Here is a 55,886-nt window from a genome sequence, read left to right as displayed (position 1 = left end):
CTGGCGGTGGTCCGCGCCCGCGCCGCGGCGGCAGCAGCGACACCGCCCGGCGCGAAGGGCCCGAAGGACGCGTGGTCCGACCCGAGCAGAATCGCCGCCGCCCACCTGCCCAAGCCGGGGCCGGCGTCATGGACTCGCACCTACTGGCCGAGCTGAGGGGTGTCAACTCAGGGGCGCGGGGAACCGCGCACAGGAGAACAACACCGGGTGCCGATTTGAGTACGCCTACTCAGGCACCTCCCCCGGCCCAGCCCCACGCTGGTGGCATGCTGTGGTCAGACCCGGAAGACGAACCGCCGAAGGACATGCGCGAAGCGCATGACATGCTCCGGCGGCTCGGCTTTCTCATGGCCGTGGCCATGATCCTGGCGATGCTGGTCATCGGCCTGAGATGAGCCGGACGGCACCCCACGACTAACCTGACCGCATGACTGCTACGCACCGCAGGTCTACGCGCCGCAGGCGACTCGTGCTCGCCTCGAAGTCCCCCGCCCGCCTCGGCCTCCTCCGCCAGGCCGGCCTCGACCCCGAGGTGATCGTCAGCGGCGTCGACGAGGACGCCCTCACCGCACCCACCCCCGCGGAGCTGGCACTCGCCCTGGCCGAGGCGAAGGCCTCGGTCGTGGCGGCGAAGCCGGAGGTGCAGGGCGCCCTGGTGATCGGCTGCGACTCGGTGCTGGAGCTGGACGGGCAGGCCCTGGGCAAGCCCGCCGACGCCGAGGAGGCGACCGCCCGCTGGAAGGCGATGCGCGGGCGTGCCGGGACCCTCCAGACGGGCCACTGCATCTGGGACACCGAGGCCAAGCGGTACGTCTCCGGCACCGCCTCCACCGTGGTCTTCTTCGGTGAGCCCAGCGACGAGGAGATCGCGGCGTACGTGGCCTCAGGGGAACCCCTCTACGTCGCCGGGGCCTTCACCCTGGACGGCCGCTCGGCGCCGTTCATCGAGGGCATCCAGGGCGACCACGGCAATGTGATCGGCATCAGCCTGCCCCTGGTGCGCAAGCTGCTGGCCGAACTGGGCGTCGTCATCACGGAGTTGTGGTCACCGGAAGAGTGATCTGGGCGGGCACGGAGTCCTGCGGCTCGTCGTCCCCGTCCTGCGGCTCGTCCGCGTGCGGGGCCGGCGAGACGGCCGCGCCCGGAGCCGTGACCGGCTCGGCCTCGGCCTTCGGGTCGCCGCCCTCGCCCGCATCGCCCCCGGCCGCACCCGGCTCCGCGCCGCCGTCACGGTCGTACGTCATCAGGAGCAGGACGACGAGGCCGAGCACCGCCACCATGAACAGGAACGCCGTCCAGCCGACCAGGCCCCAGGTGAAGGCGCCCAGGAGGCCGTGCACGACCGCCACGCTGATCAGCAGGACGCGGCCGAAGCCCGCGGGGGCCCGGTCGCGTATCGCGACCAGGACGGCCACCAGCGCGCACAGCGCGAAGTAGAGGCCGAAGACGAGCCCGCCGATCTTCGAGGACACCGACATCATGTGCGGATCGAGGCCGGCCAGGGACATCTTCTGCCGGTCGACGACCACGCCGAGGAACCAGTTCAGCGCCGCGACGAAGACCGCCTCCGCCAGAAGGACGATCGCCACGATCCACGCCACCGGTCTGCGCACCACCGGTCCCCACCCACTCTCAAGCCGCGCTGACTGTTACCACAGGTACGTTCGAGCCATCGCGCACGCTACTAACGGGTAAACCCCGGGACAAGGGTTCGCGCGGCAGCAAAGAATCATTGGGCCATTCGTAGGGACTCGACAAAGAAACAGAGTGGGCCGCAGCACGCCCTCACAGAGACCTTGACCACATGACGGGGCTAGGGTTTTCCGGAGGAGTCCTGCGTACCGGGGTGCGACAAGGCTTTTCGCCGGTCGAGCGAGCCTCGAATCACGCTCCGTGTGGGCAAGCTCACCATTGGGGACGGGTCGAAGTGCCGTGTCGGCAGTCCCTAAACTCGGCTTGTTTCAAGGAGGGAGCCTCAATCGTGCGCAAGGTGCTCATCGCCAACCGTGGCGAAATCGCTGTCCGCGTGGCCCGGGCCTGCCGGGACGCCGGGATCGCGAGCGTGGCCGTCTACGCCGACCCGGACCGGGACGCTCTGCATGTCCGCGCCGCGGATGAGGCGTTTGCCCTGGGCGGTGACACCCCGGCAACCAGCTATCTGGACATCGAGAAGGTACTGAACGCGGCGCGCGAGTCCGGCGCGGACGCCATCCACCCGGGGTACGGCTTCCTCTCGGAGAACGCCGACTTCGCCCAGGCGGTGCTGGACGCCGGCCTGATCTGGATCGGCCCGCCGCCGCAGGCCATCCGCGACCTGGGTGACAAGGTCGCCGCCCGGCACATCGCGCAGCGCGCCGGCGCCCCGCTGGTGGCCGGCACCCCGGACCCGGTGAGCGGTGCCGAGGAGGTCGTGGCCTTCGCCGAGCAGCACGGCCTGCCGATCGCGATCAAGGCCGCCTTCGGTGGCGGCGGCCGCGGCCTGAAGGTCGCCCGCACCCTCGAAGAGGTGCCGGAGCTGTACGAGTCGGCGGTCCGCGAGGCGGTCGCCGCCTTCGGCCGCGGCGAGTGCTTCGTCGAGCGCTACCTGGACCGCCCGCGCCACGTGGAGACCCAGTGCCTGGCGGACCAGCACGGCAACGTGGTCGTCGTCTCCACGCGTGACTGCTCGCTGCAGCGCCGCCACCAGAAGCTGGTCGAGGAGGCCCCCGCGCCGTTCCTCTCGGACGAGCAGGTCGCCGAGCTGTACCGCGCCTCCAAGGCCATCCTGAAGGAGGCCGGCTACGTCGGCGCGGGCACCTGTGAGTTCCTGGTCGGCCAGGACGGCACGATCTCCTTCCTGGAGGTCAACACCCGCCTCCAGGTCGAGCACCCGGTCACCGAGGAGGTCGCCGGCATCGACCTGGTCCGCGAGATGTTCCGCATCGCCGACGGCGAGGAGCTGGGCTACGACGACCCGGCACTGCGGGGCCACTCCTTCGAGTTCCGCATCAACGGCGAGGACCCGGGCCGTAACTTCCTCCCGGCCCCCGGCACGGTCACCCGGTTCGACGCCCCGTCCGGCCCCGGTGTCCGGCTGGACGCGGGCGTGGAGTCCGGCAGTGTGATCGGCCCGGCGTGGGACTCCCTGCTGGCCAAGCTGATCGTCACGGGCCGCACCCGCAAGGAGGCCCTTCAGCGGGCCGCGCGCGCCCTGGACGAGTTCCAGGTCGAGGGCATGGCCACGGCGATCCCCTTCCACCGCACGGTGGTCAGGGACCCTGCGTTCGCGCCCGAGCTGACCGGCTCCACCGACCCGTTCACGGTCCACACCCGCTGGATCGAGACCGAGTTCGTCAACGAGATCAAGCCGTTCGCCGCTCCTGCCGAGGCCGAGGCCGAGGAGGAGGCGGGCCGCGAGACGGTCGTCGTCGAGGTCGGCGGCAAGCGCCTGGAGGTCTCCCTCCCGGTCTCCCTCGGCATGTCCCTGGCCCGCACCGGCCTCGCGGCCGGCGCCAAGCCGAAGCGCCGCGCGGCCAAGAAGTCCGGCCCCGTCGCCTCCGGCGACACCCTCGCCTCCCCGATGCAGGGCACGATCGTCAAGGTCGCGGTCGAGGAGGGGCAGGAGGTCAAGGAGGGCGACCTGGTCGTCGTCCTGGAGGCCATGAAGATGGAACAGCCCCTCAACGCGCACAAGGCGGGCACCATCAAGGGCCTGAGCGCGGAGGTCGGCGCGTCCGTCACGTCCGGCGCGGCGATCTGCGAGATCAAGGACTGACGCCAGTCTGCACAGTGGCGCCCGGTGGACCAACCTCGGTTGGCCTGCCGGGCGTTCCGCTTTCGACGCGGGCGAGCTGCAGCGCCCCGGGGGCGCGGGGCTGTTTGACATGCGGCTCCGCCGCATGGGTGAACAACCACGACGCACCCCGCACCCGCCGACGGAACCACAATCCCTACGGCGGTCAGGCTCCCTCAGCGCCGCCGCAAATCGGCAACGCGCCCCCGATCAGGACCCGTCGGCTCCCCGAACCCCGCCCCCGAGCGGAGCGCCATGCCCCTGCGCGGCCCCGGCAGTGGGGCTCGCCGCGCCGGGGCCTGCTCACCCCCCGGAGGGGCTCCGTTAGCCCCCGCCACGGCGATCTGCACCCCCTGGTCGGCGAGCGCCTGCAACTCGGTGGCGGCGCGGTCGTCGTGGGTCGGCGGCTCGTCGGTGACCAGGCGCGTGATGAGATCCGTCGGCACGGTCTGGAACATCGTGTCCGTGCCGAGCTTGGTGTGGTCGGCGAGGACCACGACCTCCGCGGCGGCCTGGACGAGGGCCCGGTCGACGGACGCCGAGAGCATGTTGGACGTGGACAGACCGCGCTCGGCGGTGAGCCCGCTCCCCGACAGGAAGGCCTTGGACACCCGCAGCCCCTGCAGGGACTGCTCGGCTCCGGAGCCGACGAGGGCGTAGTTGGAGCCGCGCAGGGTGCCGCCGGTCATCACGACCTCCACCCGGTTGGCATGGGCCAGCGCCTGAGCCACCAGCAGGGAGTTGGTGACGACGGTCAGCCCGGGCACCCGGGCGAGCCGGCGGGCCAGCTCCTGTGTGGTCGTACCGGCCCCGACCACGATGGCCTCGCCCTCTTCGACGAGGCCCGCCGCGAGGTCGGCGATGGCCGTCTTCTCGGCGGTCGCGAGATGGGACTTCTGCGGAAAGCCGGACTCTCGCGTGAACCCGCCCGGCAGTACCGCACCGCCGTGCCGGCGGTCGAGGAGTCCTTCTGCCTCCAGTGCCCGCACGTCCCGCCGTACGGTCACTTCGGAGGTCTGGACGACGCGGGCGAGTTCACGGAGCGACACCGCACCGTTCGCTCGCACCATTTCGAGGATCAATTGGCGACGTTCAGCAGCGAACACGAAACTGACAGTAACCCCAGCGACCGTCTGCTTTCAGCAGTTTGCGCCGAATAAACGAAGTTGTTCGCATGGCAGGGCGGGAAGTGGTATAGGACCTACCCGCCCTGACTATGCCGTACGCAAACGCGGCAACTCCCCGTGACCAGCGGGAAGTCGGATCCGGCCGTCAGGCCTCCGCACCGGCCTTGCGGGTGTGCAGCTGCCGGGCCACCTCCGCGATCGACCCCGAAAGGGAGGGGTACACCGTGAACGCGTTCGCGATCTGTTCGACCGTCAGATTGTTGTCGACCGCGATCGAGATGGGGTGGATCAGTTCCGAGGCGCGCGGCGCCACGACCACTCCGCCGACGACGATCCCCGTGCCCGGGCGGCAGAAGATCTTCACGAAGCCGTCCCGGATGCCCTGCATCTTGGCGCGCGGGTTGCGCAGGAGGGGCAGTTTGACGACCCTCGCGTCGATCTTGCCCGCGTCCACGTCCGCCTGCGTGTAGCCGACGGTCGCGATCTCGGGGTCGGTGAAGACGTTCGAGGAGACGGTCTTCAGGTTCAGCGGGGCCACCGCATCGCCGAGGAAGTGGTACATGGCGATACGTCCCTGCATGGCGGCGACGGACGCGAGCGCGAAGACTCCGGTCACGTCACCGGCCGCGTAGACGCCGGGAGCGGTCGTCCTGGACACCTTGTCGGTCCAGATGTGACCCGAGTCGCGCAGCTTGACGCCGGCCTCCTCCAGGCCGAGCCCCGCACTGTTCGGGATGGCACCGACGGCCATCAGACAGTGCGTACCGCTGATGACGCGCCCGTCGGCCAGCGTCACCTCCACCCGGTCCGCGACCCGCTTGGCGGAGGCGGCACGGGAGCGGGCCATGACGTTCATGCCACGGCGCCGGAAGACGTCCTCCAGCACGGCGGCGGCGTCCGGGTCCTCACCGGGAAGGACGCGATCCCGGGAGGAGACGAGCGTGACCTTGGACCCCAGCGCCTGATAGGCGCCGGCGAACTCGGCACCGGTCACACCGGAGCCGACCACGATCAGCTCTTCCGGCAGCTCGGTGAGGTCGTAGACCTGGGTCCAGTTCAGGATGCGCTCGCCGTCGGGCTGGGCGTCGGGCAGCTCGCGCGGGTGGCCGCCGGTGGCGATGAGGACGGCGTCGGCGGTGAGGGTCTCCTCGGTGCCGTCGGCGGCGGTGACCACGACCTTCCGGGACCCGTCGAGGGCCTGCATGCCGTCCAGCCGGCCGCGCCCGCGCATGACACGGGCGCCGGCGCGGGTGACGGAGGCGGTGATGTCGTGCGACTGCGCGAGCGCGAGCCGTTTCACCCGCCGGTTGACCTTGCCGAGGTCCACCCCGACCACCCGGGCCGCCTGCTCCAGCGGCGGGGTGTCGTCGGCGACGATGATCCCGAGCTCCTCGTACGACGAGTCGAAGGTGGTCATCACCTCGGCCGTAGCGATGAGCGTCTTCGACGGCACGCAGTCGGTCAGCACCGACGCTCCGCCCAGACCGTCGCAGTCGACGACGGTCACCTCCGCACCGAGCTGGGCGGCTACCAGGGCCGCTTCGTATCCGCCGGGTCCGCCACCGATGATCACGATCCGAGTCACGTACTCCATTGTCCCGCACGCTTCAAGGTGCTACTGCCCGGGGGCGCACGGAAGCTCTCCCTGGGACGGGAGTGACTCGCGTTCCCCTGCCGTACCCTCTCCCCATGTCGCTCTATGCCGCGTACGCCGGCAACCTGGACGCGCGCCTGATGTCGCACCGCGCACCGCACTCCCCGCTGCGTGCCACGGGCTGGCTGAACGGCTGGCGGCTGACGTTCGGCGGCGAGCAGCTGGGCTGGGAGGGCGCGCTGGCGACGATCGTCGAGGATCCACTCGCGCAGGTCTTCGTCGGCCTCTACGACATCGCACCCCTGGACGAGGAGTCACTCGACCGGTGGGAGGGCGTGGGACTGGATCTCTACCGCCGGGTACGCGTGCGTGTGCACACCCTCGACGGCGAGGAGGCCGCGTGGACGTACGTCCTGAACGGTTACGAGGGCGGCCTGCCCTCGGCCCGCTACCTGGGCGAGATCGCCGACGCGGCGGAGTCCGCCGGGGCGCCGCACGACTACGTGATGGAGCTGCGCAAGCGCCCCTGCTGAGCGCCGGCGGCTCACAGAAGACACACAGACCCCCTGCGTCACGGCTTGGTCGGAAACAACAAGACAACGAAAGCAATCCCGTGACGTCTGTCATCTACGCGCGTAGGCGAACACCGGCTACCCTCGACCACGTGAACGCATCTCTTCTTCCGGACGACATCCAGGGCGACCCGTACGCCGCCGCCGACGCCGCCGCCGCGCGCCTGCGCGAACTCACCGGCGCCGAGACCCACGACGTCGCCCTCGTGATGGGCTCCGGCTGGGCTCCGGCCGTCGACGCCCTGGGCGCACCCGACGCCGAGTTCCAGGTCACCGAGCTGCCCGGCTTCCCGCCGCCGGCCGTGGAGGGGCACGGCGGCAAGATCCGCTCGTACTCCTTCGGTGACAAGCGCGCGCTGGTCTTCCTGGGCCGCACGCACTACTACGAGGGCCGTGGCGTCGCCGCCGTCGCCCACGGCGTCCGCACGGCCGTGGCCGCCGGCTGCAAGACGATCGTCCTGACCAACGGCTGCGGCGGCCTGCGCGAGGGCATGCGCCCCGGCCAGCCGGTCCTGATCAGCGACCACATCAATCTCACGGCCACCTCCCCGATCGTCGGCGCCAACTTCGTCGACCTGACGGACCTCTACTCCCCCCGCCTGCGCGCCCTGTGCAAGGAGATCGACCCCTCCCTGGAGGAGGGCGTCTACGCGCAGTTCCCCGGCCCGCACTACGAGACCCCGGCCGAGATCCGCATGGCCCGCGTCATCGGCGCGGACCTGGTCGGCATGTCCACGGTCCTGGAGGCCATCGCCGCACGCGAGGCGGGCGCCGAGGTGCTGGGCATCTCCCTGGTCACCAACCTGGCGGCCGGCATGACCGGCGAGCCCCTCAACCACGAGGAGGTCCTCCAGGCGGGCCGCGACTCGGCCGCCCGCATGGGCGAGCTGCTGGGCCAGGTACTGGGGAAGCTGTAAGACAGAGCATGCCGCCGGGCTCTCACGGGGCTGCGGCGGCAGCGGCGGCGGCAGTGCCGGGGCCGTCAGGGATCCGCGGGGGCTGCGAGCACACCGCCGGGCGGCGGCTCGGGGACTGCGAGCACACGGCCGGGCATCGGCTCGGGGACTCGCGGGACTGCGAGCACACTGCAGAGCGGCGGACTCGCGGACTCGCGGACTCGCGGACTCGCGGACTCGCGGACTCGCGGACTCGCGAGGCTACGAGCACACCTCCGAACGGCAGGCTCGCGGAGCTGCAAGCGCACCGCCGGGCCGCGGGCTCGGGGACTCACGGGACTGCGAGCACACCACCGAACGGCAGACTCGCGGACTCACGAGGCTGCGAGCACACCACCGGGCAGCAGGCTCGCGGACCCGCCGGTGCTGTGGCGGCGCGAGCGGCCTCGGCGCTGTGGGAGCGGTGGCGCGATGCCGCTCGTTCACCTTCCAGCCGACCGAGTCGGGTGGGCGGGTGGGAAAACGGGGGGTCTGGGGGCGGAGCCCCCAGCGGAGACAAGGAGAGGTTGATCCCAAGGTGCACGACGATCTGATGGCCAAGGCCCACGCATGGCTCGCCGAGGACCCCGACCAGGAGACCCGCGCCGAACTCGCCAAGCTCATCGAGGCCGGTGACATCGACGAACTGTCGGCCCGCTTCAGCGGCACCCTCCAGTTCGGCACCGCAGGTCTCCGCGGTGAACTCGGCGCCGGCCCGATGCGCATGAACCGCAGCGTCGTCATCAGGGCGGCGGCCGGCCTCGCCGCGTACCTGAAGCAGACCGGCCACCCCGGTGGACTCGTCGTCATCGGCTACGACGCCCGCCACAAGTCCGCCGACTTCGCCCGCGACACCGCCGCCGTGATGACCGGCGCCGGCCTGCGCGCCGCCGTACTCCCCCGCCCGCTGCCCACCCCGGTCCTGGCGTACGCCATAAGGCATCTCGGCGCGGTCGCGGGCGTGGAGGTCACCGCCAGCCACAACCCGCCCCGGGACAACGGCTACAAGGTCTACCTCGGCGACGGCTCGCAGATCGTGCCGCCCGCCGACGCGGGGATCGCCGCCGAGATCGACGCGATCGCCTCGCTGAACGACGTCCCCCGCCCGGAGTCCGGATGGGAGATCCTGGACGAGTCGGTCCTGGAGGCGTACCTGGCCCGTACGGACGCCGTCCTGGCCCCCGGCTCCCCCCGTACCGCCCGCACGGTCTACACGGCGATGCACGGCGTCGGCAAGGACGTCCTGCTCGCCGCCTTCGCCCGGGCCGGCTTCCCTGAGCCGGTGCTCGTCGCCGAGCAGGCCGACCCCGACCCTGACTTCCCGACGGTCGCCTTCCCGAACCCGGAGGAGCCGGGCGCGATGGACCTGGCGTTCGCCCAGGCCCGTGCGACCGGCCCGGACCTGGTCATCGCCAACGACCCCGACGCCGACCGCTGCGCGGTGGCCGTCAGGGACGGCGCGGACTGGCGAATGCTGCGTGGCGACGAGGTCGGCGCCCTGCTCGGCGCCCACCTGGTCCGCCGGGGCGCGAGCGGCGTGTTCGCCGAGTCGATCGTCTCCTCCTCCCTCCTCGGCCGGATCGCCGAGAAGGCGGGCCTCCCCTACGAGGAGACCCTGACCGGCTTCAAGTGGATCGCCCGCGTGGACGGCCTGCGTTACGGCTACGAGGAGGCCCTCGGCTACTGCGTGGACCCCGAGGGCGTGCGCGACAAGGACGGCATCACCGCCGCGCTGCTGATCACCGAGCTGGCCTCGCAGCTCAAGGAGGAGGGCCGTACCCTCCTCGACCTCCTCGACGACCTCGCCGTGGAGCACGGTCTGCACGCCACCGACCAGCTGTCGGTCCGTGTGCAGGACCTCTCGCTGATCGCGGACGCGATGCGCCGCCTGCGCGAGCAGCCGCCGACGGAGCTTGCGGGCCTGGCCGTCACCGACGCCGAGGACCTGACGCGGGGCACCGCCGAGCTCCCGCCCACGGACGGCCTGCGCTACACGCTCGACGGCGCCCGTGTGATCGTCCGCCCGAGCGGCACCGAGCCGAAGCTGAAGTGCTACCTGGAGGTCGTGGTGCCGGTCGCGGACCACGCTGCCCTTCCGGCCGCCCGCGCCCGCGCGACGGAACTGCTCAGCGCGATCAAGCGGGACCTGTCGGCGGCCGCCGGCATCTGACCCGTACGACACCGATGGGGTGCCCCGGCCGGGGGGCACCCCATTTCGTCATTCCGCAACTCCCCGGCACAGGACCGCCGTTCACCCCTGCGCCGCGGTCGCACCCTCCGCAGCCGACGACACCGAGGCAGCGCCCCTGTAACACGACGCGCCTCCACCGCCCGCAGCGACACGCGGCGCCGCACCGCGACACGCCGCGACACGACGGAAGTGAGCGAGCGTCAGAAGATACGTCGAAGGGGCTAATAGTCGGTCAATCTGCTTTTAATTACGTCTACTTGATGGGCCGCCGGCGTCCCCGGGGAGCGGCGCTAGGCGCTAAAAATACCTCTATTGGCCCCTCGTTCCTGTTGTCTTATATGACCGGTATGACCGGTGTGGGTACTTTTACTCACGAGCCGGCTTTCGGGCCGGTATCTCTGAAACCGGAGACAGGAGAAGCGACATGAAGCTCCCCCGTTCCACCGTCGTCACTGCTGGTATCGCGGCCGCGTCTGCCCTGGCCGCGACCGGCATCACCTACGCCTCGGCGGCCTCCGCCCCTCAGTCGGCCCCGGCTCCCCAGTCCGCCCCGGCAGCTCCCGACGCGGCTCCCTTCGGCGGCAACGCCGGACAGGGCAAGGGCAACGAGGGCGGTAACAGAGGCAGGGGCCACGAGGACTGGGGCCGGATCGAGATCAACGAGCGCTCTTACTCCGCCCACCCCGGCGACTGCATCACCGTGGTCAGCGGCCTGGGCGCGAAGACCCTGAACATCCGCAACGACAGCCGCAAGACCGTCGAGGTCTTCCGCGGGGTGGTCTGCGACAACGGCGCTCCCGTCGCCACTGTCGGGCCCCGCAGCTCCGCGGAAGGTGTGCGCGTCGGGCGCATCCGCGGCATCCACATCAAGGACGGCGTGGTGGCCAGCTTCCGCGTGGTCCGGCACTTCGACTGGGACTTCGACGAGGACTGGGACTAGTCCGGCGTCGAGTGCACACGTCGAGTGCACATGTGGTGCTCCGGCCCGCCGGAATCGGGCCGGAGCACCGGCTCCGACCATTGTCGGACGGCCGACACGCCGGGCGCATCCCGCCAGGACCGGACACCGGGCGCCGTACGCGCGGTGCCGCCTGCCCGAGCGCCTTCCCTCGGCGCCCGTCCCGACGCGATGGCCGTTGGCTTCCTTCCCATCGTTTCCCACCGCCGAACGGGTGAGGAAGCGGCATAAGACGAACTGCGAGGTGAGTGAGATGAGTGTGGGCCTGGTGGAGGACATCAGCGACGACACCTATGTCCTGGACCTCCTCACCATCACGCTGACCCCCGCACTGCCGTGGCTCGGGCACCAGGTCCGCTGCGAGATGGACGGGCACCTCAAGGAGACCGTCGACCTGACCCGGGTCACCTGCAATGTGATCATGAAGTTCGGTCCGGTCAAGATGCTGGACCGGTGGTATCGGCTGCCCGACCTGCTGGCACACATGGGTGCGGGACTGCCGGGTGACCCCAGGCCTCCCGCCGGGCCGTGGCGGCAGGCGTGGATCCTGCGGCTTCCCGAGACCGTGCCGGTGGCCGAGTACCGGATCCGCCTGCGCGCGCGGACGGGGAACGGGAAGAACTTCTTCGCGCTGGACATCCCCATGGACTTCACCCACAGATTTCATCCGTCCAGGACGAACGGCGGCGGAGGCTCACGCATGTTTCACAGCCAGCGCTGCCGCCTGGGGACCCCCGGCTGAGGCCCGCCCGACCCTGCGAGCCTCACCCCGTGGCGAGCAGGATCAGCAGCAGCACCGCACCGGCCAGCGCGGGCGCGATCACCTCGTACGCCCAGCGCACGGTGACCTCCCCCTGCGCCGCTTCCGCCTCGCCGCGCCGGTCCAGCAGGTCCCGGAGTTCGTCCATGACCTGGTCGGTCTCCGCACGGGTCGGCCCGGACACGCCGCCGCTGCCGCCGAAGCCGCCCATGCCGCCGAAGCCGAGGTTGCGGCGCATCGGCTCCCCGCCGCGCGCCGCGTCCGCCGCCGCCCGCGACTTGCGCATCTCCGCCTTCTTGCGGGCCCGCAGCGAGACCGGGATCGACCACAGCTGGTACTTGGCGCCGGACTTCGCGACGACCTCGTTGGAGAAGCCGGAGCGCAGCGAGGCGACCTCGCCCCAGGGCAGGCCGACCACCCGGAACGGGTTGCGCACCCGCAGCCGGTCCTCGCCCGCGAAGACCGCCGGGCGGAGCGTGAAGGCGATCACCAGCGGCACGATCAGGATCATCCCGGCGAGCGCCAGCCACGGCGCGCGGCCATGGCCCCGGAACAGCGCGTCGAAGCCGAGCCAGCCGATGACGACGAGCAGCAGTACGCCGCCCACGAGCGCCATGGGCGAGCGGTAGACCCGGTCCTTGGCGGTGGAGACCGGCGGCTGTGACGCGGATGACTGGTGGTCGGGCGTGGTCATGGGCCCAGTGTGCATGACACTGGCTGCGGTGCTTCCACGCGCCCCGGAACCGGCGCTCAGCTGTGATCTCCGGAGGGGAGACGAGCCTCGGGGCTGTACAGCCGCTACGCGCGTAGATATGCTCGTCTGGTGACCATGCCCACTACCGCACCCACAGCTCACGCTCTCTCGGACGTCACCGCGTCCGACAGCACGCTGCGCCGCTTCCTGCACGGGCTGCCCGGCGTCGACGCGGTCGGCCTGGAGGCGCGCGCCGCGTCTCTCGGCACCCGTTCCATCAAGACCACCGCGAAGGCGTACGCCATCGACCTCGCCATCTCGATGGTCGACCTGACGACGCTGGAAGGCGCGGACACCCCGGGCAAGGTCCGGGCGCTCGGCGCCAAGGCGGTCCACCCCGACCCCACGGACCGTACGACCCCGACCACGGCCGCGGTCTGCGTCTACCCCGACATGGTGGCCGTCGCCAAGGAGGCCGTCGCCGGCTCCGGCGTGAAGGTCGCCTCGGTCGCCACCGCCTTCCCGGCCGGCCGTGCCGCCCTCGACGTGAAGCTGGCCGACGTCCGCGAGGCCGTCGCCGCCGGGGCCGACGAGATCGACATGGTCATCGACCGGGGCGCGTTCCTCGCCGGCAAGTACCTGAAGGTGTACGACGAGATCGTCGCCGTGAAGCAGGCCTGCGGCGACAGCGCCCGGCTGAAGGTCATCTTCGAGACCGGTGAGCTGTCGACGTACGACAACATCCGCCGCGCCTCCTGGCTCGGCATGCTCGCCGGCGCCGACTTCATCAAGACCTCGACCGGCAAGGTGGCGGTGAACGCGACGCCCGCCAACACCCTCCTGATGCTGGAGGCCGTACGGGACTTCCGCGCCCAGACCGGCGTCCAGGTCGGCGTGAAGCCGGCCGGCGGCATCCGCACCAGCAAGGACGCGATCAAGTTCCTGGTCCTGGTCAACGAGACCGCGGGCGAGGACTGGCTGGACAACCACTGGTTCCGCTTCGGCGCCTCCTCGCTGCTGAACGACCTGCTGATGCAGCGCCAGAAGCTGGCCACCGGCCGCTACTCCGGCCCCGACTACGTGACGGTGGACTGATCGATCATGGTTTTCGAGTACGCACCGGCGCCCGAGTCCCGCTCGGTCGTCGACATCGCCCCCTCCTACGGCCTGTTCATCGACGGCGAGTTCACGGACGCGGCCGACGGCAAGGTCTTCAAGACGGTCAGCCCCAGCACCGAAGAGGTGCTCTCTGAGGTCGCCCAGGCCGGCGCCGAGGACGTCGACCGGGCCGTCAAGGCCGCCCGCAAGGCCTTCGAGAAGTGGTCGGCACTGCCCGGCTCCGAGCGCGCCAAGTACCTGTTCCGTATCGCCCGGATCATCCAGGAGCGCAGCCGTGAGCTGGCCGTCCTGGAGACGCTGGACAACGGCAAGCCGATCAAGGAGACGAGGGACGCCGACCTCCCGCTGGTCGCGGCCCACTTCTTCTACTACGCGGGCTGGGCCGACAAGCTCGACCACGCCGGTTTCGGCGCGGACCCGCGGCCGCTGGGCGTCGCCGGCCAGGTCATCCCCTGGAACTTCCCGCTGCTGATGCTGGCGTGGAAGATCGCCCCGGCGCTGGCGACCGGCAACACGGTCGTCCTGAAGCCGGCGGAGACCACTCCGCTGAGCGCGCTGTTCTTCGCGGACATCTGCCGCCAGGCCGGCCTGCCCAAGGGCGTCGTCAACATCCTCCCGGGCTACGGCGACACGGGCGCCGCGCTCGTCGCGCACCCGGACGTGAACAAGGTCGCCTTCACCGGCTCCACGGCCGTCGGCAAGGAGATCGCCCGCACGGTCGCGGGCACGCGGAAGAAGCTCACCCTCGAACTGGGCGGCAAGGGCGCCAACATCGTCTTCGACGACGCCCCGATCGACCAGGCCGTCGAGGGCATCGTCACCGGCATCTTCTTCAACCAGGGCCAGGTCTGCTGCGCAGGCTCGCGTCTGCTGGTCCAGGAGTCCATCCAGGACGAGCTGCTGGGCTCCCTCAAGCGCCGCCTGTCCACCCTCCGCCTCGGCGACCCACTGGACAAGAACACCGACATCGGCGCGATCAACTCCGCCGAGCAGCTGGCCCGGATCACCGCGCTGGCCGAGCAGGGCGAGGCGGAGGGCGCCGAGCGCTGGTCCCCGGCCTGCGAACTGCCGTCCTCCGGCTACTGGTTCGCCCCGACGCTCTTCACGAACGTCACCCAGGCGCACACCATCGCCCGCGACGAGATCTTCGGCCCGGTGCTGTCGGTCCTCACCTTCCGCACCCCGGACGAGGCGGTCGCCAAGGCGAACAACACGCAGTACGGCCTGTCGGCGGGCATCTGGACCGAGAAGGGCTCCCGCATCCTGGCGGTCGCGAACAAGCTGCGCGCGGGCGTCGTCTGGTCCAACACGTTCAACAAGTTCGACCCGACCTCGCCGTTCGGCGGCTACAAGGAGTCGGGCTTCGGCCGCGAGGGCGGCCGCCACGGCCTGGAGGCATACCTCGATGTCTGACCGTTTGAGCGTCTTCAAGACCTACAAGCTGTACGTCGGCGGGAAGTTCCCGCGTTCCGAGAGCGGCCGGGTGTACGAGGTGACGGACTCGAAGGGCAACTGGCTGGCCAACGCTCCGCAGTCGAGCCGTAAGGACGCCCGGGACGCGGTGGTCGCCGCGCGCAAGGCGTTCGGCGGCTGGTCCGGCACGACGGCGTACAACCGCGGCCAGATCCTCTACCGCGTCGCGGAGATGCTGGAGGGCCGCCGCGAGCAGTTCGTCCGCGAGGTGGCCGACGCGGAGGGCCTGTCCAAGTCGAAGGCGGCGGGCGTCGTCGACGCGACCATCGACCGCTGGGTCTGGTACGCGGGCTGGACCGACAAGATCGCCCAGGTGATCGGCGGCGCGAACCCCGTCGCCGGGCCGTTCTTCAACCTCTCCTCGCCGGAGCCGACCGGAGTGGTGGCCGTACTGGCCCCGCAGGAGTCGTCGTTCCTGGGCCTGGTGTCGGTCGTGGCCCCGGTGATCGCCACCGGCAACACCGCGGTCGTGATCGCCAGCGAGAAGTCCCCGCTGCCCGCCCTCTCCCTGGGCGAGGTCCTGGCCACCTCCGACGTCCCCGGCGGTGTCGTCAACGTCCTGTCCGGCCGTACGGCGGAGATCGCGGCCCCGCTGGCCGCGCACCAGGACGTCAACGCGATCGACCTCGCGGGCGCGGATGAGGTGCTGGCGAAGGAGTTGGAGATCGCCGCGGCCGACAATCTGAAGCGGGTGCTTCGTCCACAGGCTGTGGATTACTTCGAGACGCCCGGGATCGAGCGGATGACGGCGTTCCTGGAGACGAAGACGGTGTGGCATCCGACGGGATCGTTGGGCGCGTCGGGGTCTTCCTACTGACGGGGTTCGGGCGGGGAACTGCGGTGGTTTGCCGGCTGCGGGTCGTCTGTGGTTGATCGCGCAGTTCCCCTCGCCCCTTCAGGGCGCTTTCAGTGACCCAGAACTCCAAGGGCCTGGCCCACTACCGGTACCTCGCCGAGCGACCGGGCCTCGGCCACCGGTGCCGTCAGCATGCGTGTTGAGGCCGGCTTGAAGTCGGCCAGTTGGGTGCCCACCCCGTTGTCCAGAGGGTCCACGCCCGTGCCCGCCAGGGGGTTGGGCTTGAGGCCGGCCAGCGGGCCCGTGACATAGCCGACCGTGCCGCTGATGGCCGCGAGTCCCGCGTTCGGGTCGACGCGACCGAGCGAGGTCGGGCGCCACGGCACCTCCATGACCGGGGAGGCGGCGCTCGCGTGGGCCGTTGCCGCGCCCGCGCCCAGGGCCGCTCCCGCGGTCGCGAGGGCGATCAGGGCGCGCTGGGCGGCGGGGTGCTGGGGGGAGGTCTGTCGGGCCATCGCTGGTGCCGCCTTCTGGTGCGCAGGGTAATGATGTCGGCACACAGGGTAGTTGAGGCGGGAGTCACGCTCAAAAGCCGACCCGCGGGGTCGGCAGGCGCGCCGCCATACGTCAAACTGGGGTTCCGTGAGCATTCATCCCCCGTCCTCCGCCCGCGTCGTGCTGCTCTGCGGCCCCTCGGGCTCGGGCAAGTCCCTCGTCGCCGCCCGTTCCGGGCTCCCCGTCCTGCGTCTGGACGACTTCTACAAGGAGGGCGACGACCCGACTCTGCCCTTGGTGGAGGGGAGTTCGGACATCGACTGGGACCATCCGCAGTCCTGGGACGCGGATGTCGCCGTCGAGGCCATCACCCGGCTGTGTGCCACCGGTTCGACGCCGGTGCCGGTGTACGACATCGCGTTGAGCGCCCGTACCGGCGAGGAGACGCTGCACATCGGCCGTACCCCCCTGTTCATCGCGGAGGGCATCTTCGCGGCGGAGATCGTCGAGCGCTGCCGGGAGCTGGGCGTGCTCGCGGACGCCCTGTGTCTGACGCGCGGTCCGCTCGTCACCTTCCGCCGCCGGTTCCTGCGGGATCTGAAGGAGGGCCGCAAGTCGGTGCCGTTCCTGCTGCGCCGCGGCTGGCGGCTGATGCGTGCCGAGCGGTCGATCGTCGCCCGCCAGGTGTCGCTGGGTGCGCATTCGTGTGACCGCGACGAGGCGCTTGGGCGGCTCGCGGCAGCGGCGGCGGGGCGGCAGACGCGCCAGCAGACGGTGGCGTAAGAGCCGTACCGGAAACAAAAACGGGACTGGACAGGCCCCCCGACCTTCCAGTCCCGCTTCTGTGCTCCCCCGTTTCCCCCGTTCCCCCGTGTCCCCCTCCGTTTCCCCCGTGTCCCCCCGGCGGGTCACCCCCGGGTGACCCCTGACCTTCAGGCGACCAGTTCGCCGAAGGCGCTCTCCTCGTCACGGCCGAAGCTGAGGACCTCGTCCTCGCGCAGCCGGCGCAGCGAGCGCCAGATGCTGGACTTCACCGTGCCGACACTGATGTCGAGGATCTCCGCGATCTCCGGGTCCGTACGGCCCTCGTAGTAGCGCAGGACCAGCATGGTGCGCTGGAGCTCGGGCAGCCGGGCCAGCGCCTGCCACAGGACCGCACGCAGTTCGGTGCCGCGCATCGCGTCCGTGTCGGAGGGCGTCTCGGGCAGTTCCTCGGTCGGGTACTCGTTGAGCTTGCGGCGCCGCCAGGCGCTGATGTGCAGGTTGGTCATGGTGCGGCGGAGGTATCCGCCGACCGCGGCCTTGTCGCTGATCCGGTCCCACGCCTTGTACGTCGAGAACAGCGCGCTCTGCAGCAGGTCCTCGGCCTCGAAGCGGTCGCCGGTCAGGTGGTAGGCGGTGGCGTACAGGGAGGCGCGGCGCTCCTGGACGTAGGCGGTGAACTCCGCCTCCGTCAGGGAACGGCGCTGCTCCCCCGAGTCCTCCCCGTACGCGGATCCCCCGTGCGTGTCCCCCGTGTGTGCGTCGACCACCGTCATGTAGGCGGTGTGCTGACGCCCGGTGCTGCGAGCGCACCCCCGCCCGCTCACAACACCGGACTTCTCGGAACCCCGGTGCACATCGTGCAGTCGCGTGACTACGGCGCTGGTGCTGATGCTGTGCAGCGTGTTCATCTCGCGCTCCCCGTGGTGGACTTCCGGTGGTTCGGTCTTGCCGGGCCGGCTGGTCCGTCCCGCTCTGCCCGTGCCCAAAAGACTGCCGGGACCACTTCATGGCCGTGTCCGCCGACTGTCACAGACCTGTCACAGGGGCCGGATCCAGGGCCGTCACAGCAAGTGCACAGGTGGTGGCGGTAGGGAAGGCCTGGTGTCGGCGGGTCGTACGACAGCCCGTCCATGGGCCAGAATGAGCCCGTGCCTTCCCTGTTGCTGATCGAGGACGACGACGCCATCCGTACGGCCCTGGAGCTCTCCCTGACGCGCCAGGGACACCGGGTGGCGACCGCTGCCAGCGGTGAGGACGGTCTGAAGCTGCTGCGTGAACAGCGGCCCGACCTGATCGTGCTGGACGTGATGCTGCCCGGCATCGACGGCTTCGAGGTGTGCCGTCGCATCCGGCGCACCGACCAGCTGCCGATCATCCTGCTCACCGCGCGCAGTGACGACATCGACGTGGTGGTCGGACTGGAGTCCGGCGCCGACGACTATGTGGTCAAGCCGGTGCAGGGCCGGGTGCTGGACGCCCGGATCCGGGCGGTGCTGCGGCGCGGGGAGCGCGAGTCCAGCGACTCGGCGACCTTCGGCAACCTCGTCATCGACCGGTCGGCGATGACCGTGACGAAGAACGGCGAGGATCTGCAGCTGACCCCGACCGAACTCCGGCTGCTGCTGGAGCTGAGCCGGCGGCCCGGTCAGGCGCTGTCCCGGCAGCAGCTGCTGCGGCTGGTGTGGGAGCACGACTATCTCGGTGACTCGCGGCTCGTGGACGCCTGTGTGCAGCGGCTGCGCGCGAAGGTCGAGGACGTGCCCTCCTCCCCGACGCTGATCCGTACCGTCCGTGGTGTCGGCTACCGCCTGGACGCGCCTCAGTGACCGACACGCAAGGGGGGCTGCGCGGCTGGGCCGCGGGGCGCACGGGAAGTCTGTCGCGGCTCAGGTTCACCAGCCTCCGGCTGCGCCTGGTCGTCGTCTTCGCGCTGGTGGCGCTCACGGCCGCGGTCTCGGCGTCCGGCATCGCCTACTGGCTGAACCGGGAGGCGGTGCTCACCCGCGCCCAGGACGCGGTGCTGCGCGACTTCCGGCAGGAGATGCAGAACCGCGCGGGCGCGTTGCCGGTCCACCCCACTCAGGACGAACTGCAGCGCGCGGCGGGCCAGATGGCCGCGAGCAGCCAGCACTTCAGCGTGCTCCTGGTCGCCCAGGACGCCGACGGCAAGACGGTGTACGGCAACTCGGGCGGCATCAACGGCTTCTCGCTGGAGGACGTGCCGGGGGCGCTGCGCGCGGCGGTGAACAAGCAGCAGAAGGTGACCGACGGCAACAAGGAGCCGTACCACCTGTACTGGCAGCGGGTCGTGGACCACGGCACGCCGTATCTGGTGGCCGGTTCGCGGGTGATCGGCGGCGGGCCCACGGGCTACATGGCCAAGTCGCTGGAGCCGGAGGCGAAGGACCTCAACTCGCTGGCCTGGTCACTGGGCATCGCCACCGGGCTCGCGCTGATCGGTGCCGCGCTGCTCGCGCAGGCCGCCGCCACGACCGTGCTGAAGCCGGTGCACCGGCTGGGGGTCGCCGCCCGACGGCTCGGTGAGGGCAGGCTGGACACGCGGCTGCGGGTGTCGGGGACCGACGAACTCGCCGATCTCTCCCGGACCTTCAACAACGCCGCCGAGGCGCTGGAGAAACGGGTCGCGGAGATGGCCGCGCGGGACGAGGCCTCGCGTCGCTTCGTCGCCGACATGAGCCATGAGCTGCGGACGCCGCTGACCGCCATCACCGCCGTGACGGAGGTGCTGGAGGAGGAGCTGGAGTCGGAGGCCGGCGGCATCGACCCGATGATCGAGCCCGCGGTCCGGCTGGTGGTGAGCGAGACCCGGCGCCTGAACGACCTGGTCGAGAACCTGATGGAGGTCACCCGCTTCGACGCGGGCACCGCCCGGCTGGTCCTGGACGACGTCGACATCGCCGACCAGATCACCGCCTGCATCGACGCCCGGGCCTGGCTGGACGCGGTCGAGCTGGACGCCGAGCGCGGCATCCACGCCCGTCTCGACCCGCGCCGGCTGGATGTCATACTCGCCAACCTGATCGGCAACGCGCTCAAGCACGGCGGGTCTCCGGTGCGTGTGTCGGTGCGCATAGACGGCGACGACCTGGTCATCGCGGTGCGTGACCACGGGCCGGGCATCCCCGAGGACGTGCTCCCGCACGTCTTCGACCGCTTCTTCAAGGCGAGTGCCTCCCGGCCGCGCTCCGAGGGCAGCGGGCTGGGCCTGTCCATCGCCATGGAGAACGCCCACATCCACGGTGGTGGGATCAGCGCCGCCAACTCGCCCGAGGGCGGCGCGGTGTTCACCCTGCGGCTGCCGCGGGACGCCTCCCGGCTCACGGAGGAGACCGACGAGGGCGACAAGACCGACAAGGACGCTTCCGGGAACCCCGGAAGCCCGGGAAGTTCAGGGAAGGAGGGGTGATGTCCGTACGACGCCTGACCGTGCGAGGCCTGCTGGCGCTGCCCCTCCTCGGCCTGCTGCTCTCCGGCTGCGGCATCCGGGCCACCCAGGTGCCGACCGACTTCGGGGCGGCGCCCTCCCGGGTGCCGTGCTCGCTGGCCGGCCCGGACCTGGCCAAGCAGTCCTCGCAGGGCGTGCCCGTGCAGGTCTTCCTGCTGTGCGGGGCGTCCCTGGTGACCGTCGACCGGACGGTACGCGTCCCCGAGGGCACCCCGGACGCGCGGCGCCGCGTGATCGTGGCACAGGGGCTCCTGGACCAGCTCGCCGCGTCCCCGTCCGCCGCGGAGCGCTCCGCGGGCTATACGACGTACGTGCCGGGCGGCCTCACCGTGCGCGGGCCCGGCCCGAAGGACCCGGAGGACGCACTCCGCCTGAGCACGGCACCGTCCCGGCTCACCTCCTACGCCCTCGCCCAGCTGGTGTGCACCCTCTCCGACTCGGCGGCGACGGAGGGCGACGGCTCGGTCGTCCTCGGCGGCCCGGATGCCGGGCCGCTGCGCCGCTACGAGTGCACCGACGACGTCCGCGACCGCCCGGGCAGCGCGGAGCCGCCGTCGAGCGAGGTCGCGGCGAGGTAGCGCCCCCGGCGAACCGGAACCCCCGCGGTGAAACCCCTTTCCAGAGCACAGGGCAACCGGAACGTTGCGGGGCGGAACCGATCGGCACCGGTACGGCGTCTAGGGGGGCGTGCAGCGTCAAGGCTCCATCGGCGGCGGCAGCGCCGCGATCCATGTCCGGGTGACAGGGGGTGTCCTCCTCGTCGCTCACCTCGTCCTCGTCGCCTGGCTGATGCTGCGGCCCCTGGACGTCCCCTGGGTCACGCCCCCCAACCTGCACCCCTTCGCCGGCATCCGGGCCGATCTGGCCCTGGGCTGGCCGGAGGCCGCCAGACGCATCGGCGAGGGCCTGGCCCTGCTCGCCCCGCTGGGCGTGCTGCTGCCGATGGCACACGGCAGGCTCACCGGCTCCCCGCTCTTCTCCCTGATCCGTACGACCGCCGCGGGCGCCCTCGTCTCCACCGGGATCGCCCTGCTGCAGACCGGCGTGCCCGGCAGGGTCGTGGACGTGGACTCGCTGCTGCTGAACACCGCCGGCGTCGCCCTGGCCCACCTGGCCGTCGTACCGGCGGGCCGCGCCTGGCTGCGCCGCCGGGACGCGCGGGCGGACGCCGGGGCGGAGCCGCCCGTCACGGTGCAGGAGGAGCTGTCTCAGGGTCGCACCCCGACGATTCCCAGGGTCGGGATCGCCCCGTAGAGCGACGCTTCGCCCGCTTCGTCTCCCTACCGTGGAAGACAGTCGAGGGACGCCACCGGGGCGGCCCCGACCCCGGCTCGACGAGCGAGCCGACGACCACGGAGGAGTCGCCATGTCCGCCCTTGCCCGCCCCACCCACGGCCGCGTGATCGGCGGAGTGTGCGCCGCGCTGGCACGGCGCTTCGGCACCTCCGCGACGACGATGCGGGTGATCTTCCTGCTCTCCTGCCTGCTGCCGGGCCCGCAGTTCCTGCTCTACATAGCGCTGTGGATCCTGCTGCCGGCCGAGGACAGGACACGCACCGCCTGGTGAGAGGCACACGCGTGAACGCCGCTGGGGCGCCCTCGGACAGTTCCGGGGCGCCCCAGCGGCGTCGTACGACCGTCGGCGTCGGCGTCAGCCGAGCGGAATCCCGTTCACCGGCACACCGTGCGTGGGCAGGCCGGTGTTGTGCAGCGGCAGCCCGCCGAGCAGTCCGGCGATCGGCGCGGTCGGGCCCTTGGCGAGGACGTTCTGGACGGCCGGCTGCGCGGCGGCCAGCCCGGCACCCACGGCACCCCGCCCCTGGGTGAGCGCCCCGGAGGCGCCCGGCAGCGCCTTGGAGACGTTCTCGGCCGGCAGCGTCCTGGTGACGGAATCCAGCGCCTGCGTGGCCCGGGCGGCGTCGGGGACGGCCGGGGCCGCGTTGGCCGCGCCCGCACCGACGGCGGCGAAGGCGGCACCGAGGGCGGCGACACCGAGGGTCTTGGCAGCAGACTGCTTCATGGTGAATGCGTCCTTGAATGCGGAGACGGAGATCACAAAAAGATCTGAGCGGTCCACGACCGTAAACATGCCGGGCTGCCCGCCGCAAACACCGAAATGCGGACGACTTGTGAAAGCGCGTCCGCATTCCGTGCCGGGATCCGGGTGCGGCTAGCCCTCCGATTCGACAGAGCTGCTGGTGGAGGCCGTCTGACGGAACAGCCATTCGGATTTCAGCTCCGCATACCCGGGCTTGATGACGTCATTGATCATGGCGAGTCGTTCATCGAAAGGAATGAACGCTGATTTCATCGCATTGACGGAGAACCACTGCAGATCGTCGAGCGTATAACCGAAGGCATCGACGAGATGCTCGAATTCCTGGCTCATGCTGGTGTGCGACATCAGTCGGTTGTCGGTGTTCACGGTGGCCCGGAAGTGCAGCCGGCGCAGCAGTCCGATCGGATGCTCGGCATAGGAGGGCGCCGCCCCGGTCTGCAGGTTGGAGCTGGGGCACAGCTCCAGCGGGATCCGCTTGTCACGGACGTACGACGCCAGGCGGCCGAGCACGACGGAGCCGTCCTCGTGGACCTCGATGTCGTCGATGATCCGCACCCCGTGCCCGAGCCGGTCGGCGCCGCACCACTGCAGCGCCTGCCAGATGGACGGCAGCCCGAAGGCCTCGCCGGCGTGGATGGTGAAGTGGTTGTTCTCGCGCTTGAGGTACTCGAAGGCGTCCAGGTGCCGGGTGGGCGGATAGCCGGCCTCGGCGCCCGCGATGTCGAAGCCGACGACTCCGGAGTCCCGGTAGCGGTTGGCGAGCTCGGCGATCTCCAGGGAGCGGGCGGCGTGCCGCATGGCGGTCAGCAGGGCGCCGACCCGGATGCGGCGGCCGTTCTCCCGGGCGAGCCGCTCGCCCTGCCGGAACCCCTCGTTGACGGCCTCGACCACCTCCTCCAGGGTGAGTCCGCGCTCCAGGTGCTGCTCGGGGGCGTACCGCACCTCGGCGTAGACGACTCCGTCCTCCGCGAGGTCCTCGGCGCACTCGCGGGCCACCCGGACGAGCGCCTCCCGCGTCTGCATCACGCCGACGGTGTGCTTGAAGGTCTCCAGATACCGTTCCAGCGAGCCGGAGTCGGCGGCCTCGCGGAACCAGATGCCCAGCTTGTCCGGATCGGTCTCGGGCAGCTCCGAGTAGCCGGCCCCCTGGGCGAGTTCGACGACGGTTCCGGGGCGGAGCCCGCCGTCGAGGTGGTCGTGCAGCAGAACCTTGGGCGCCCGGCGGATCTGGTCCGGCGTCGGAAGCGTCCCGGTCGGTGCGGTCTGGCTCGTCATTTCCGCACTGTAACGCCTACGCGCGTAGAAGACCGGGAATCGGCGACATCGCTTTTCCGTCGATACGCAAAGGTGACCGCACATGAGGGTTTCGTACACCGCTCCTTCTGACACTGTTCTGCCATGGGACAGCAAGCGACGCCGGCCCGAACGGCCAGGCTGGGAAAGGCCGTCGGCCCGGAGCCGACGGCGGTGTGCGCAGCGGTGGTGCTGCTCCCCGGCGGGGAGGAGGTCTCCGACCGCGGGCCATCCCTCGTTCGGGCGGCGACCGCGCTGCGCGCGCTGGGCCGGCGGTTCGCTCGCGCGGGGCGGGAGGAGGGACTGGCTGTCCATACCGTCCACTACCGGTACCGCGGCTGGAACGGCAGCGAGGCGCATCTGGCGGCGGACGCGGAGTGGGCGGCCGACGAGGTCGTACGACGGTACGGGGACGTTCCCGTGTGCCTGGTCGGCGTGGACATGGGCGGCCGGGCGGCGCTGCGGGCCGGTGGGCACGAGGCCGTCAACTCCGTTGTGGCCCTGGCTCCTTGGCTGCCGGAGGACGATGTGGCCGCGCCTGCCGAGCCGGTGAAGCAGCTCGTGGGGCGGCGGGTGCTGATCGTGCACGGCACGAATGACGAGCGGACCGATCCCGAGCTGTCGTTCCGGTTCGCGGCGCGGGCGAAGAAGGTGAACCGGGAGGTGTGCCGGTTCGAGGTGCATTCCGATGGGCATGGGCTGCATGGGCATCGGGACGAAGTGGCCTGGCTGGCCGTTGATTTCATGATGGGGGCGTTGTTCGGGCACCCCGTGTCCCGCCCTGTCGAGGATGCGCTGGCCGCTCCGCCGCCGATCGGGCTTCGGATGCCGTTGGCTGCCGGGTTCGGCAAGTCGTTGAAGCGGTAGGGCCCCTTCGGATCGGCGCCGCTCAGGCTGGCAGCAAGCTGCCCCGTCTCGAGAGCAGGAACTTCTTGAAGGCCGCCACCGGCGGGGTGTCCGGGCGGTCCGCCAGCCAGGCGACGCCGATCTCTCGTACCGCCCTCGGGGCCGTGACCGTCAGTTCCACCACCCCCGGCCTGGGGACCGTCGGCGGGGGGAGGAGGGCGACCCCCAGGCCGGCCGCCACCAAGCCCCTCAGGGTCTCCGCCTCCTCGCCCTCGAAGGCGACCCTCGGGCGGAAGCCGGCCTCCCGGCACAGGGCGTCGAAGATACGGCGGAGGCCGTAGCCGGGTTCCAGGGTGACCCAGGATTCGTCGGCGGCTTCGGCGAGGCGGATGCGGCGGCGGGAGGCCAGGCGGTGGTCGGCGGGGACGACCAGGCGGAGTTTCTGCTCGTCCAGGCGGCGGGCGACCAGGTCGGGGGCGTCGGGGACCGGTGAGGTGAGGCAGAGGTCCAGTTCGCCGGCGCGCAGGCCTTCGAGCATGGCCTCGCCGTAGTTCTGGACCAGGCTGAAGCGGACGCGCGGGTGGTCCTCGCGGAAGGCGTGCAGAAGACCGGGGACCGTCTCGGCGCCCATGGTGTGCAGGAAGCCGAAGGCGACCTTGCCGGTGGCCGGGTCGGCGTCGGCCCGCACCTCCTCGGCGGCCCGCTCGATCTCGGCGAGGGCGCGTTCGACGGAGGTGAGGAAGGTGCGGCCGGCGGGGGTCAGGGAGACCGTGCGGCCGTGCCGGGCGAACAGGTCGACGCCCAGGTCCTGCTCCAGGCGGGCCATCGAGCGGGAGAGGGTGGACTGGGGGACGTTCATCTCGTGGGCGGCGCGGGTGACGTGCTCGGTGCGGGCCACGCCGGCGAAGTACGCGAGGCGGGGCGCCAGCACCCGCGACATCGCGGACATGTCTTCTGTGTCACTGTTCGGTGACAGGCGAGGCTGTGAGCTCTGCTGATGCTGCATGGGAACGATTATGGCGATTCCATGCATTGGACGGATGAGACCGGCCGTACCTACGGTCGAGGCATGTCTCCCGCCAGTACCGGGGCGTCCACCATCGTGGGCGCCGCACCGAACGTCCCCGCCTCCGACACCTCCGCCTCCGACTCCCGTATGACTCCGGGCGGGCCCGGCTACCGCCGGATGAGCCTCGCCCTCTTCCTCGCCGGGGTCGCGACCTTCGCCCTCCTGTACTCCACGCAGTCCCTGCTGCCGCTGATCTCCGGCGAGTTCGGGGTCGCGGCGAGCGAGGCGAGCTGGACCGTGGCGGCCGCGACCGGCGGACTGGCCCTGTTCGTCCTGCCGATGAGCGCCCTGTCCGAGCGTTTCGGCCGCCGTACGGTGATGACGGCCTCGCTGGCCGTCGCGGTGACCGTGGGACTGCTGGTGCCGTTCGCGCCGTCGCTCGGTGTGCTGGTGGTGCTGCGGGCGGTGCAGGGCGCGGCGCTGGCCGGACTGCCGGCCTCGGCGCAGGCCTATCTGGCCGAGGAGGTCAGGCCGAAGGCGCTGGTCACGGCGATCGGCCTGTTCGTCGCGGGCAACAGCGTGGGCGGCATGAGCGGCCGGGTGATCACCGGCTGGGTGGCCCAGGAGTGGGGCTGGCGGGTGGCCGTCGGCGTGATCGGCGTGATCGCCGTCGGATGCGCGGTCGCCTTCCGGCTGCTGCTCCCGGCGCCGAAGCACTTCACTACCGGTTCACTGCGGCCCCGGGTCCTGCTCGGCACGGTCCGCGACCACCTCGCGAACCCGCTGCTGCGGCGGCTGTACGCGATCGGCGCGCTGTTCATGACGGTGTTCGGCGGTGTGTACACGGTGATCGGCTACCGGCTGACGGGCGCGCCGTTCGGGCTGCCGCAGGGCATCATCGGCTCGATCTTCCTGGTCTACCTGGTGGGCACGGTGTCGGCGTCCACGGCGGGCCGGCTGGTGGGCCGGCTCGGCCGCCGGGGCGCGCTGTACCTGGCGGGCGGTACGACGGCGGCGGGCCTGCTGCTCTCGCTGGTCCCCTCGCTGCCGCTGGTCCTGCTGGGCCTGGTGCTGATCACGGCGGGCTTCTTCGCGGGCCACGCGGTCGCCTCCTCTGCGGTCAGCAAGACGGCCACGCAGGGCCGCGCCCAGGCCTCGGCCCTGTACCAGTCCATGTACTACATCGGCTCCAGTGTCGGCAGCACGGTCGGCGCGACGGCCTTCCACGCCGACGGCTGGAGCGGCACGGTCGGCGTCGGTCTGCTCGCGGTCGCCGGCGTCGTCGCGATCACGGTGCTCGGCACGCGCGCGGCCCGGGTGGCGGCGCGGCGGGAGCTCGCCGTGGCGTGACGCGCTGAGCCCGGCGTTCCCCCTGGTCGGGGCCGGTTGTCAGGGGGCGCGGACAGCGTCCGCCGGACAACTGGTCCGTCGATGCAGGGGGTTTGCCGTATGGAGTTCCGGATCGCGCGCTGGGAGCCGGCGGAGGCGGTGCGCCGGGTGGCGGTGGTGGCGGAGGCGGACAGCCCGGTGCGGCTGGACTGCGCCGCGGCCGAGGGCTCGCTGCTGATGCGGGCGGGCTACGGCGACGATGTGGCGGCCCAGCGGCTGCCGGCCGTCCTGCAGGGCGCGGCGGAGGTCACGGTGGCGTTCCACCCGGCGTATCCGCTCGACGCGCCGACCTCCTTCGAGGGCACCGGGCTGCGGATGGAGCTGCTCGGGGCGGGGCAGCGGGCGCTGCTCGCCGGCACCGGGGCGGCAGCGGGGCACCGGGATCTGCTCATGTCCGTGAAGCAACTGGTCTGAGCTGGGCTTTTCCGGACTCGGAGGGCCATTGTCAGAGGGCTGCGGTAGCTTCCCAAGTGCTGGGGCGCGACGGAGCGCTGCAGGGACGGCCACAGGGGTGGGTGCACGATGGGCGACAGCACGGCGACGGCGGACCTCGACGTCGCACTGGAGAAGCACCGGACCGAACTGACCGGGTACTGCTACCGGATGCTCGGCTCCTCCTTCGAGGCGGAGGACGCGGTGCAGGACACCCTGGTGCGGGCCTGGCGGAGCTACGACAAGTTCGAGGGCCGCTCCAGCCTGCGCTCGTGGCTGTACCGGATCGCGACGAACGTGTGCCTGGACATGCTGGCGGCGGGCAACAAACGGGCCAGACCGATGGACCTGACCGAATCGACCCCGCTCGCGCAGGCCGCGCTCTCCCCCCGCCCCGACCACACCTGGCTGGAGCCGATGCCGGACGCGCGCGTGCTGCCGACGGTCGACGATCCGGCGGAGGCCGCGGTCGCGAAGGAGTCGATCCGGCTGGCCTTCATGGCGGCCCTCCAGCAGTTGCCGCCCAAGCAGCGGGCGGTGCTGATCCTGCGCGAGGTGCTGGCCTGGAAGGCGAGTGAGGTCGCCGAGCTGCTGGACACCTCGGTCGCCTCGGTCAACAGCGCGCTGCAGCGGGCGCGGGCCACGCTCGCGGAGCGCGCGGACGCGGGCCCCGAGGGCGCGGTGTCCGATCCTCTCGACGAGGAGCAGCAGAAACTCCTGGAGCGCTATGTCAAAGCCTTCGAGGGCTATGACATGACGGCGCTGACGGCGCTGCTGCACGAGGACGCCATCATGACGATGCCGCCGTTCGACCTGTGGCTGCGCGGCCCGGCCGACATCACCGGTTTCATGTCGACGCTCGGCGCCTCCTGTGCCGGCTCCCGGCTGCTGCCGGTGCAGGTCAACGGACTGCCGGGGTTCGCACACTACAAGCCGGACGAGGAGAAGGGCGGTTTCGGTCCTTGGGCGGTGCAGGTGCTGGAGCTGTCAGAGGGCCGGATCACCGGTTTCCACTGCTTCCTCGACACCAAGCGCTGGTTCTCGCTGTTCGGCCTCCCCCTCCATCTGGAAGCGGAGTCCGACGAGGTCGAGAAGGGCGGGTAGCGCGGGATCGGGGTCCCGCAGCCGAATCCGCCCGCCGGCCCGGCGGGCGGCCAGCTCCAACCGTGCCAGCAGGTCCACGGCGGCCAGGCCCGGGGGCCCGAGCCCGCCCACGTCGCACACGACGACGCGGGCGCCACTGCCGGCCAGCAGCATCTGCACCCGGGCACACAGCGCCGCCGCCTGGTCCCGGGTGACGGGGCCGGGCAGCACGAGCACGGCGGGTTCCTCGGCGTCCACGTGCGGTAGACCGACGGTCCGGGCGGAACTCATCGGGCACAGATCACATTGACCAGTTCCCCGTTCTCCTCGGAGGGTTGGCCGTGTGACGGGGGTGCTGAGCGGGTTCGCGGTGATCGCGGTCGTCATCGGGGTGGGCTATGTGCTCGGGCGGCGCGGGACGCTCGGGGCGCAGGGTGGCGAGGTGCTGACCCGGCTGGCCTTCACGGTGGCGGGCCCCGCGCTCCTGTTCACGACCCTCGCACGCGCCGACCTGTCGGTGCTGTTCTCGGCTCGCCTGCTGGTGACGGCGCTGAGCACGGCAGCGGTCGTCGGGGTCTTCGTGGCGGTCGGTACCGCACGCCGCTGGGGCGTGGGGCGGACCACCATCGGCGCCCTGTGCTCCGGTTACGTCAACTCGGGCAACCTCGGCATTCCGATCGCGGCGTATGTCCTGGGCGACGCGTCCCTGGTGGCGCCGGTGCTGCTGTTCCAGGTGGTGCTGGTGACCCCGGTCGCGCTCACGATCCTGGACCTGTCCGGGATGGGCGAGAAGGGCACGCTGTGGCGGCGCCTGCTGACACCGCTGCGGAATCCGATAGCGGTGGGCTCGCTGTCGGGGTCGTGGTGTCGGCGGCGGGCTGGACGCTCCCCGGCCCGCTGCTGAACCCCCTCACCCTGATCGGCAACATGTCCGTCCCGGCGGCGCTGCTGGTCTTCGGCATGTCGTTGCACGGCAGTTCGGCCCCCGGCCGGGGCCGGGACCGTCAACTGGTCCTGATGTCCGTGGCATTGAAGTCCCTGGGCCAGCCGCTGGTGGCGTGGGCCCTGGCAACGGCGCTCTTCGGCCTGCACGGCGCCCCACTGCTGGACGTGGTGGTGACCTCGGCCCTCCCGGCCGCGCAGAACCTCTTCACCTACGCGAGCCGCTACCGCGTGGCCGAGGGCCTGGCCCGCGAGTCGATCCTGCTCTCGACCGTGGCGTCGGTGCCGGTGCTGGTGGGGGTGGCGGCGGTGTTGGGATGAGGATCAGCTGAGGGGGAAGACGCTCGTGTCGATGTCCAGTTCGAAGGGCGCGGGCAGCCCTCGGGAGCGTCCGTCTCCTCCCAGACACGGACGATCTCGTCCCAGCCCGTTTCCCTCGGGGACCCGGACTCGGCGGCGAGTGCGCTCATGGCGGTCTCCTATCGGTGCGTCACCGATCCCAGCATGCAGAACGGGACCGGCGGCGGTCCACCGGTCCCGTTCACCCGAACGACGAAAGCCCAGGTCAGGCGATACGTTCCAGCACCACCGGCGTCGCCTTGAAGTCCGTGCCCGGTGCCGCGATGTCGTAGGAGCCCTCCACCGCCTGGAGCGCGTACTCGAAGCGCTCGGGGGTGTCCGTGTGGAGGGTCAGCAGGGGCTGGCCCTCGGTCACCGTGTCGCCCGGCTTGGCGTGCATCTCGATGCCCGCGCCCGCCTGGACCGGGTCCTCCTTGCGCGCACGCCCCGCACCCAGGCGCCAGGCCGCGACGCCGATGCCGTAGGCGTCGAGGCGGGTCAGGACTCCGGAGGCCGGGGCCTTGATCACGTGCTGTTCCTTCGACGTGGGCAGCGCCGCGTCCGGGTCGCCGCCCTGGGCCGCGATCATGCGGCGCCAGACGTCCATCGCCGAGCCGTCGGCCAGGGCCTTCGCCGGGTCGGCGTCCTTCACCCCGGCCGCCTCCAGCATCTCGCGCGCCAGGGCCAGCGTCAGTTCGACCACGTCCGCCGGGCCGCCGCCCGCCAGGACCTCCACCGACTCGCGGACCTCCAGCGCGTTGCCGGCCGTCAGGCCCAGCGGGGTCGACATGTCCGTCAGGAGCGCGACCGTCTTCACGCCGTGGTCGGTGCCCAGGCCGACCATCGTGGTCGCCAGTTCGCGGGCGTCGTCCAGCGTCTTCATGAAGGCGCCGCTGCCCACCTTCACGTCCAGCACCAGCGAGCCCGTGCCCTCGGCGATCTTCTTCGACATGATCGAGGAAGCGATGAGCGGGATCGCCTCCACCGTTCCCGTCACGTCCCGCAGCGCGTACAGCTTCTTGTCCGCCGGGGCCAGGCCGTCGCCCGCCGCGCAGATCACCGCGCCGGTCCCCTCCAGCACGGACAGCATCTCCTCGTTCGAGAGCAGCGCGCGCCAACCCGGGATCGACTCCAGCTTGTCCAGGGTGCCGCCCGTGTGGCCCAGACCCCGGCCCGAGAGCTGCGGGACCGCGGCACCGCAGGCGGCGACGAGGGGGGCCAGCGGGAGCGTGATCTTGTCGCCGACGCCGCCCGTCGAGTGCTTGTCGGCCGTCGGGCGGGACAGGGCCGAGAAGTCCATGCGCTCGCCGGAGGCGATCATGGCGGCCGTCCAGCGGGCGATCTCGCGCCGGTTCATGCCGTTGAGCAGGATCGCCATGGCGAGCGAGGACATCTGCTCGTCGGCGACCTCGCCGCGGGTGTACGCGTCGATGACCCAGTCGATCTGCTCGTCGGTCAGCTCGCCGCGGTCCCGCTTGGTGCGGATCACGGAGATGGCGTCCATGGCCATGGCTGGTGGCTTCCTTCCGGGAGGTGCGAAGTGTGCGGCCCCCCTGCGAGCGGGGCAGGGGGGCCGTACGGGACTTACTTGGTGAGATGGTCCGGGCCGAAGGCCTGGGGCAGCATCTCGGACAGCGGGAGGACGCCCGCGGGGGTGTCCAGGAGGAGGTCCGGACCGCCGAACTCGTACAGCAGCTGGCGGCAGCGGCCGCAGGGGACCAGCAGGCCGCCGGTGCCGTCCACGCACGTGAAGTGCGTCAGGCGGCCGCCGCCCGTGCGCTGCAGGTCCGAGACCAGACCGCACTCGGCGCACAGGCCGATGCCGTAGGAGGCGTTCTCCACGTTGCAGCCGGTGACGGTGCGTCCGTCGTCGACCCGGGCCGCCACGCCGACCGGGAAGCCGGAGTAGGGGGCGTACGCGTGGGACATCGCCTCGCGCGCCACCTCCCGCAGCGCCTCCCAGTCGAACCCGGCGGCTTTCTGCGTCACTTGCCTTGACCCTTCCGGTAGCGCATGCCGTCCGCCTTCGGCATCCGCAGGCGCTGCGCCGACAGCGACAGCACCAGCAGGGTGACGACGTACGGCGTGGCGCCCACGAAGTCGCTCGGGACCTCGTCGGTGACCAGGTACCAGAGCAGGACCAGCGCCGCCACGATCAGGCTGATCGCGCCCTGCCACAGCGAAGTGCGGTACAGCTTCCAGCCTGCCAGGGCGACGAGCAGGATGACCAGCAGGAGCAGCAGCCCGTGGACGGTCGTACCGCCGTTGCGCAGCTGGAGGGCGTCGGAGTAGCCGAACAGGCCCGCGCCCATCGCGAGGCCGCCCGGACGCCAGTTGCCGAAGATCATCGCCGCGAGGCCGATGTAGCCGCGGCCACCGGTCTGGCCCTCCAGGTAGGTGTGCGAGGTGACCAGCGCCAGGAAGGCGCCGCCGAGGCCGGCGAGGCCGCCGGAGACGGCCACGGCCGCGTACTTGTACTTGTAGACGTTGACGCCGAGGGACTCGGCGGCGGTCGGGTTCTCACCGCAGGAGCGCAGCCGCAGACCGAACGGGGTGCGCCACAGCAGCCACCAGCTGCCGACGAACAGCACCGCGGCCAGGATCGTGATCACGGACAGGTTGGTGATCAGACCGCCGACGATGCCGGCGAGGTCGGAGACCAGGAACCAGTGGTGCTTCTCGATCGAGGCAAGGCCGTCGGCGAGGCCGGGCACGGTGACCTGCGGCAGCGAGTCCACCGGCGGCGACTGCTTGGGGTTGCCGCCCGCGTTGGCCGCGCTGCCGCCCGCGAAGAACAGCTTGGCGAGGTACTGGGTGGCGCCCAGCGCGAGCAGGTTGATCGCGACACCGGAGACGATGTGGTCGACGCCGAAGGTGACGGTGGCGACGGCGTGCAGCAGGCCGCCGAGGACGCCGAAGCCGATCCCGCACAGCAGGCCGAGCCAGGGGCTGGACTGCCAGCCGACCCAGCCGGCGCCGAAGGTGCCGAGGATCATCATGCCCTCGAGGCCGATGTTGACCACACCGGACCGCTCGGACCACAGACCGGCGAGACCGGCGAGGCCGATCGGCACGGCGAGGCCGAGCGCGGCGCCGACCTGCCCGGCGGAGTCGAGCTGGTTGGAGCCGGTGATCATGCGGACCGCGGCCAGGAGCAGCAGCGCACCCGCAACGAACAGGAGGATCTGGCCGAAGGAGCGGCCCGAGCGCTGCGGCGCGCCCGCCGCCTTGGGCGCCGCGGGCGGCGGCGTGTCGGTCATCGTGGCAGTCATCACGCCACCTCCTGCTTCTTCGTCGGGGCGGCGGGCGCGGCGGCGAGTTCGGCGCCGACCTTCTGCTGCTGGCGCTTGAGGCCGTAGCGGCGCACGACCTCGTAGGCGATCACGACGCACAGGACGATGACGCCCTGGATGACGCCGAGGATCTCCTTGTCGTAGCCCTGGAACTCCAGGTGGTTGGTGGTGCGCTCCAGGAAGCCCCAGAGCAGGGCGCCGAGCGCGATGCCGATCGGGTGGTTGCGGCCGAGCAGCGCGATGGCGATGCCGGTGAAGCCGATGCCGACCGGGAAGTCGTTGCTGAACGCGTGGGAGTCGTTGAGCAGGGTCGGCATGCCGATCAGACCGGCCACCGCACCCGAGATGATCATGCTGGTGGCGATCATCTTCTTCACGGACACACCGCTCGCGGAGGCCGCGCTCTCGGACTGGCCGACGGTGCGCAGGTCGAAGCCGAACCGGGTGCGGCCGAGGACGAACCAGTACGCGATGCCGACGGCGGCGGCGATGAAGATGAAGCCCCACAGCTGCCCGGCCGGGCCGGTGTTGATGCTGAAGAAGTACGAGGACGACGGCAGCGGCTTGGTGGAGACCACGGTGCCGCCCTGTTCCAGCTGGGCCAGTTTCCCGGGCTGCAGCAGGTAGGCGATGATCGCGGTGGCGATCGAGTTCAGCATGATGGTCGAGATGACCTCGCTGACGCCTCGCGTCACCTTGAGGATGCCCGCGATGGCCGCCCACAGCGCGCCGGTCGCCATGGCGCAGATGAGGATCAGCGGGATGGCGATCCAGCCGGGCACGGTCAGCGCCCCGCCGAGGACGGCGGCGAAGAACGCGGCGAGCCGGTACTGGCCGTCGACGCCGATGTTGAACAGGTTCATCCGGAAGCCGATGGCCACCGAGACGCCCGCGAGGTAGTACGTCGTCGCCTTGTTCAGGATGTAGACCTGGCTGTCGCTGGCGAAGCCGTAGGTCACCATGTCGCTGAACGCGGAGCCGGGGTTCTTGCCGGTCGCGAGGATCACCAGGGCGGTGACGACGAGGGCGGCGACGACCGCCAGCACCGGCGCGGCGAGGCCGAGGAGCAGCCGCTCCTTGTCGATCCGTGAGGTCAGCTTGTTCATCGCGCGTCGTCCTCTGTGTGCTCCAGGTGGCCGGTGGCCGCACCCGTCATGGCGGAGCCCAGCTCTTCGGGGGTGATGGTGGCGGGGTCGGCGTCGGCGACCAGGCGGCCGCGGTACATCACCCGCAGGGTGTCGGAGAGCCCGATCAGCTCGTCCAGGTCCGCGGAGATCAGCAGGACGGCCAGGCCCTCGCGCCGGGCCTCGCGGATGTAGTCCCAGATGGCCGCCTGGGCGCCGACGTCCACACCGCGGGTGGGGTGGGCGGCGATGAGCAGCTTGGGGTCGTGACTCATCTCGCGGCCGACGATCAGCTTCTGCTGGTTGCCGCCGGACAGCGAGGCCGCGGTCACGTCGATACCGGGGGTGCGGACGTCGTAGGCCTGGATGATCCGCTCGGTGTCGGCGCGGGCGGCCTTGATGTCGAGGAGCTGGCCGCGCGCGTTGGGCTTCTCGGTGACGTGGCCGAGGATGCGGTTCTCCCACAGCGGGGCTTCCAGCAGCAGGCCGTGGCGGTGGCGGTCCTCGGGGATGTAGCCGATGCCGGCCTCGCGGCGGTCGCGGGTGGGGGTGCGGGAGATGTCGGTGCCGTCGAGGGTGATCACGCCGGCGTCCGGGTGACGCATGCCCATGATCGCCTCGACCAGCTCGGACTGGCCGTTGCCCTCCACACCGGCGATGCCGAGGACCTCGCCCTTGTGGATGGTGAGGGAGATCTGGTCCAGGATGATCCGCTCGATGCCTTCCAGGTCGGTCTGCGCGAGGTGCAGCCCCTCCACCTTCAGCATGGGGACGTCCGTGACGGTGGACTCCGCGGTCTCCGGGGTGGGCAGCTCGGCGCCGACCATCAGCTCGGCGAGCTGCTTGGGGGTGGTGCCCTGCGGCGAGACCGTGCCGACGGTGGTGCCGCGCCGGATGACGGTGATCTCGTCGGCGACCGACAGCACCTCGCCCAGCTTGTGGGAGATGAAGATGACGGTGAGGCCCTCGGACTTCAGCTCGCGCAGGTTGTCGAAGAGCGCGTCGACCTCCTGCGGCACGAGCACGGCCGTCGGCTCGTCGAGGATCAGGGTCTTGGCGCCGCGGTAGAGGACCTTGAGGATCTCCACGCGCTGGCGGTCGGCGACGCCCAGCTCCTCCACCAGCACGTCCGGGCGGACGTTCAGGCCGTACGCGTCCGAGATCTCCTTGATCTTGGTGCGGGCCTTGTTGCCGATGCCGTACAGCTTCTCCGCGCCGAGGACGACGTTCTCCAGCACGGTGAGGTTGTCGGCGAGCATGAAGTGCTGGTGCACCATGCCGATGCCGCGGGCGATGGCGTCGCCGGGGTTGTGGAAGGTGACCTGTTCGCCATTGACCGTGATGGTGCCCTCGTCCGGCTGCTGCATGCCGTAGAGGATCTTCATCAGGGTGGACTTGCCGGCGCCGTTCTCACCGCACAGGGCGTGGACGGTGCCCGTGCGGACCGTGATGTCGATGTCGCGGTTGGCGACGACGCCGGGGAAACGCTTGGTGATGCCGCGCAGTTCGACGGCAGCGGGAGGGCTGGACGCGTTGATGGCGCACTCTCCTCGGGGAAAGGGGCTGCGTAGGGGAGGGCTTGGGCGTCGGCGACGCTAGCGCGGCAACTCCATGCTACACGCGTAGAGTTGACACATTGTTATGGCTCGGCGGGGGCTCCGAAGGGCGCCTCCGCCGAGCCTCAAGTCCCACGGTACGGCCGGACCGTCACATCGGCGGTCCGGCCGTACCGGACGGGTCACGGAGTGGTCTTGACCTTGATCTGGCCGGAGACGATCTTCTGCTTCGCGGCGTCCAGCTTGGGCTGGATGTCGTTGATGAAGCCACCGCTGGTGGCCAGCGAGACACCGTTCTTGGCGAGGGAGTAGGCGTTGAGGCCGGCCAGCGGCTTGCCGTCGTGCACGGACTTGATGAAGTCGTACACACCGACGTCGACGTTCTTGACCATGGAGGTCAGGATCGAGTTCTTGTACTTGGCCAGACCCGGGATGTTGTACTGGTCCGAGTCCACGCCGATGGCCCAGGCACCCTTGGTGCCGCTGACGGCCTCGATCGCGCCGTTGCCGGAGGAGCCGGCGGCCGAGTAGATCACGTCGGCGCCGTTGTCGAGCATGCCCTGCGCGGCCTCCTTGCCCTTGTCGGGGCTGGCGAAGCCGGAGAAGTCCGAGCCGTGGCTCAGGTACTGGGTGTCGACCTTGATCTTCGGGTTGGTGTCCTTGACGCCCTGGACGTAACCCGCCTCGAACTTCTTGATCAGCGGGACGTCGACACCGCCGATGAAGCCGACGTGGTCCTTCTTGGTCTTCAGTGCCGCGGCGACACCGGCCAGGTAGGAGCCCTGCTCCTCGGTGAACGTGATGCTGTCGACGTTGCTCGCGTTCACGACCGAGTCGACGATGCCGAAGCTGGTCTTCGGGTACTGCTTGGCGATCTTGGTCACGGCCGGCGCGTAGGAGAAACCGACGGCGACGATCGGGTTGTACCCCGCCTGCGCCAGGTCCGAGAGGCGCTGCTCGCGGTCGGCCTCGGTGTCGGAGGTCTTGGCGGTCAGCTCCTTGATGGAACCGCCGAACTCCTTCGCCGCCTTGTCGGCACCGCGCGCGGCGGAGTCGTTGAAGGAACGGTCACCACGGCCGCCGACGTCGTATGCGAGGCCGATCTTGATGCCGCCCTTGGCGCCGCCCGAGGACGAGGGGCTGGCGTTGTTGTCGGAGGACGTGCTGCCACACGCGGTGGCAGTCGCTGCGAGAGCTGCGGTCACGAGGCACGCAGCAGAAAGCTTGGCTACCCGGCGCACGGGAAGGCTCCTTCACCTGACCTGAGCGCCGTGTCGGCGCTTGATGTGAGCACCATGCCAGTGCTCGAGCCGAAACGCCCCGGCGGCGTCGGCTTCGCGGCATCGTAACGCGCGTAGATGTCGCAAAAAACCCTCTCGCGAAGCCGTTATCGATTCGAGGCAAACAGCGTCTGAACTCGGTCTCCCCGTCGTCTCATGGCGCTGTTGCGGAGCGTGTACGAATGGCTTACGGGTGTGTTGCGCCGGTCAGGGGAAACCGCCCGAGGCCCCGGGCGCCCGTCTCCAGGGCGCCCGGACGCCCCCTCGCAGACACCCCAAGAGCCCGTCTGGCAGACACCCGAAGAGCCCGTCTGGCAGACACGCCAGGAGCCCGTCTCCGGCCACCCCGGACACCCGCCAGACACCCCAGGCGCATCTTTGGTCACCCCAGACGCCTGTCTCCCAGATACCCCAGAGCGCCCGCATCCGGTCACCTCAGACACCTGGCTCCCAGAGACCCAGAGCCATTCTCCCGCCACCCAGGACACCTGGCTCCCAGACACTCCAGACGTCGTCTGCGGCCACCCCAGGCACCCCTCTCACAGAAAGGCCAGCCCCCATCTCCGACCACCCCGGGCACCCGCTTCCCAGACACCCCAGACGCCCATCTCCGACCACCCCGGACGCCCGCCTCCGAACCACCCTGGCGGCCTGTCTCGCAGACAACCCGGGTCCGCAGGCTCAGCCCTGTACGTCGTTCGGCTCCAGGAAGGCCGCTGCCGTGAACATCTCCACGCCGACCTTGATCGCGTGCTCGTCGGCGTCGAAGTCGCCCTGGTGGAGATCGCGCACGGTGCGCTCGCCGGGCTTGCGGACACCGAGCCGGGCCATGGCGCCCGGGACGTGCTCCAGGTACCAGGAGAAGTCCTCGCCGCCGAGGCTCTGCTCGGTGCTCTCGACGGAGTCCCGGCCGCGGCGCGCCGCCATCGCCCGGCGCAGCAGCTCGGTGGACTCCCGGTCGTTGACCACGGGCGGCACACCGCGCACATAGGTGATCTCGGACTTGGCGCGGTGCATGGTGGCGACCTCGTCGATGGCCGCGTGCACGAGGTCGGGGGCCTGCCGCCAGGCCTCCAGGTCCAGACAGCGCACGGTCCCGGACAGCTCGGCGTGCTGCGGGATCACGTTCGGGGCGTGCCCCGACTCGATCCGCCCCCAGGTCACCGCCAGCCCAGCCCGGGTGTCGACGCGGCGGGCGATCAGCGCGGGCACGTCGACGGCGACCCGGGCGGCGGCGGTGACGAGATCGGTGGTCAGATGCGGCCGGGCGGTGTGCCCGCCGGGCCCGTCCAGGGCGATCTCCAGCCGGTCGCACGCGCTCGTGATCGCGCCGTGCCGCAGCCCGATCTTCCCGGCGTCGACGCGGGGGTCGCAGTGCACGGCGAGGATCCGCTCGACCCCCTTCAGTGCCCCGTCCTCGATGGCGTCCAGCGCGCCGCCGGGCAGCACCTCCTCGGCGGGCTGGAAGAGCAGCCGCACCGGCCGGGGCAGCAGGCCCTTGGCGTGCAGGTCGGCGAGCACGAGCCCGGCACCGAGCACGACGGTCGTGTGCACATCGTGCCCGCACGCATGTGCCCGGTCGGGCACGGTCGACCGGTACGGGCAGTCGCTCTTGGTGTCCGGGATGGGCAGGCCGTCGATGTCCGCGCGCAGCGCCAGCAGCGGCAGGGCCGGCCGCTCACCCTCCGTCGTGCCGATGTCACAGACGAGTCCGGTTCCCTTGACGAGCACCCGGGGCCGAAGCCCCGCCTGCTCCAGCCGCTCCTTGATCGCGGCGGTCGTACGGAACTCCTGATTGCCCAGCTCAGGGTGCATGTGCAAGTCGCGGCGGAAGGCGACGAGTTCGGCGTACAGGGCTTCGCTCAGCACGCCGGGGAGCACATCCCCCGCGAGGCCGGCCTCGGACTCTAGGGACATCAATTGCTTCACCCTCTGAAGGGTAGGACGCCCGGCTGGTCGACTACCCCTCGATCAACAAAACTTCAGCCCGTTAGGGGAAGAAAATCTGACCGGCGGACGCATGGCGGCGGACACTGATGGGTAAAAACCTCTGTTTCTTCTTCCACGCATACCACGCCTCCCCGCACTCACGCGCGCCATGTCCACGAACCGGACCTCCTCCCGCGCCCCCGGCCGGTAGGGTCCGCACGCGTGACCGACGCGACCGAGAACCTCCGCACCGAAGCGACCGAGGCCTTCCTCCGGGCGACCCGGACCTCCTACGACGCGATCGCCAAGGACTACGCCGCCCAGTTCCCGGCCGGCGGCCGGCATCCCCTGGACCGCTCCCTGATCGCCGCTTTCGCCGAGCTGGTCACCGAGCACGGCACGGCCCCCGTGGCCGACCTGGGCAGCGGCCCCGGCCATGTCACCGCGCTTCTGGACGAGCTGGGCGTCCCGGCCTTCGGCGTCGACCTCTCCCCCGCCATGGTGGCCATGGCCCGCGACACCTACCCCCGACTGCGGTTCCACATCGGTTCCATGACGTCCCTGGACCTGCCGGACGCCACCCTGGGCGGCATCCTCGCCCTGTACTCGACGATCCACGTCCCCGACGCCCACCTGCCGGCGGCCTGCGCGGAGTTCCACCGCACCCTGCAGCCCGGCGGTCACGCCCTCCTCGCCTTCCAGACCGCCGGGGCGCCCGGCCATCTGCACCTCCCGGAGCGCTTCGGCCACCAGATCGACCTCGACTACTACTGGCGCACCCCCGAGCAGCTCACCACGGCACTGACGGAGGCCGGCCTGGAACTGGTGGCGACGGTGCGCCGGGAACCAGCCGACGAGGAGACCCTGCCGAGGGCATTCGTACTGGCCCGCAAACCCGCCGCCGGAGCCTGAGCCGATCCGGTGACAGAACCCGATTGGCAGATCTGTACCAGCCCCCTGCGGCAAATCCGCACGTCAGCCGACAGCCACACCGAGGCCCCCGTCCCCGTCCCGCCTCATGAAAGCCCGAGGCCAACGGGTGGCCTTTCGAACTGCTCCCGTCCCAACGGGAGTTCAGCCGACAGAAATGTCTGGACACGAAAGGGTGCCGTTTCATCATGACCGAGATGAGCGGCACACGCCGGCAGGGCGTGCGATCTGGCAAACGACTGATCCGGCACGGGATGCAGCAGCCCTGCCCGGGAACACCTCGCGGCAGGGCTGCGAATCATCAGCCCCTCGGCCCCATGGCCTAGGCCAGGCTAGTGACCGCCGTCAGGCGGTGTACGTCCCGGGCCGTGCCGGTGACGCCCGACAGGAAGCCCTGCGCTCGCGGCGACGCGTTCTCCGTGAGCCAGGCGGGGTCGATGTCGCACACCGCCACCCGCACGCCCGTGCCGGCCAGTGCCAGCGGCAGGGTGTGGACGACCGTCGACGGGAAGCTGAGGATCGTACGGCCGATCGGGCCCCGGCGGGCGATCAGCTCCAGGGGGAGGTCCGGGCGGACTATCTCCAGGCCGGTCTCGGCGGCCAGGCGGTGCAGCTTGTCCGTGCTTTCGCGGCGGTGGGCGAAGTAGCGGGTCGCGCCGTGGGCCTTGGCAAGGGTGCGGACGGCCTCCAGATAGCGGTCGCCGTCCACGACGCCCGTCTCCACCAAGGACGTCCCCACCATGTCCGCCCCCTTGGTGATGCGGGGCGGCCCGAAGCGGGCACGGGTCCAGGAGAAGTCGTTGGCCGTGACCGACACCCCGTCCGGGGTCTCCGTCACCGGCATCGAGGAGAAGACCTCGACCCTGCGGCGCGCGCTCGGTGTCAGCCGACGCCGGGCCGAGGAGGAGACAGGAGCGAAGAGCAGGTCCCTCGCCCCCGGGCGGCCGCCCTTGCGGTGCCAGCGGACCAGCCGCTCACCGCGGGCCAGCTGGGCGACGAACTCCATCGTCGCCGTGCCGTCGTCGACCACGACCAGGTCCTTCGCCCGCGTGATCGTCAGCAGCAACTGCACATACCGCGAGAACGGGTCGCCCATGACGATCCGGTCGGCCCTTCTCAGGGCCCCCGCCAGGCCGCCGATCGTCGAGAAGGGCGCGGTCGTGCCGCCCCGCGCCTCCTCCCAGCGCACCCGGTACCCCTCGTCCCGGGCCAGGTCCGCCATGCGGCGCAGCTGGCCCCGGGTCATGGGGTCGGTCGGGGACAGGACGACGACCGTGAGCTCCGCGCCGGTACGCGGCGGGTCGCCGGCCACCGTCCGCCGTACCTGCGCGGGCACGGACGGAAGCGGGTCCGTGCCCGGCAGCGGGTCCGGCCGCGCGCCGCGCAGGCCGTGCAGATGCGCCCACTCCAGCACGTTGAGCAGCTGGACCGGGCTCTCCACGAAGGCGAGCGTGCGGGGAGGGTGGCCGGCGTGACCGGCGCGGGGGCTCATCGGCGTACGACCGTCCCGTCGTAAGGGGATCAAAACACTCAGACCGTGACCGGCTCGCCCGCCGCCGCGGCGATCTCCGCCTCGGCGACGACACCGGCGACGCGGCGCAGCTTCTTCATCGGGCCGAGCTCGGAGTCGTAGACCTTCTTGACGCCGTCACCCAGGGAGGCCTCGATCACGCGGATGTCGCGGACCAGGCGCTCCAGGCCCTGCGGCTCCACCGACGCGGCCTGGTCGGAGCCCCACATGGCGCGGTCGAGGGTGATGTGACGCTCGACGAAGGTCGCCCCGAGCGCGACCGCGGCGAGAGTGGTCTGCAGGCCGGTCTCGTGGCCGGAGTAGCCGATCGGGACGTTCGGGTACTCCTTCTCCAGCGTGTTGATCACGCGGAGGTTGAGCTCGTCGGCCTTCGCGGGGTAGGTCGACGTGGCGTGGCACATCAGGATGTTGTCGCTGCCCAGGACCTCGACCGCGTGGCGGATCTGCTTCGGGGTCGACATGCCCGTGGAGAGGATGACCGTACGGCCGGTGCCGCGCAGGGCGCGCAGCAGCTCGTCGTCCGTCAGGGACGCGGAGGCCACCTTGTGGGCCGGGACGTCGAACTTCTCCAGGAAGGCGACGGCCTCGGTGTCCCACGGGGAGGCGAACCAGTCGATCCCCTTCTCCTTGCAGTACTCGTCGATCTGGCGGTACTCGTCCTCACCGAACTCCACGCGGTGGCGGTAGTCGATGTAGGTCATCCGGCCCCAGGGGGTGTCGCGCTCGATGTCCCACTGGTCGCGCGGGGTGCAGATCTCCGGGGTGCGCTTCTGGAACTTGACCGCGTCGCAGCCGGCCTCGGCGGCCACGTCGATCAGCTTGAAGGCGTTCTCCAGCTCACCGTTGTGGTTGATGCCGATCTCACCGCAGATGTAGACGGGACGGCCGGGGCCGACCTCGCGGGAACCGAACGTACGCAGACGGGAGTTGGTGCTCATCAGGGGATGTCCTTACTTGGGGAGGGAATCGAGAGAGGGGCCGAGGATCCAGCTGGCGATCTCTCGGATGGCGCCGTCACCGCCGGGGAGGGTGGTGACCGCGCGTGCGGCGCCGCGTACGACGTCGTGGGCGCTCGCGACCGCCACGGGCCAGCCGACGAGGGCGAAGCACGGCAGGTCGTTGACGTCGTTGCCGACGTAGAGCACGCGCTCCGGCGCGATGCCCTGCTCCTCGCACCACTGCTTCAGCGCGAGGTCCTTGCGGTCGATGCCGTGCAGCACGGGAAGCTTCAGCTTCCGGGCGCGGGCGGCGACCACAGGGTTCTGTTCCGTGGACAGGATCAGCATCTTCAGGCCGCTCCTGCGGAGGGCCGCGATGCCGAGTCCGTCGCCGCGGTGCACGGAGACGAACTCCCGTCCTTCGGAGTCGATCAGCACCCGGTCGTCGGTCTGGGTGCCGTCGAAGTCCAGTACGACCGCGTCGATGTCGTCGGCGGTCGGCAGCGAACCGGGGCGGTCCGCGTCGAACAGCGGGGCCAGCGCGCGGGCGCGGGCCAGGTCGTGCGGGTCGTCGATCTCCAGCACGCGCGCGGGGTCGGTGCGGACGAGTTCCGTACGGCCGAAGAAGCGGTGCTGGTGCTTGCGGAAGCCGTCCGCGTCCATCGCGTAGGCGGCACCGGTCTCCAGGAAGTCCTGCGGGCGGTCCTGGCGGCGCGGCCGGTGGGACTTGTCGTGGTTGACGCCATGGCCTCCGGCGGTCGGCGCGGGAACGGCGGGGCTGCCGCCCGCCGCCGCGCCGTTGGCCGACGGCTCGCCGGGCGCGGCGAGTTCGTCGACCGCGTCGCGCCAGACGAACCCATGGAACGGCGCGACCGTCAGCGCGGTGTCCGCGCCGCCTTCGATCACCGCCGACGCAACCCCGTCGACGTCCTCGCGGGCGATGAAGGGGCTGGTGCACTGCACGAGCAGGACCACGTCGACGGCCGCGCCGTGCAGCGCCTCATGGGCGTCCATGGCGTGCAGGACCGCGGCCTCGGAGGTCGCCGTGTCCCCGGCGATGGCGGCCGGGCGCAGCACGACCTCGGCGCCGGCCTCCCGGGCGGCGGCGGCGATGGCCTGGTCGTCGGTGGAGACGACGACGTCGGTCACCAGGCGGGCCGCCCGGCACTCGCGCACCGCGCGCGCCACCAGGGGGACCCCGCCGACGGGGGCGAGGTTCTTCGCGGGCACGCCCTTGGAGCCGCCGCGGGCGGGGATCACCGCGAGCACCCGGCGCACCGTCGCGCCTTGGCCCGCTTCCGGGTTCGACATGGGGTCCACTCCTTGGAAAGAGGTCACAGCTCCCCCATCCGGCGGATCACCGGAGCGACCCGCTGCACGCCGTGGCGGTAGGCGCCACGCGCGGCGCGGCGCACGATCTGGCGGACCGGTCCGGGCTCCTTGTCGGCGGCGGGCGCGCCGGGCAGCGGGACGCCGTCGGGGCCGAGGTGGTGCCGGGCGAGGATGCCGGGCAGATAGCCGGGCGCGGTCTCGGGGGTGTAGTAGGGGTTCAGGGGCGGCAGGCCGCCGGGGCGGTCGAGCAGCTTGGCGATGCGCTCGCGGGCGGTGTCGAAGGCCGTGGCGTACGAACCGTCGGCCGCGACGCCCTGCCGGGCCACCCACTCCGCGTCCGGCGCCGGCCGGTGCCCGGCGTCGAGCTGGTCCCAGGAGGCGAGGCACCCGGAGCCGGTGAAGTGGTGGTTGCCGAGCACCTCGCGCACGCCCAGGTCGGTCAGGACGACCGTGGGGATACGGCGGTGCAGGGCCTCCAGGGCGGCCGTGGAGCTGACCGTGACCAGCAGGTCGGTGCGGTCCAGCACCTCGCCCATGTGGCCGTACACCAGGCGGAAGTTGGCGGGCAGGTCCGTGCCCTGCGCCAGCTTCTGGTACGGCAGCTCCTCGATGTGGGTGGTGTGTTCGCCCGGCTTGGAGCGCAGCTTCAGCAGCACCTCGCGCTCGGGGTGCCTGCGGGCGTGCTCGATCAGCCGGTTCAGCAGGTACGTACGGTCCTTGCGGCTGTCCGGGACGGACGGCTGGGCCGCGAACACCACGGTGTAGGGCTCGTGTTCACCGGTGTACGGCGCTCCGCCGAGGAAGGGCAGCGCGACCTCGGTGACCGAGGAGGCGTCGGCGCCCACGCCCTCGTACACGGCGCGGAACCGGTCCGCGTCGTGGCGGGAGTTGGCGAGGACGAGGTCGGCGCCGTGCCGCAGCAGCAGGCCGTCGGCGAGCTTCTCGTAGACGACACCGACATAGCCGGTGACGACCACGGGGCGCTTGCCGGCGCCCGCCCAGGTGGCGCGCAGTCCGTGCAGCATGGCCTGGACGCCGCCGCCGACGAGCGCGAGGATGAGCACGTCGTACTGGTCTTCGACGGCTGCACCCATCGCACGCAGGAACTCGACGCCGGTGACCTCGCGCAGGGAGTCCGCCCGGACGCCGACCTCCTGCAGCTGGCGGGCTGTCGGGGTGGCGCGCCCCCGCAGGAGGTAGCCGTCGAGCCGGATCTCGGCATCCGTGGGGGCGAGGCGCTGCGCGGTGAGCGCGCCCCACTTCCACCGGGTGTCGGAATCGGCGAGGACGGCGACCCGCAGGGACTTCGTAGCACTTGCTGGCACGCCGAAGACGCTAGGAAGCCATTCCGAGGTTCCGCCCAACCCGAATGCAACAAACGGTTAACAGCACATCGCCGAATGGCGAATCGGGCCGCTGAAGCACGGGAAAACAGCCCGGTTCACGGCTTCGCCACATGCCGTTCACCCAGCATCAAGCAGGCGGTCAAGACGAATGACGGGCTTCGTCCTAACGTTCAAGCCGTGGTCAAGCTCTCCGTCATCGTGCCGTTCTACAACGTGCAGCAATACGCACCCGACACGCTCAGGAGCCTGAAGGCGAACGCGCGTGAGGACTTCGAATTCATTCTCGTCGACGACTGTTCGCGCGACGGGACACCAGAGATTCTCGCGCGCGCGGAGCGCGAGCTGCCCGGAGCGGTCTACGTCCGGCACGAGCAGAACGGAGGGCTGGCGACCGCCCGCAACACCGGTATCGACCGGGCGCGCGGCGAGTACCTCACCTTCCTGGACGGCGACGACTGGCTCGCCCCCGGCTACTTCCCGCAGCTGGTCGCGGCCATGGAGGAGCTCGGCTGCGACTTCATCCGCACCGACCATGTGCAGTGCACCGCTCGCTCGCGCACGGTGAACCGGGTGCCGGTCGGCCGGCGGAACGTGGTGATGGACCCGCGGGAGGCGATCCTGCCCGCCGACCGGTCCACGTCCGTCGACTACGCGTACGCGTGGGCGGGCGTCTACCACCGCCGGCTGGTGGACAAGGGGCTGCTGCACTTCACCGACGGACTGCGCACGGCCGAGGACCGGCCGTGGATCTGGAAGCTGCACCGGGAGGCGGAATCCTTCGCCGCGGTGAGCATGCTCGGCGTGTTCTACCGACGCGGAGTGGCCTCCTCGCTCACCCAGATCGGCGATGTGCGGCAGCTCGATTTCATTCGCGCGTTCGATCAGGTCATCGCGGAAACCGCCGAGGACCGGGACGCCGATCAGCTGCTGCCGAAGGCCGTCCGCACCTATTGCGCCATCATTTCCCATCATCTGGGATCCATCGAAAGGTTCGAGCCCGCGGTGGCGAAGAAACTGAAATCCATGAGTGCCGCAGCCCTGCGCCGCATGCCGCAGGACGTGCTGGACGAGGCGCTGGACTCCATGGACCTCCAGCGCGCCACCAAGCTGCGCCGGCTGCGCCGCCGTCCCGCCTCCGCGGGGGCCGCCGCGTGACCACCCAGATCTTCCAGGCGTCGACGCTGTACGGCACGGCCACGCTGGCCGCCGCCCTGGACTCCGGCTGCTTCCGCCCGGCCGACCGGCGGATCCTGCTGGTCTGCAACAACGCGGCCACGCCCGAGACCACGCCCGCGCTGGACGAGGCACCCGGTTTCGAGAAGCTGCGCGACCGCTTCGACGAGGTGATCTCGTACAACGAGACCATCTTCCCGTTCCACCCGGGCGGCTGGGCGCCCCGCACGGACGACATGCCGCTGTGGGAACGCTTCCTGCGGCACGAGTGGCGGCTGGGCGACGAGGACGTGGAGCTGGCCGTCGAGTCGATCCAGGTCAACCCGTCGCTGGCGCTCGCGCAGATCTTCAACGGTGCGCCGGTGACGGTCTACGCCGACGGTCTGATGAGCTACGGCCCCACCCGCAACAAGATCGACCCGCTGGTCGGCACCCGCGTGGACCGGGTGCTCCACCTGGACCTGGTGCCGGGCCTGAAGCCGCTGCTGCTGACCGAGTTCGGCGTGCCCGGCGAGGTGCTGCAGACGGCCGCCTTCACGAAGGTTCTGGCCGAACTCGCGCCTTCCGGTGCCGAGTTGCCGGAGATCGAGGAGCCCGCGCTGCTGCTCGGCCAGTATCTGTCGGCGCTGGACATCCTCACGGCCGAGCAGGAGGAGAACCTGCATGTGCGGATGCTGAAGGGCGCGGTCGCGCTCGGGCACACCAAGGTGGTGTTCAAGCCGCATCCGTCCGCCCCGGCCCGCTTCACCCGCCTGCTGGAGCAGGAGGCGGAGCGGCTGAAGGTCGAGCTGACCGTGCTCGACACCCCGGTCCTCGCCGAGGTGCTGTACCAGCGGATGCGTCCCGCGCTGGTCGTCGGCTGCTTCTCCACCGCCCTGCTCACGGCGCAGGCCCTGTACGGCCTGCCGGTCGCCCGGATCGGCACCGAGGTGCTGCTGGAGCAGCTGACGCCGTACGAGAACAGCAACCGCGTCCCGGTGACCATCGTCGACGCGCTGCTGCCCGCCCTCGGCGACGGCGCCGCGGTGACCGAGCAGCGCACCGGCATGGCCGTGGAGGCGCTCGGCGCGCTGATCCGCGCGGTGGGCTTCGCGATGCAGCCGAAGATCTACCCGAGCCTGCGCCCGGAGGCCGAGGCCTGGCTGGCGCGGAACCTGAACCAGCGCACCATGCGCTACTTCAAGCGCCGGCGCTTGTCCTCACTGGCCCTGCCCGGCGGGGTGCCCGCCCAGCTGGCGTTCATCCCGCGCAACCCGACGGTCCGCCGGATGGCGAAGAAGGCGCGCAGTCTGCGCAATTCGGTGCGCCGCTGACACCTCCGGGTGAACGTTCACCGACCAGTTGACGAACAGTGTGCCGAACGGCCCGGTAGTGGGTGTGAGGCGCCGAGACCCTGGCAAGGCGCCCCACACCATGGCTGCTTCATCCCCCACCCTCACCGCCGTTCCTCCCACCCCCGGAACGGCCCCCGCCCCCAGGCCCCGGAGCCGGTTGCTCGCCCTGGACGGTCTGCGGCTCGTCGCCGCGCTGATGGTCTGCCTCTACCACTACACCGGCCGCGGCGGCACGGTCTCCGCGTCCTGGCACGGGAGTCCGGGCCACCTCTTCCCGGCCCTGTCCCGGGCCGCCGTGTACGGCAATTTCGGCGTGCAATTCTTCTTCGTCATCAGCGGTTTCGTGATCTGCATGAGCAGTTGGGGCCGCACCCTCGGTGACTTCTTCCGCTCCCGGGTCGCCCGTCTGTACCCCGCGTACTGGGTGGCTCTGGCCCTGGTCACGGGGGCATCGCTGGCCCTGCCCGTCGTCGTCCACCCGGTCCGGCTCGACGAGTTCCTGGTGAACCTGACGATGCTGCAGCAGCCGATGGGGGCGACCCGGGTGCTGGGCGTGTGCTGGACGCTCTGGGTCGAGGTGCGTTTCTACGTGCTGTTCGCGCTGCTCGTCGTCCTGCGCGGGGTTACCTACCGCCGGGTGGTGCTGTTCGCGTGCGTGTGGACCGTGGCGGCCGTCCTGTGCCACTCGTCCGGCAACGAGCTGCTGAACCAGGTCGTCATGCCCGAATACGCCCCGTTCTTCATAGGCGGTCTGGCGCTGTACCTGATACACCGCTTCGGCAGTGACCCACTCGCGTGGGGCATCGTCGCGATGTCCTGGCTGCTCGCCCAGAGCGAGGCCACCCGCGGCCTGTGGGGTCCGCACCCGCACCGCGACCCCTACGTCGTCGTCCTGATCGTCACCGTCGCCTTCGCGGCCGTCGCCGCCGTGGCGGTGGGCTGGACGCGCTGGGCCTCCTGGTCCTGGCTGGTCACGGCGGGCGCGCTGACATACCCGTTCTACCTGGTCCACGAGCACCTCGGCTGGTTCGTCATACGGGTGCTGCGCCGGGGGCTCGGCCTGCCCGCGTGGCCGACGCTCGCGGTGACCGTGCTCGGCATGCTGGTGCTGGCGTGGCTGATCCACCGGTTCGTGGAGAGGCCGTTCGGCCCGCGGCTGAAGCGGGCGCTGAAGGAGCGGAAGTTGGGCAGCCGTTCACCTGGTCTTGGGTTTTGAACGGGGCCATCGGGCAGGCACCGTAAAGCCCCTTGCCGCACAGGCCCCCCACAGGGATCCCACAGACGCCGTACCGAGGGAGTGCCCACCCCGCATGGCCACCATCCAGGAAACGACGCAACAGCCCCGCCGTCTCGACGACGTCCCCGGCTGGTTCCCGGTGCTCGACCAGTTGCTCTTCGACTGGTTCCTGAACCGGCAGGAAACCGCGCAGATGCGGGGTGATCTGCTGGAAGTCGGGGTCTACATGGGCAAGAGCGCGATCTTCATCGGCCGGCACCAGCAGCCGGGCGAGCGGTACACCGTGTGCGACCTCTTCGAGGGCGACGCCCCGGACGACGCCAACCAGGCCGAGTCCACGAAGTCGTACAGCGCACTGACCCGGGGCGTCTTCGAGGACAACTACCTCTCCTTCCACGACGAGCTCCCCCGTGTGCTGCAGGGCCCCAGCTCGGTCGTGCCCGGCGAGGTCGAACCGGGCTCCTGCCGGTTCGTGCACATCGACGCCTCCCACCTGTACGAGCACGTGCACGGCGACATAGGCGCCGCCCGCGATCTGCTGCTCCCGGACGGGATCGTCGTCCTGGACGACTTCCGCTCCGAGCACACCCCCGGAGTCTCCATCGCCACCTGGGAGGCCGTGCTCAACCGCGGCCTGCGCCCCATCTGCCTGAGCACCCAGAAGCTGTACGGCACCTGGGGCGATCCGGAGCCGGTCCAGGAGGAGCTGCTGGCCATGGTGCGGGAGCGGTCCGACTGCCGGCTGAGCGTCCAGGAGGCCGCCGGGCACCGGATCGTCCGGCTGAAGTCCAAGGGCATGCGGGCGCCGGAGTTCCCGGCCTCCAAGCACGCGAAGGCGGCGGAGCCGCAGCCGCAGCCGCTTCCGCGGGAGACCCCGGCACCGACATCGGCGCCGGCTCCCGCACCGGCACCGGCGCCTGTCCGGCTCGCGCCCCGTCGCGGCGCGAGCCGGGTCCGCCGGGTCGCCGTCGACCTGCTGCCGCCGGTGGTCACGCGGGCGATCCGCAAAGCCCGCGCCGCCCGGGGGTAACGGCTCAGCCGATCCGGTACCGCGCCTCGATGCCCGCGATCACGAGCGCCAGCCCCTCCTCGAACTGCTCGTCGTAACCGTCGAAGAGCAGCTTCCCGGCTTCGGCGGCGAGCGGGTACTCGGCCAGGCGCCGGGCCCGTTCCTCGACGTCGTACCCCTCCCGGCGCTCGCCCGGGAGGGGCTGCACGCCCTGCTCCTCGATGACGAAACCGATGGTGTACGCGTGGGCCGTACGGCCCGCGTGGACGGCCTGGACGAGGGTGAAGCCGGCCTCCGTCAGCAGCCGCAGGTTCGCCTCCTGCGCGGGAGCGTGCTCCGTACCCGTGAAGCGTGAGCCGCTGAACACCCGGGCGCCGTCGCGGTAGCCGAGCAGGGCGGCCCGCAGTCCGCGGTTCGCCTTCAGCAGCCGCTCCTGCCAGGTGTCGGCGGGATCGAGGGCGGTGCCGGCGACCATCCGCCGGTACATCTCCGTCGCCATCTCGTCCAGCAGCGCCTGCTTGTCCTTGAAGTGCCAGTACAGCGCGGGCGCCTTGACGTCCAGTTCCTTCGCGATGGCGCGCAGGGTCAGGCCCTCCAGGCCGACCTCGTTCAGCAGCCGCAGCGCGGTGTCGGCGACGCGTCGGCGGTCCAGGGGGGCACGTTTCTCGGGGCTCACACTTGACAGCTTAACAGCGTTAAGGGCACTCTCGTGGGCGACGGCACTTAACGACGTTAAGGAGATTTGCGATGGATGTTCTGATCGTGGGCGCAGGTCCGACCGGCCTGACGCTCGGCATCGACCTGGCCCGCCGGGGCGTGGAGGCACTGGTCGTCGAGCGGGCCGAGGGACTGTTCCCCGGCTCGCGCGGCAAGGGTCTCCAGCCGCGCACCCTGGAGGTCTTCGACGACCTGGGCGCAGTGGACGCGATCCGTGCGGCGGGCGGCCCCTACCCGACGCGGGTGACCTGGAAGGACGGCGAGCGGGTCGGCGAGCGGCCGATGTTCGAGCGGATCGAGGCGGACGAGGGCACGCCGTACGCCGAGCCGTGGATGGTCGCGCAGTGGCGCACGCAGGAGATCCTGTACGCGCGCCTGCTGGAGCTGGGCGGCCGGGTGGACTTCGGACGCGAGGTGACCGGCCTGGAACAGGACGCCGAGAGCGTGACCGTGCGGTTCGCCGACGGTACGACCGCCCGCGCGGGGTACGTCGTCGCGGCCGACGGCGGGCGCTCGGTGGTCCGGCGCGCGGTGGGCGTGGGCATGGCCGGGGAGACGGTCGACCCGGCACCGTTCCTGGTGGCGGACGTACGGCTGACGGGCCTGGACCGGGACCACTGGCACACCTTCCCGGGGTCCGAGGGAAGCGGGGTCATGCTGTGCCCGCTCGCCGGCACGGAAGACTTCCAGCTGCAGGCACGCCTTCCGGAGGGCGCGGAACCCGACCTGACCTTCGACGGCATCCGCAAGCTGGTCGCCGCGTACACCCACCTGGACACCGAGGACGTCACCGAACTGCGCTGGTCCTCCGACTTCCACCCCCGCGCCGCCCTCGCGGACCGCTTCCGGGTGGGCCGGGTGTTCCTCGCGGGCGACGCCGCCCACGTCCACTCCCCGGCCGGCGGCCAGGGCCTGAACACCAGCGTCCAGGACGCCTACAACCTGGGCTGGAAGCTGGGCGCGGTGCTGCGGGCCGGGGCGCCGGATGCCCTTCTCGACACCTATGAGGAGGAGCGCCGGGCGAACGCGGCGGCCATGCTGGACCTGTCGACGGGGGTGCACCGCGGCGAGGTACGACGCGGCAGGGCGACGGTGCAACTGGGGCTGGGCTACCGGGAGTCGTCCCTGAGCGTGGAGACGCGGGACGAGCCGACCGGCGTCCGGGCGGGCGACCGCGCGCCGGACGGCACGGTGTCCGGCGCCCGCCTCTTCGACGCGTTCCGGGGCCCGCACTGGACGCTGCTGGGCGCGCAGGCCCCGGTCACCGGCGTGCGGGCGTTCCCGACGGCGCCGGAGTCGTACGGCCCGGGCGTCTTCCTCGTCCGCCCGGACGGCTACGTGGGCTGGGCGGGCGGGACGACGGCGGGCCTGGACGCGTACGCGGCACGGACGGGAGCCTTCGCGGCGGGGTGAGGGTGCCGGGGCGGCCCGCGCCTGCCCGACGCAACTGCCGAGGCCTGGCTGACAGGCCTCGGCTTCAACCGGCCCGCCCCGGCGGCCCTTTTCGCTCGACGATCCCGCCTCCTCGGCGCCCACCACGGAGTCGCCCACGCGGCCCGGCGGAACCCCGCCCTGCCGCCGGCGACCCTGGTACGCCTGCTCCTCGACGAGCACACCGCCGAGGAGGCCGCCGGCAACCCGGCGATCCCGGCACCGGTCATGGACCGCATGATCGAACGGGCCACGACCACCCACTGACGGTTGACGACTCAGGCGCTGGCCAGCGTCAGCTTCACCGCGAACCCGAGGAACAGCGCGCCCGCCATCGAAGTGGCCGTCGCCGACAGCCGCTTGCGGCGCCGGAACGCGGCGGCGAGACGCGTGCCGCTGAATATCAGCGCGCTGAGATAGAGGAAGCTGGCCAGCTGCGCGAACCCGCCGAGGACGACGAAGGACAGGGCCGGGTAGGCGTAGTTCGGGTCGACGAACTGCACGAAGAAGGCGACGAAGAACAGGATCGCCTTGGGATTGAACAGACTGATGACGAGCGCCCGCCGGAACGGGCGCTCATCTCCGGTGCCGGACGGGGCCTCCTCCGCCACGGCTTTCTCTCTCCGCGTCCGCCACATCTGCCAGGCGGCCCGCAGCATCCCGATCGCCAGCCAGGTCAGATATCCGGCACCGGCGTACTTCACGATCCCGAAGAGCAGGGCGTTGGCCTTGAGCAGGGAGGCGACTCCGGCGGCGGACAGGGTCATCAGCGCGGTGTCCCCGCACCACACACCGGCGGCTGCGGTGTATCCGGCCCGCACGCCGCGCCGGGCGGCCACGGAGAGGACGTACAGGGAATTGGGCCCGGGCAGCAGGACGATCAGGACGAGTCCTGCCAGATAGGTGGGAAGATCGATGACGCCGAACATGGAAAGGAGTGTCGCACGGGGGTACGACAGTCCGGTCCGGGGTGGGTCAGAACACCTCCGACGGCTCGTAGGCCCCCCAAACCCCCCGCAGGGCGTTGCACACCTCTCCCACGGTCGCCCGCCCCCGCAGCGCCTCTTTCATCGGGTACAGGACGTTGTCCTCCCCCTCCGCCGCCTTCCGCAACGCGTCCAGTGCCGTGTCCACCGCTCGCTGATCCCGCTCGGCCCGGAGCTTCTCCAGGCGTTCCGCCTGGCGGGCCTCGATGGCCGGGTCCACCCGGAGGGGCTGGTACGGCTCCTCCTCGTCCAGCTGGAAGCGGTTCACGCCCACGACCACCCGCTCCCCGGAGTCGGTCTCCTGGGCGATCCGGTACGCGTTCTTCTCGATCTCGGCCTTCTGGAAGCCCTGCTCGATCGCGGCGACCGCACCGCCCAGGTCCTCGACCCGCCGCATCAGATCGACGGCCGCCTCCTCGACCTGGTCCGTCATCCGCTCCATCGCGTACGACCCCGCGAACGGATCAACCGTCGCCGTCACGTCCGTCTCGTGCGCCAGTACCTGCTGCGTCCGCAGGGCCAGCCGCGCGCTCTTGTCCGTCGGCAGGGCGATCGCCTCGTCGAACGAGTTGGTGTGCAGGGACTGGGTGCCGCCCAGCACGGCGGCCAGGGCCTGTACGGCGACCCGGACCAGGTTCACCTCCGGCTGCTGGGCCGTCAGCTGGACGCCCGCCGTCTGGGTGTGGAAGCGGAGCATCAGGGACTTCGGATTCCGGGCGCCGAACTCCTCCCGCATCACCCTGGCCCAGATCCTGCGCGCCGCACGGAACTTGGCCACCTCCTCCAGCAGCGTCGTACGGGCCACGAAGAAGAAGGACAGGCGGGGCGCGAAGTCGTCCACGGACATGCCCGCCGCCACCGCCGTACGGACGTACTCGATACCGTCCGCCAGGGTGAAGGCGATCTCCTGGACGGGCGATGCCCCCGCCTCGGCCATGTGGTAGCCGGAGATCGAGATCGTGTTCCACTTCGGGATCTCGGCGGTGCAGTACTTGAAGATGTCCGCCGTCAGGCGCAGGGAGGGCTTCGGCGGGAAGATGTACGTCCCCCGCGCGATGTACTCCTTCAGCACGTCGTTCTGGATCGTGCCCGTCAGCCGGTCGGCGCGCGCCCCCTGCTCCTCCGCCACCAGCTGGTAGAGGAGCAGCAGGAGGGCGGCCGGGGCGTTGATCGTCATCGAGGTCGACACCTGGTCGAGCGGGATGCCGTCGAACAGCAGCCGCATGTCCTCGATCGAGTCGATCGCCACGCCCACCTTGCCGACCTCGCCGTGCGCGAGGGGCGCGTCGGAGTCGTGGCCCATCTGGGTGGGCAGGTCGAAGGCGACCGACAGGCCCGTGGTGCCGTGGGCGATCAGCTGCCGGTAGCGGGCGTTGGATTCGGCGGCCGTGCCGAAGCCGGCGTACTGGCGCATGGTCCAGGGGCGCCCGGTGTACATGGTCGGGTAGACCCCGCGGGTGAAGGGGTACATGCCCGGTTCGCCCAGTTTCCCGGCCGGGTTCCAGCCCTGTAGGTCCTGCGGCCCGTAGACCGGCTCGATGGGCAGTCCCGACTCCGACTCACGCGTCATGGATGCCTCCGGGGTGCGTTCTGTCACCCCTCACCATGCCCCGTCGTTCGGCCGCGGTCACGCTGGGAAGCATCTTCGGCATGAGGATCTCGGGAAGACCCGCCGCCCTGCTCGCCTCGGCCGCCGCCCTCGCCGCCCTGTGCGGCTGCACCGTCCACCCCACGGACGCCGACGGCAAGGCCCGGTCACCGGTGCACGTCCCGACCGGGGGACGGACTTCGGGACGGACCCCGGGAAGTGGTCGGGCGCATCCCACCCGGACGGAGCAGCCGGCCGCGCCCGCTGCCCGGGTGCTGTACGCGCGCGGCGACAGCGGGGCGGGCGTTCGGGAGCTGCAGGCCCGGCTGCGCCAGCTGGACTGGCTGTTCGACGGGCCGACGGGGTCGTACGACGATCTGACCGAGCGGGCCGTGCGGGGCTTCCAGGGCAAGCGCGGGCTGCCGCAGACCGGGCGGACGGACACCGTCACCTGGCAGCGGCTGGTGCGGATGACCCACACGCCCGGCACATGGGAGCTGTTCCTGATGGGCGGTCAGCCGGCCGGCGCGCCCGACCCGCGCTGTATGACCGGACGCGTGCTGTGCATCGACAAGACGACACGGACGCTGCGCTGGATGGTCGACGGGCGGACGCTGTCGACGACGGCGGTGCGGTTCGGGGCGCAGTACACGCCGACCCGGGAGGGTGTCTTCCACGTCTACTGGAAGGCGCGGGACTGGGTGTCGACGCTCTACCACTCGCCGATGCCGTACGCGATGTTCTTCAGCGGCGGCCAGGCCGTGCACTACTCGTACGACTTCGCGGCGCGCGGGTACGCGGGAGCTTCGCACGGATGCGTGAACGTCCGGGACGAGGCCGCGATCCGGGAGCTGTTCGCTCAGGTGCGGGTGGGCGACAAGGTCGTCGTCCACTGGTGACGAGGGATTGCGGGGCGGGGGGGGGGGGGGGGGGGGGGGGGCCCCCCCCCCCCGGCGGACAACAAAGGGGGGCAGGGGGGACACCCACCCCCCCTACCACACAACAAACCCCCCTCTCCCCCCACCACCCGCACCCGGCCTCCC

General features: G+C 71.0%; 52 protein-coding genes and 2 pseudogenes (1 of these 54 running past the window's edge). 30 read left to right on the top strand and 24 right to left on the bottom strand.

From position 1 onward, the window contains the following. From ACZ418_RS06340 to ACZ418_RS06330, 3 genes are all read left to right on the top strand, one after another. A protein-coding gene (locus ACZ418_RS06340) for an acyl-CoA carboxylase epsilon subunit (protein ID WP_468357736.1) crosses the window boundary here: on the top strand, window positions 1-156 show its 3' portion. It extends 54 nt beyond the left edge of the window; the window shows 156 of its 210 coding nt (coding positions 55-210); its start codon lies off the left edge, out of view; its stop codon occupies window positions 154-156. Between the two features lie 110 nt (window positions 157-266). Continuing rightward, a complete protein-coding gene (gene mmpB / locus ACZ418_RS06335; RefSeq protein ID WP_468357733.1) occupies window positions 267-395 on the top strand; it encodes a morphogenic membrane protein MmpB in 129 nt (42 codons plus the stop codon). A gap of 32 nt (window positions 396-427) precedes the next feature. Beyond that, a complete protein-coding gene (locus tag ACZ418_RS06330; protein ID WP_468357730.1) occupies window positions 428-1,060 on the top strand; it encodes a Maf family protein in 633 nt (210 codons plus the stop codon). A gap of 64 nt (window positions 1,061-1,124) precedes the next feature. Here the strand turns inward: ACZ418_RS06330 and ACZ418_RS06325 are convergent. After that, window positions 1,125-1,616 (bottom strand): annotated as a pseudogene (locus tag ACZ418_RS06325) (hypothetical protein); the annotation flags it as partial. 365 nt (window positions 1,617-1,981) lie between these two features. Between ACZ418_RS06325 and ACZ418_RS06320 the strand changes: the two are divergent. Beyond that, on the top strand, window positions 1,982-3,754 hold the full coding sequence (locus ACZ418_RS06320; RefSeq protein ID WP_468357727.1) for an acetyl/propionyl/methylcrotonyl-CoA carboxylase subunit alpha: 1,773 nt from the start codon (window positions 1,982-1,984) through the stop codon (window positions 3,752-3,754). Window positions 3,755-3,948: 194 nt separating this feature from the next. On the opposite strand, the gene ACZ418_RS06315 is transcribed toward ACZ418_RS06320, so the two are convergent. Further along, window positions 3,949-4,878, bottom strand: a complete 930-nt coding sequence (locus ACZ418_RS06315; protein ID WP_468357724.1) for a DeoR/GlpR family DNA-binding transcription regulator — start codon at window positions 4,876-4,878, stop codon at window positions 3,949-3,951. A 166-nt stretch (window positions 4,879-5,044) separates the two neighbouring features. Then, window positions 5,045-6,493, bottom strand: coding sequence for an NAD(P)H-quinone dehydrogenase (locus ACZ418_RS06310; protein ID WP_468357721.1), 1,449 nt, complete (start codon window positions 6,491-6,493; stop codon window positions 5,045-5,047). 95 nt (window positions 6,494-6,588) lie between these two features. Between ACZ418_RS06310 and ACZ418_RS06305 the strand changes: the two genes are divergently transcribed. The 5 genes from ACZ418_RS06305 (at window position 6,589) to ACZ418_RS06285 (ending at window position 11,891) form a co-directional block, all read left to right on the top strand. After that, entirely contained in the window at window positions 6,589-7,026 is a 438-nt protein-coding gene (locus ACZ418_RS06305) for a gamma-glutamylcyclotransferase family protein (RefSeq protein ID WP_450981628.1), read from the top strand. A gap of 131 nt (window positions 7,027-7,157) precedes the next feature. Further along, on the top strand, window positions 7,158-7,982 hold the full coding sequence (locus ACZ418_RS06300) for a purine-nucleoside phosphorylase (protein WP_031164004.1): 825 nt from the start codon (window positions 7,158-7,160) through the stop codon (window positions 7,980-7,982). A gap of 556 nt (window positions 7,983-8,538) precedes the next feature. Next, entirely contained in the window at window positions 8,539-10,170 is a 1,632-nt protein-coding gene (locus tag ACZ418_RS06295; RefSeq protein WP_468357716.1) for a phospho-sugar mutase, read from the top strand. Between the two features lie 445 nt (window positions 10,171-10,615). Then, window positions 10,616-11,131 (top strand): hypothetical protein, encoded by a 516-nt coding sequence (locus tag ACZ418_RS06290; protein WP_468357714.1) that lies wholly within the window; start codon window positions 10,616-10,618, stop codon window positions 11,129-11,131. 271 nt (window positions 11,132-11,402) lie between these two features. Further along, window positions 11,403-11,891 (top strand): hypothetical protein, encoded by a 489-nt coding sequence (locus tag ACZ418_RS06285; RefSeq protein WP_468357712.1) that lies wholly within the window; start codon window positions 11,403-11,405, stop codon window positions 11,889-11,891. Between the two features lie 22 nt (window positions 11,892-11,913). Here the strand turns inward: ACZ418_RS06285 and ACZ418_RS06280 are convergent, their stop codons facing one another. Further along, complete coding sequence (locus tag ACZ418_RS06280; RefSeq protein ID WP_468357709.1) at window positions 11,914-12,603, bottom strand: PH domain-containing protein; 690 nt, start codon at window positions 12,601-12,603, stop codon at window positions 11,914-11,916. A gap of 135 nt (window positions 12,604-12,738) precedes the next feature. Between ACZ418_RS06280 and deoC the strand changes: the two genes are divergently transcribed. Genes deoC through ACZ418_RS06265 form a run of 3 tightly spaced genes read left to right on the top strand, consistent with a single transcriptional unit; the run spans window position 12,739 to window position 16,012 of the window. Next, entirely contained in the window at window positions 12,739-13,698 is a 960-nt protein-coding gene (gene deoC, locus ACZ418_RS06275; RefSeq protein WP_450981778.1) for a deoxyribose-phosphate aldolase, read from the top strand. A gap of 6 nt (window positions 13,699-13,704) precedes the next feature. Next, complete coding sequence (locus ACZ418_RS06270) at window positions 13,705-15,135, top strand: aldehyde dehydrogenase family protein (protein WP_468357706.1); 1,431 nt, start codon at window positions 13,705-13,707, stop codon at window positions 15,133-15,135. Continuing rightward, entirely contained in the window at window positions 15,128-16,012 is an 885-nt protein-coding gene (locus ACZ418_RS06265; protein WP_468357703.1) for an aldehyde dehydrogenase family protein, read from the top strand. The genes ACZ418_RS06270 and ACZ418_RS06265 overlap by 8 nt, the downstream gene beginning before the upstream one ends. Window positions 16,013-16,101: 89 nt before the next feature. Here the strand turns inward: ACZ418_RS06265 and ACZ418_RS06260 are convergent, their stop codons facing one another. Next, a complete protein-coding gene (locus ACZ418_RS06260) occupies window positions 16,102-16,506 on the bottom strand; it encodes a hypothetical protein (RefSeq protein WP_468357700.1) in 405 nt (134 codons plus the stop codon). Window positions 16,507-16,633: 127 nt separating this feature from the next. On the opposite strand from ACZ418_RS06260, the gene ACZ418_RS06255 reads away from it, so the two are divergent. Then, window positions 16,634-17,269 carry a uridine kinase family protein gene (locus ACZ418_RS06255; RefSeq protein WP_468357697.1) on the top strand — a complete coding sequence of 212 codons (636 nt, stop codon included), beginning with the start codon at window positions 16,634-16,636 and terminating at the stop codon, window positions 17,267-17,269. A 149-nt stretch (window positions 17,270-17,418) separates the two neighbouring features. Here ACZ418_RS06255 and ACZ418_RS06250 read toward each other — a convergent pair whose 3' ends face one another. Beyond that, window positions 17,419-18,159: a SigE family RNA polymerase sigma factor gene (locus ACZ418_RS06250; protein WP_468357694.1), complete on the bottom strand. Its 741-nt coding sequence runs from the start codon at window positions 18,157-18,159 to the stop codon at window positions 17,419-17,421. Window positions 18,160-18,399: 240 nt separating this feature from the next. On the opposite strand from ACZ418_RS06250, the gene afsQ1 reads away from it, so the two are divergent. The 5 genes from afsQ1 (at window position 18,400) to ACZ418_RS06225 (ending at window position 22,284) form a co-directional block, all read left to right on the top strand. Then, a complete protein-coding gene (afsQ1, locus tag ACZ418_RS06245; RefSeq protein ID WP_106980762.1) occupies window positions 18,400-19,077 on the top strand; it encodes a two-component system response regulator AfsQ1 in 678 nt (225 codons plus the stop codon). Continuing rightward, window positions 19,074-20,678 (top strand): ATP-binding protein, encoded by a 1,605-nt coding sequence (locus ACZ418_RS06240; RefSeq protein ID WP_468357690.1) that lies wholly within the window; start codon window positions 19,074-19,076, stop codon window positions 20,676-20,678. Before afsQ1 ends, ACZ418_RS06240 begins: the two co-directional genes overlap by 4 nt. After that, window positions 20,678-21,295 carry a hypothetical protein gene (locus tag ACZ418_RS06235; RefSeq protein ID WP_468357687.1) on the top strand — a complete coding sequence of 206 codons (618 nt, stop codon included), beginning with the start codon at window positions 20,678-20,680 and terminating at the stop codon, window positions 21,293-21,295. The genes ACZ418_RS06240 and ACZ418_RS06235 overlap by 1 nt, the downstream gene beginning before the upstream one ends. A 109-nt stretch (window positions 21,296-21,404) precedes the next feature. Continuing rightward, window positions 21,405-21,971, top strand: coding sequence for a VanZ family protein (locus tag ACZ418_RS06230; RefSeq protein ID WP_468357684.1), 567 nt, complete (start codon window positions 21,405-21,407; stop codon window positions 21,969-21,971). 112 nt (window positions 21,972-22,083) lie between these two features. Next, on the top strand, window positions 22,084-22,284 hold the full coding sequence (locus ACZ418_RS06225; protein ID WP_468357681.1) for a PspC domain-containing protein: 201 nt from the start codon (window positions 22,084-22,086) through the stop codon (window positions 22,282-22,284). 84 nt (window positions 22,285-22,368) lie between these two features. Here ACZ418_RS06225 and ACZ418_RS06220 read toward each other — a convergent pair whose 3' ends face one another. Together ACZ418_RS06220 and ACZ418_RS06215 are read right to left on the bottom strand one after the other, a co-directional pair. After that, entirely contained in the window at window positions 22,369-22,737 is a 369-nt protein-coding gene (locus ACZ418_RS06220; RefSeq protein ID WP_468357678.1) for an ATP-binding protein, read from the bottom strand. A 150-nt stretch (window positions 22,738-22,887) separates the two neighbouring features. Further along, window positions 22,888-24,051 (bottom strand): adenosine deaminase, encoded by a 1,164-nt coding sequence (locus ACZ418_RS06215; protein WP_468357675.1) that lies wholly within the window; start codon window positions 24,049-24,051, stop codon window positions 22,888-22,890. Window positions 24,052-24,174: 123 nt separating this feature from the next. Between ACZ418_RS06215 and ACZ418_RS06210 the strand changes: the two genes are divergently transcribed. Beyond that, window positions 24,175-24,936: a prolyl oligopeptidase family serine peptidase gene (locus tag ACZ418_RS06210; RefSeq protein WP_468357672.1), complete on the top strand. Its 762-nt coding sequence runs from the start codon at window positions 24,175-24,177 to the stop codon at window positions 24,934-24,936. A gap of 22 nt (window positions 24,937-24,958) precedes the next feature. Here the strand turns inward: ACZ418_RS06210 and ACZ418_RS06205 are convergent, their stop codons facing one another. Beyond that, window positions 24,959-25,921: a LysR family transcriptional regulator gene (locus tag ACZ418_RS06205; RefSeq protein WP_468357669.1), complete on the bottom strand. Its 963-nt coding sequence runs from the start codon at window positions 25,919-25,921 to the stop codon at window positions 24,959-24,961. Between the two features lie 63 nt (window positions 25,922-25,984). Here ACZ418_RS06205 and ACZ418_RS06200 point away from each other — a divergent pair, with 63 nt between their 5' ends. From ACZ418_RS06200 to ACZ418_RS06190, 3 genes are all read left to right on the top strand, one after another. Then, a complete protein-coding gene (locus ACZ418_RS06200) occupies window positions 25,985-27,274 on the top strand; it encodes an MFS transporter (protein WP_468357666.1) in 1,290 nt (429 codons plus the stop codon). Between the two features lie 99 nt (window positions 27,275-27,373). Beyond that, window positions 27,374-27,727: a hypothetical protein gene (locus tag ACZ418_RS06195; RefSeq protein WP_468357663.1), complete on the top strand. Its 354-nt coding sequence runs from the start codon at window positions 27,374-27,376 to the stop codon at window positions 27,725-27,727. Between the two features lie 108 nt (window positions 27,728-27,835). Next, the gene (locus tag ACZ418_RS06190) at window positions 27,836-28,849 is read left to right on the top strand and encodes a sigma-70 family RNA polymerase sigma factor (RefSeq protein ID WP_468357660.1); all 1,014 of its coding nucleotides are present in this window, start codon (window positions 27,836-27,838) and stop codon (window positions 28,847-28,849) included. Here ACZ418_RS06190 and ACZ418_RS06185 read toward each other — a convergent pair. Further along, complete coding sequence (locus ACZ418_RS06185) at window positions 28,733-29,119, bottom strand: STAS domain-containing protein (protein ID WP_468357657.1); 387 nt, start codon at window positions 29,117-29,119, stop codon at window positions 28,733-28,735. The genes ACZ418_RS06190 and ACZ418_RS06185 overlap by 117 nt on opposite strands. A gap of 52 nt (window positions 29,120-29,171) precedes the next feature. Here ACZ418_RS06185 and ACZ418_RS06180 point away from each other — a divergent pair. Further along, a pseudogene (locus tag ACZ418_RS06180) lies at window positions 29,172-30,091 on the top strand (AEC family transporter). Between the two features lie 244 nt (window positions 30,092-30,335). Here the strand turns inward: ACZ418_RS06180 and ACZ418_RS06175 are convergent. The 7 genes from ACZ418_RS06175 to ACZ418_RS06145 form a co-directional block, all read right to left on the bottom strand. Continuing rightward, a complete protein-coding gene (locus ACZ418_RS06175; protein ID WP_468357654.1) occupies window positions 30,336-31,619 on the bottom strand; it encodes a thymidine phosphorylase in 1,284 nt (427 codons plus the stop codon). Window positions 31,620-31,693: 74 nt separating this feature from the next. Next, entirely contained in the window at window positions 31,694-32,098 is a 405-nt protein-coding gene (locus ACZ418_RS06170; protein WP_468357651.1) for a cytidine deaminase, read from the bottom strand. After that, window positions 32,095-33,381 (bottom strand): ABC transporter permease, encoded by a 1,287-nt coding sequence (locus ACZ418_RS06165; RefSeq protein WP_468357648.1) that lies wholly within the window; start codon window positions 33,379-33,381, stop codon window positions 32,095-32,097. The genes ACZ418_RS06170 and ACZ418_RS06165 overlap by 4 nt, the downstream gene beginning before the upstream one ends. After that, a complete protein-coding gene (locus tag ACZ418_RS06160; RefSeq protein WP_468357645.1) occupies window positions 33,381-34,508 on the bottom strand; it encodes an ABC transporter permease in 1,128 nt (375 codons plus the stop codon). Before ACZ418_RS06160 ends, ACZ418_RS06165 begins: the two co-directional genes overlap by 1 nt. Next, window positions 34,505-36,064 (bottom strand): ABC transporter ATP-binding protein, encoded by a 1,560-nt coding sequence (locus ACZ418_RS06155; RefSeq protein ID WP_468358886.1) that lies wholly within the window; start codon window positions 36,062-36,064, stop codon window positions 34,505-34,507. The genes ACZ418_RS06160 and ACZ418_RS06155 overlap by 4 nt, the downstream gene beginning before the upstream one ends. A gap of 200 nt (window positions 36,065-36,264) precedes the next feature. Then, window positions 36,265-37,323 carry a BMP family lipoprotein gene (locus ACZ418_RS06150; RefSeq protein ID WP_468357642.1) on the bottom strand — a complete coding sequence of 353 codons (1,059 nt, stop codon included), beginning with the start codon at window positions 37,321-37,323 and terminating at the stop codon, window positions 36,265-36,267. Between the two features lie 720 nt (window positions 37,324-38,043). After that, window positions 38,044-39,279 carry an amidohydrolase gene (locus ACZ418_RS06145; RefSeq protein WP_468357639.1) on the bottom strand — a complete coding sequence of 412 codons (1,236 nt, stop codon included), beginning with the start codon at window positions 39,277-39,279 and terminating at the stop codon, window positions 38,044-38,046. 234 nt (window positions 39,280-39,513) lie between these two features. On the opposite strand from ACZ418_RS06145, the gene ACZ418_RS06140 reads away from it, so the two are divergent. Continuing rightward, window positions 39,514-40,203 carry a class I SAM-dependent methyltransferase gene (locus ACZ418_RS06140; RefSeq protein ID WP_468357636.1) on the top strand — a complete coding sequence of 230 codons (690 nt, stop codon included), beginning with the start codon at window positions 39,514-39,516 and terminating at the stop codon, window positions 40,201-40,203. Window positions 40,204-40,543: 340 nt separating this feature from the next. Here ACZ418_RS06140 and ACZ418_RS06135 read toward each other — a convergent pair whose 3' ends face one another. Genes ACZ418_RS06135 through ACZ418_RS06120 form a run of 4 tightly spaced genes read right to left on the bottom strand, consistent with a single transcriptional unit; the run spans window position 40,544 to window position 45,347 of the window. Then, window positions 40,544-41,713: a hypothetical protein gene (locus tag ACZ418_RS06135; protein WP_468357633.1), complete on the bottom strand. Its 1,170-nt coding sequence runs from the start codon at window positions 41,711-41,713 to the stop codon at window positions 40,544-40,546. A gap of 38 nt (window positions 41,714-41,751) precedes the next feature. Next, complete coding sequence (locus ACZ418_RS06130; protein WP_468357630.1) at window positions 41,752-42,690, bottom strand: N-acetylneuraminate synthase family protein; 939 nt, start codon at window positions 42,688-42,690, stop codon at window positions 41,752-41,754. A gap of 12 nt (window positions 42,691-42,702) precedes the next feature. Next, the gene (locus ACZ418_RS06125) at window positions 42,703-44,001 is read right to left on the bottom strand and encodes a cytidylyltransferase domain-containing protein (RefSeq protein ID WP_468357627.1); all 1,299 of its coding nucleotides are present in this window, start codon (window positions 43,999-44,001) and stop codon (window positions 42,703-42,705) included. Between the two features lie 23 nt (window positions 44,002-44,024). Continuing rightward, the gene (locus ACZ418_RS06120) at window positions 44,025-45,347 is read right to left on the bottom strand and encodes a DUF6716 putative glycosyltransferase (protein WP_468357624.1); all 1,323 of its coding nucleotides are present in this window, start codon (window positions 45,345-45,347) and stop codon (window positions 44,025-44,027) included. Between the two features lie 198 nt (window positions 45,348-45,545). On the opposite strand from ACZ418_RS06120, the gene ACZ418_RS06115 reads away from it, so the two are divergent. The 4 genes from ACZ418_RS06115 (at window position 45,546) to ACZ418_RS06100 (ending at window position 50,142) form a co-directional block, all read left to right on the top strand. Beyond that, window positions 45,546-46,523, top strand: a complete 978-nt coding sequence (locus ACZ418_RS06115) for a glycosyltransferase family 2 protein (protein ID WP_468358883.1) — start codon at window positions 45,546-45,548, stop codon at window positions 46,521-46,523. Then, the gene (locus tag ACZ418_RS06110) at window positions 46,520-47,854 is read left to right on the top strand and encodes an alpha-2,8-polysialyltransferase family protein (RefSeq protein ID WP_468357621.1); all 1,335 of its coding nucleotides are present in this window, start codon (window positions 46,520-46,522) and stop codon (window positions 47,852-47,854) included. The genes ACZ418_RS06115 and ACZ418_RS06110 overlap by 4 nt, the downstream gene beginning before the upstream one ends. A gap of 100 nt (window positions 47,855-47,954) precedes the next feature. Then, on the top strand, window positions 47,955-49,091 hold the full coding sequence (locus ACZ418_RS06105) for an acyltransferase family protein (protein WP_468357618.1): 1,137 nt from the start codon (window positions 47,955-47,957) through the stop codon (window positions 49,089-49,091). Between the two features lie 94 nt (window positions 49,092-49,185). Next, window positions 49,186-50,142, top strand: coding sequence for a class I SAM-dependent methyltransferase (locus ACZ418_RS06100; RefSeq protein ID WP_468357615.1), 957 nt, complete (start codon window positions 49,186-49,188; stop codon window positions 50,140-50,142). Window positions 50,143-50,146: 4 nt separating this feature from the next. On the opposite strand, the gene ACZ418_RS06095 is transcribed toward ACZ418_RS06100, so the two are convergent. Next, window positions 50,147-50,797, bottom strand: a complete 651-nt coding sequence (locus ACZ418_RS06095) for a TetR/AcrR family transcriptional regulator C-terminal domain-containing protein (protein WP_468357612.1) — start codon at window positions 50,795-50,797, stop codon at window positions 50,147-50,149. A 71-nt stretch (window positions 50,798-50,868) separates the two neighbouring features. Between ACZ418_RS06095 and ACZ418_RS06090 the strand changes: the two genes are divergently transcribed. After that, window positions 50,869-52,251: an FAD-dependent monooxygenase gene (locus ACZ418_RS06090; RefSeq protein ID WP_468357609.1), complete on the top strand. Its 1,383-nt coding sequence runs from the start codon at window positions 50,869-50,871 to the stop codon at window positions 52,249-52,251. A 296-nt stretch (window positions 52,252-52,547) separates the two neighbouring features. Here the strand turns inward: ACZ418_RS06090 and leuE are convergent, their stop codons facing one another. Both leuE and ACZ418_RS06080 read right to left on the bottom strand, forming a co-directional pair. Continuing rightward, complete coding sequence (gene leuE / locus ACZ418_RS06085) at window positions 52,548-53,198, bottom strand: leucine efflux protein LeuE (RefSeq protein WP_468357606.1); 651 nt, start codon at window positions 53,196-53,198, stop codon at window positions 52,548-52,550. A gap of 46 nt (window positions 53,199-53,244) precedes the next feature. Beyond that, window positions 53,245-54,825, bottom strand: coding sequence for an acyl-CoA mutase large subunit family protein (locus ACZ418_RS06080; protein ID WP_468357603.1), 1,581 nt, complete (start codon window positions 54,823-54,825; stop codon window positions 53,245-53,247). Window positions 54,826-54,905: 80 nt separating this feature from the next. Between ACZ418_RS06080 and ACZ418_RS06075 the strand changes: the two genes are divergently transcribed. Further along, complete coding sequence (locus ACZ418_RS06075; RefSeq protein WP_468357600.1) at window positions 54,906-55,742, top strand: L,D-transpeptidase family protein; 837 nt, start codon at window positions 54,906-54,908, stop codon at window positions 55,740-55,742. Window positions 55,743-55,886 lie beyond the last annotated feature (144 nt).

Source organism: Streptomyces sp. NPDC030820 (assembly GCF_055572075.1).
This window is presented reverse-complemented; position numbering and strand designations above follow the sequence as displayed.

Excerpts from the sequence above, each read along its gene's own strand:
- mmpB (WP_468357733.1), top strand. The coding sequence starts at position 267 with ATGCTGTGGTCAGACCCGGAAGACGAACCGCCGAAGGACATGCGCGAA.
- ACZ418_RS06330 (WP_468357730.1), top strand. The coding sequence starts at position 428 with ATGACTGCTACGCACCGCAGGTCTACGCGCCGCAGGCGACTCGTGCTC.
- ACZ418_RS06310 (WP_468357721.1), bottom strand. The coding sequence starts at position 6,493 with ATGGAGTACGTGACTCGGATCGTGATCATCGGTGGCGGACCCGGCGGA.
- ACZ418_RS06305 (WP_450981628.1), top strand. The coding sequence starts at position 6,589 with ATGTCGCTCTATGCCGCGTACGCCGGCAACCTGGACGCGCGCCTGATG.
- ACZ418_RS06290 (WP_468357714.1), top strand. The coding sequence starts at position 10,616 with ATGAAGCTCCCCCGTTCCACCGTCGTCACTGCTGGTATCGCGGCCGCG.
- ACZ418_RS06285 (WP_468357712.1), top strand. The coding sequence starts at position 11,403 with ATGAGTGTGGGCCTGGTGGAGGACATCAGCGACGACACCTATGTCCTG.
- ACZ418_RS06280 (WP_468357709.1), bottom strand. The coding sequence starts at position 12,603 with ATGACCACGCCCGACCACCAGTCATCCGCGTCACAGCCGCCGGTCTCC.
- deoC (WP_450981778.1), top strand. The coding sequence starts at position 12,739 with ATGCCCACTACCGCACCCACAGCTCACGCTCTCTCGGACGTCACCGCG.
- ACZ418_RS06270 (WP_468357706.1), top strand. The coding sequence starts at position 13,705 with ATGGTTTTCGAGTACGCACCGGCGCCCGAGTCCCGCTCGGTCGTCGAC.
- ACZ418_RS06265 (WP_468357703.1), top strand. The coding sequence starts at position 15,128 with ATGTCTGACCGTTTGAGCGTCTTCAAGACCTACAAGCTGTACGTCGGC.
- ACZ418_RS06260 (WP_468357700.1), bottom strand. The coding sequence starts at position 16,506 with ATGGCCCGACAGACCTCCCCCCAGCACCCCGCCGCCCAGCGCGCCCTG.
- ACZ418_RS06250 (WP_468357694.1), bottom strand. The coding sequence starts at position 18,159 with ATGAACACGCTGCACAGCATCAGCACCAGCGCCGTAGTCACGCGACTG.
- ACZ418_RS06235 (WP_468357687.1), top strand. The coding sequence starts at position 20,678 with ATGTCCGTACGACGCCTGACCGTGCGAGGCCTGCTGGCGCTGCCCCTC.
- ACZ418_RS06225 (WP_468357681.1), top strand. The coding sequence starts at position 22,084 with ATGTCCGCCCTTGCCCGCCCCACCCACGGCCGCGTGATCGGCGGAGTG.
- ACZ418_RS06220 (WP_468357678.1), bottom strand. The coding sequence starts at position 22,737 with ATGAAGCAGTCTGCTGCCAAGACCCTCGGTGTCGCCGCCCTCGGTGCC.
- ACZ418_RS06215 (WP_468357675.1), bottom strand. The coding sequence starts at position 24,051 with ATGACGAGCCAGACCGCACCGACCGGGACGCTTCCGACGCCGGACCAG.
- ACZ418_RS06210 (WP_468357672.1), top strand. The coding sequence starts at position 24,175 with ATGGGACAGCAAGCGACGCCGGCCCGAACGGCCAGGCTGGGAAAGGCC.
- ACZ418_RS06205 (WP_468357669.1), bottom strand. The coding sequence starts at position 25,921 with ATGCAGCATCAGCAGAGCTCACAGCCTCGCCTGTCACCGAACAGTGAC.
- ACZ418_RS06200 (WP_468357666.1), top strand. The coding sequence starts at position 25,985 with ATGTCTCCCGCCAGTACCGGGGCGTCCACCATCGTGGGCGCCGCACCG.
- ACZ418_RS06195 (WP_468357663.1), top strand. The coding sequence starts at position 27,374 with ATGGAGTTCCGGATCGCGCGCTGGGAGCCGGCGGAGGCGGTGCGCCGG.
- ACZ418_RS06190 (WP_468357660.1), top strand. The coding sequence starts at position 27,836 with ATGGGCGACAGCACGGCGACGGCGGACCTCGACGTCGCACTGGAGAAG.
- ACZ418_RS06185 (WP_468357657.1), bottom strand. The coding sequence starts at position 29,119 with ATGAGTTCCGCCCGGACCGTCGGTCTACCGCACGTGGACGCCGAGGAA.
- ACZ418_RS06175 (WP_468357654.1), bottom strand. The coding sequence starts at position 31,619 with ATGGCCATGGACGCCATCTCCGTGATCCGCACCAAGCGGGACCGCGGC.
- ACZ418_RS06165 (WP_468357648.1), bottom strand. The coding sequence starts at position 33,381 with ATGACTGCCACGATGACCGACACGCCGCCGCCCGCGGCGCCCAAGGCG.
- ACZ418_RS06160 (WP_468357645.1), bottom strand. The coding sequence starts at position 34,508 with ATGAACAAGCTGACCTCACGGATCGACAAGGAGCGGCTGCTCCTCGGC.
- ACZ418_RS06145 (WP_468357639.1), bottom strand. The coding sequence starts at position 39,279 with ATGTCCCTAGAGTCCGAGGCCGGCCTCGCGGGGGATGTGCTCCCCGGC.
- ACZ418_RS06135 (WP_468357633.1), bottom strand. The coding sequence starts at position 41,713 with ATGAGCCCCCGCGCCGGTCACGCCGGCCACCCTCCCCGCACGCTCGCC.
- ACZ418_RS06130 (WP_468357630.1), bottom strand. The coding sequence starts at position 42,690 with ATGAGCACCAACTCCCGTCTGCGTACGTTCGGTTCCCGCGAGGTCGGC.
- ACZ418_RS06125 (WP_468357627.1), bottom strand. The coding sequence starts at position 44,001 with ATGTCGAACCCGGAAGCGGGCCAAGGCGCGACGGTGCGCCGGGTGCTC.
- ACZ418_RS06105 (WP_468357618.1), top strand. The coding sequence starts at position 47,955 with ATGGCTGCTTCATCCCCCACCCTCACCGCCGTTCCTCCCACCCCCGGA.
- ACZ418_RS06100 (WP_468357615.1), top strand. The coding sequence starts at position 49,186 with ATGGCCACCATCCAGGAAACGACGCAACAGCCCCGCCGTCTCGACGAC.
- ACZ418_RS06090 (WP_468357609.1), top strand. The coding sequence starts at position 50,869 with ATGGATGTTCTGATCGTGGGCGCAGGTCCGACCGGCCTGACGCTCGGC.
- leuE (WP_468357606.1), bottom strand. The coding sequence starts at position 53,198 with ATGTTCGGCGTCATCGATCTTCCCACCTATCTGGCAGGACTCGTCCTG.
- ACZ418_RS06080 (WP_468357603.1), bottom strand. The coding sequence starts at position 54,825 with ATGACGCGTGAGTCGGAGTCGGGACTGCCCATCGAGCCGGTCTACGGG.
- ACZ418_RS06075 (WP_468357600.1), top strand. The coding sequence starts at position 54,906 with ATGAGGATCTCGGGAAGACCCGCCGCCCTGCTCGCCTCGGCCGCCGCC.